At 63.7% G+C, this 56,401-nt stretch carries 51 protein-coding genes and 2 pseudogenes (2 of these 53 only partly in view); 31 read left to right on the top strand and 22 right to left on the bottom strand.

The window, feature by feature from the left end:
- Together ACP8ML_RS12085 and ACP8ML_RS12080 are read right to left on the bottom strand one after the other, a co-directional pair.
- Window positions 1-129: pseudogene (locus ACP8ML_RS12085) on the bottom strand (SH3 domain-containing protein) (its annotated part extends 1,212 nt beyond the left edge of the window); the annotation flags it as partial.
- A 241-nt stretch (window positions 130-370) separates the two neighbouring features.
- A complete protein-coding gene (locus ACP8ML_RS12080; RefSeq protein WP_065673316.1) occupies window positions 371-1,540 on the bottom strand; it encodes a L,D-transpeptidase in 1,170 nt (389 codons plus the stop codon).
- Window positions 1,541-1,830: 290 nt separating this feature from the next.
- Here ACP8ML_RS12080 and ACP8ML_RS12075 point away from each other — a divergent pair, with 290 nt between their 5' ends.
- From ACP8ML_RS12075 to ACP8ML_RS12065, 3 genes are all read left to right on the top strand, one after another.
- Entirely contained in the window at window positions 1,831-1,956 is a 126-nt protein-coding gene (locus tag ACP8ML_RS12075) for a hypothetical protein (protein ID WP_256998330.1), read from the top strand.
- Window positions 1,957-2,105: 149 nt separating this feature from the next.
- Complete coding sequence (locus tag ACP8ML_RS12070) at window positions 2,106-2,840, top strand: hypothetical protein (RefSeq protein WP_081302634.1); 735 nt, start codon at window positions 2,106-2,108, stop codon at window positions 2,838-2,840.
- Window positions 2,841-2,952: 112 nt separating this feature from the next.
- Window positions 2,953-3,693, top strand: a complete 741-nt coding sequence (locus ACP8ML_RS12065) for a LolA-like protein (RefSeq protein ID WP_065673317.1) — start codon at window positions 2,953-2,955, stop codon at window positions 3,691-3,693.
- Window positions 3,694-3,726: 33 nt separating this feature from the next.
- Here ACP8ML_RS12065 and ACP8ML_RS12060 read toward each other — a convergent pair whose 3' ends face one another.
- Together ACP8ML_RS12060 and ACP8ML_RS12055 are read right to left on the bottom strand one after the other, a co-directional pair.
- Window positions 3,727-4,290: an SOS response-associated peptidase gene (locus ACP8ML_RS12060; RefSeq protein WP_486702960.1), complete on the bottom strand. Its 564-nt coding sequence runs from the start codon at window positions 4,288-4,290 to the stop codon at window positions 3,727-3,729.
- Window positions 4,217-4,381 (bottom strand): SOS response-associated peptidase, encoded by a 165-nt coding sequence (locus ACP8ML_RS12055; protein WP_216362428.1) that lies wholly within the window; start codon window positions 4,379-4,381, stop codon window positions 4,217-4,219. Before ACP8ML_RS12055 ends, ACP8ML_RS12060 begins: the two co-directional genes overlap by 74 nt.
- Before the next feature lie 224 nt (window positions 4,382-4,605).
- Between ACP8ML_RS12055 and ACP8ML_RS12050 the strand changes: the two genes are divergently transcribed.
- Together ACP8ML_RS12050 and ACP8ML_RS12045 are read left to right on the top strand one after the other, a co-directional pair.
- Entirely contained in the window at window positions 4,606-5,586 is a 981-nt protein-coding gene (locus ACP8ML_RS12050; RefSeq protein ID WP_486702959.1) for an IS481 family transposase, read from the top strand.
- Between the two features lie 564 nt (window positions 5,587-6,150).
- A complete protein-coding gene (locus ACP8ML_RS12045) occupies window positions 6,151-6,660 on the top strand; it encodes a GNAT family N-acetyltransferase (protein ID WP_486702958.1) in 510 nt (169 codons plus the stop codon).
- A gap of 360 nt (window positions 6,661-7,020) precedes the next feature.
- Here ACP8ML_RS12045 and ACP8ML_RS12040 read toward each other — a convergent pair whose 3' ends face one another.
- A complete protein-coding gene (locus ACP8ML_RS12040) occupies window positions 7,021-8,250 on the bottom strand; it encodes an IS110 family RNA-guided transposase (RefSeq protein ID WP_486702934.1) in 1,230 nt (409 codons plus the stop codon).
- Between the two features lie 160 nt (window positions 8,251-8,410).
- Between ACP8ML_RS12040 and ACP8ML_RS12035 the strand changes: the two genes are divergently transcribed.
- From ACP8ML_RS12035 to ACP8ML_RS12025, 3 genes are all read left to right on the top strand, one after another.
- Window positions 8,411-8,881 carry an MFS transporter gene (locus ACP8ML_RS12035; protein ID WP_486702957.1) on the top strand — a complete coding sequence of 157 codons (471 nt, stop codon included), beginning with the start codon at window positions 8,411-8,413 and terminating at the stop codon, window positions 8,879-8,881.
- 42 nt (window positions 8,882-8,923) lie between these two features.
- The gene (locus ACP8ML_RS12030; protein ID WP_486702956.1) at window positions 8,924-9,370 is read left to right on the top strand and encodes a hypothetical protein; all 447 of its coding nucleotides are present in this window, start codon (window positions 8,924-8,926) and stop codon (window positions 9,368-9,370) included.
- 72 nt (window positions 9,371-9,442) lie between these two features.
- Window positions 9,443-10,027 carry a hypothetical protein gene (locus ACP8ML_RS12025; protein WP_016666482.1) on the top strand — a complete coding sequence of 195 codons (585 nt, stop codon included), beginning with the start codon at window positions 9,443-9,445 and terminating at the stop codon, window positions 10,025-10,027.
- On the opposite strand, the gene ACP8ML_RS12020 is transcribed toward ACP8ML_RS12025, so the two are convergent.
- The 3 genes from ACP8ML_RS12020 to ACP8ML_RS12010 all read right to left on the bottom strand — a co-directional run bounded on the left by ACP8ML_RS12020 (window position 9,952) and on the right by ACP8ML_RS12010 (window position 15,390).
- The gene (locus ACP8ML_RS12020; protein ID WP_179856542.1) at window positions 9,952-12,198 is read right to left on the bottom strand and encodes a 6-phosphofructokinase; all 2,247 of its coding nucleotides are present in this window, start codon (window positions 12,196-12,198) and stop codon (window positions 9,952-9,954) included. The genes ACP8ML_RS12025 and ACP8ML_RS12020 overlap by 76 nt on opposite strands.
- A gap of 165 nt (window positions 12,199-12,363) precedes the next feature.
- On the bottom strand, window positions 12,364-14,445 hold the full coding sequence (locus ACP8ML_RS12015) for an NAD(+) synthase (RefSeq protein ID WP_486702955.1): 2,082 nt from the start codon (window positions 14,443-14,445) through the stop codon (window positions 12,364-12,366).
- A 39-nt stretch (window positions 14,446-14,484) separates the two neighbouring features.
- The gene (locus ACP8ML_RS12010) at window positions 14,485-15,390 is read right to left on the bottom strand and encodes a carbohydrate kinase family protein (protein ID WP_117189528.1); all 906 of its coding nucleotides are present in this window, start codon (window positions 15,388-15,390) and stop codon (window positions 14,485-14,487) included.
- 14 nt (window positions 15,391-15,404) lie between these two features.
- On the opposite strand from ACP8ML_RS12010, the gene ACP8ML_RS12005 reads away from it, so the two are divergent.
- The 3 genes from ACP8ML_RS12005 to ACP8ML_RS11995 are packed head-to-tail and all read left to right on the top strand — an operon-like array spanning window position 15,405 to window position 17,306.
- The gene (locus ACP8ML_RS12005) at window positions 15,405-16,310 is read left to right on the top strand and encodes a L,D-transpeptidase (protein WP_311734341.1); all 906 of its coding nucleotides are present in this window, start codon (window positions 15,405-15,407) and stop codon (window positions 16,308-16,310) included.
- A gap of 13 nt (window positions 16,311-16,323) precedes the next feature.
- Window positions 16,324-16,875, top strand: coding sequence for a hypothetical protein (locus tag ACP8ML_RS12000; protein ID WP_486702954.1), 552 nt, complete (start codon window positions 16,324-16,326; stop codon window positions 16,873-16,875).
- 35 nt (window positions 16,876-16,910) lie between these two features.
- On the top strand, window positions 16,911-17,306 hold the full coding sequence (locus ACP8ML_RS11995; protein WP_117189526.1) for a hypothetical protein: 396 nt from the start codon (window positions 16,911-16,913) through the stop codon (window positions 17,304-17,306).
- 12 nt (window positions 17,307-17,318) lie between these two features.
- Here the strand turns inward: ACP8ML_RS11995 and ybaK are convergent, their stop codons facing one another.
- Together ybaK and ACP8ML_RS11985 are read right to left on the bottom strand one after the other, a co-directional pair.
- Window positions 17,319-17,807, bottom strand: coding sequence for a Cys-tRNA(Pro) deacylase (ybaK, locus tag ACP8ML_RS11990; RefSeq protein ID WP_065673098.1), 489 nt, complete (start codon window positions 17,805-17,807; stop codon window positions 17,319-17,321).
- The gene (locus ACP8ML_RS11985) at window positions 17,807-18,679 is read right to left on the bottom strand and encodes an aminodeoxychorismate lyase (protein ID WP_117189525.1); all 873 of its coding nucleotides are present in this window, start codon (window positions 18,677-18,679) and stop codon (window positions 17,807-17,809) included. Before ACP8ML_RS11985 ends, ybaK begins: the two co-directional genes overlap by 1 nt.
- 138 nt (window positions 18,680-18,817) lie before the next feature.
- Between ACP8ML_RS11985 and ACP8ML_RS11980 the strand changes: the two genes are divergently transcribed.
- Both ACP8ML_RS11980 and ACP8ML_RS11975 read left to right on the top strand, forming a co-directional pair.
- Window positions 18,818-19,465: a TetR/AcrR family transcriptional regulator gene (locus ACP8ML_RS11980; protein WP_065673099.1), complete on the top strand. Its 648-nt coding sequence runs from the start codon at window positions 18,818-18,820 to the stop codon at window positions 19,463-19,465.
- Window positions 19,465-20,811, top strand: coding sequence for an MATE family efflux transporter (locus ACP8ML_RS11975; RefSeq protein WP_486702953.1), 1,347 nt, complete (start codon window positions 19,465-19,467; stop codon window positions 20,809-20,811). The genes ACP8ML_RS11980 and ACP8ML_RS11975 overlap by 1 nt, the downstream gene beginning before the upstream one ends.
- 79 nt (window positions 20,812-20,890) lie before the next feature.
- Here ACP8ML_RS11975 and ACP8ML_RS11970 read toward each other — a convergent pair whose 3' ends face one another.
- Entirely contained in the window at window positions 20,891-23,500 is a 2,610-nt protein-coding gene (locus ACP8ML_RS11970; protein WP_117189523.1) for an ATP-binding protein, read from the bottom strand.
- Window positions 23,497-24,669, bottom strand: a complete 1,173-nt coding sequence (locus ACP8ML_RS11965; protein ID WP_117189522.1) for a metallophosphoesterase family protein — start codon at window positions 24,667-24,669, stop codon at window positions 23,497-23,499. Before ACP8ML_RS11965 ends, ACP8ML_RS11970 begins: the two co-directional genes overlap by 4 nt.
- A 347-nt stretch (window positions 24,670-25,016) precedes the next feature.
- On the opposite strand from ACP8ML_RS11965, the gene ACP8ML_RS11960 reads away from it, so the two are divergent.
- Both ACP8ML_RS11960 and ACP8ML_RS11955 read left to right on the top strand, forming a co-directional pair.
- Window positions 25,017-25,508: a MarR family winged helix-turn-helix transcriptional regulator gene (locus tag ACP8ML_RS11960; protein WP_065673103.1), complete on the top strand. Its 492-nt coding sequence runs from the start codon at window positions 25,017-25,019 to the stop codon at window positions 25,506-25,508.
- A gap of 116 nt (window positions 25,509-25,624) precedes the next feature.
- Window positions 25,625-27,031, top strand: a complete 1,407-nt coding sequence (locus ACP8ML_RS11955) for an amino acid permease (RefSeq protein WP_117189521.1) — start codon at window positions 25,625-25,627, stop codon at window positions 27,029-27,031.
- 29 nt (window positions 27,032-27,060) lie between these two features.
- On the opposite strand, the gene ACP8ML_RS11950 is transcribed toward ACP8ML_RS11955, so the two are convergent.
- The gene (locus ACP8ML_RS11950; RefSeq protein WP_117189520.1) at window positions 27,061-28,599 is read right to left on the bottom strand and encodes a chloride channel protein; all 1,539 of its coding nucleotides are present in this window, start codon (window positions 28,597-28,599) and stop codon (window positions 27,061-27,063) included.
- The gene (locus ACP8ML_RS11945) at window positions 28,596-29,114 is read right to left on the bottom strand and encodes a MarR family winged helix-turn-helix transcriptional regulator (RefSeq protein WP_117189539.1); all 519 of its coding nucleotides are present in this window, start codon (window positions 29,112-29,114) and stop codon (window positions 28,596-28,598) included. Before ACP8ML_RS11945 ends, ACP8ML_RS11950 begins: the two co-directional genes overlap by 4 nt.
- 75 nt (window positions 29,115-29,189) lie before the next feature.
- Here ACP8ML_RS11945 and ACP8ML_RS11940 point away from each other — a divergent pair, with 75 nt between their 5' ends.
- The 4 genes from ACP8ML_RS11940 (at window position 29,190) to ACP8ML_RS11925 (ending at window position 34,810) form a co-directional block, all read left to right on the top strand.
- Window positions 29,190-30,155 (top strand): 2-hydroxyacid dehydrogenase, encoded by a 966-nt coding sequence (locus ACP8ML_RS11940; RefSeq protein ID WP_117189538.1) that lies wholly within the window; start codon window positions 29,190-29,192, stop codon window positions 30,153-30,155.
- 427 nt (window positions 30,156-30,582) lie between these two features.
- Complete coding sequence (gene glpA / locus ACP8ML_RS11935) at window positions 30,583-32,217, top strand: anaerobic glycerol-3-phosphate dehydrogenase subunit GlpA (protein WP_117189519.1); 1,635 nt, start codon at window positions 30,583-30,585, stop codon at window positions 32,215-32,217.
- Window positions 32,214-33,557, top strand: a complete 1,344-nt coding sequence (glpB, locus tag ACP8ML_RS11930) for a glycerol-3-phosphate dehydrogenase subunit GlpB (protein ID WP_065673107.1) — start codon at window positions 32,214-32,216, stop codon at window positions 33,555-33,557. The genes glpA and glpB overlap by 4 nt, the downstream gene beginning before the upstream one ends.
- A gap of 2 nt (window positions 33,558-33,559) precedes the next feature.
- Window positions 33,560-34,810 (top strand): anaerobic glycerol-3-phosphate dehydrogenase subunit C, encoded by a 1,251-nt coding sequence (locus ACP8ML_RS11925; RefSeq protein ID WP_486702952.1) that lies wholly within the window; start codon window positions 33,560-33,562, stop codon window positions 34,808-34,810.
- 353 nt (window positions 34,811-35,163) lie between these two features.
- On the opposite strand, the gene ACP8ML_RS11920 is transcribed toward ACP8ML_RS11925, so the two are convergent.
- Together ACP8ML_RS11920 and ACP8ML_RS11915 are read right to left on the bottom strand one after the other, a co-directional pair.
- Entirely contained in the window at window positions 35,164-35,739 is a 576-nt protein-coding gene (locus ACP8ML_RS11920) for a DNA-3-methyladenine glycosylase (protein ID WP_065673108.1), read from the bottom strand.
- A complete protein-coding gene (locus tag ACP8ML_RS11915; RefSeq protein ID WP_065673109.1) occupies window positions 35,736-36,053 on the bottom strand; it encodes a hypothetical protein in 318 nt (105 codons plus the stop codon). The genes ACP8ML_RS11920 and ACP8ML_RS11915 overlap by 4 nt, the downstream gene beginning before the upstream one ends.
- Before the next feature lie 162 nt (window positions 36,054-36,215).
- Between ACP8ML_RS11915 and ACP8ML_RS11910 the strand changes: the two genes are divergently transcribed.
- On the top strand, window positions 36,216-36,473 hold the full coding sequence (locus ACP8ML_RS11910; RefSeq protein ID WP_253255526.1) for an ArsR/SmtB family transcription factor: 258 nt from the start codon (window positions 36,216-36,218) through the stop codon (window positions 36,471-36,473).
- Window positions 36,457-36,780: a hypothetical protein gene (locus ACP8ML_RS11905; RefSeq protein ID WP_065673110.1), complete on the top strand. Its 324-nt coding sequence runs from the start codon at window positions 36,457-36,459 to the stop codon at window positions 36,778-36,780. The genes ACP8ML_RS11910 and ACP8ML_RS11905 overlap by 17 nt, the downstream gene beginning before the upstream one ends.
- Window positions 36,781-36,883: 103 nt before the next feature.
- On the opposite strand, the gene ACP8ML_RS11900 is transcribed toward ACP8ML_RS11905, so the two are convergent.
- Entirely contained in the window at window positions 36,884-37,894 is a 1,011-nt protein-coding gene (locus ACP8ML_RS11900) for a zinc-binding alcohol dehydrogenase family protein (RefSeq protein WP_065673111.1), read from the bottom strand.
- A 48-nt stretch (window positions 37,895-37,942) separates the two neighbouring features.
- A complete protein-coding gene (gene dnaB, locus ACP8ML_RS11895; protein WP_117189517.1) occupies window positions 37,943-39,289 on the bottom strand; it encodes a replicative DNA helicase in 1,347 nt (448 codons plus the stop codon).
- A gap of 666 nt (window positions 39,290-39,955) precedes the next feature.
- Here dnaB and ACP8ML_RS11890 point away from each other — a divergent pair.
- From ACP8ML_RS11890 to ACP8ML_RS11875, 4 genes are all read left to right on the top strand, one after another.
- A complete protein-coding gene (locus ACP8ML_RS11890; RefSeq protein WP_474063898.1) occupies window positions 39,956-40,351 on the top strand; it encodes a metal-sensitive transcriptional regulator in 396 nt (131 codons plus the stop codon).
- A 22-nt stretch (window positions 40,352-40,373) separates the two neighbouring features.
- Complete coding sequence (locus tag ACP8ML_RS11885) at window positions 40,374-40,766, top strand: heavy-metal-associated domain-containing protein (RefSeq protein WP_117189516.1); 393 nt, start codon at window positions 40,374-40,376, stop codon at window positions 40,764-40,766.
- A gap of 204 nt (window positions 40,767-40,970) precedes the next feature.
- Window positions 40,971-43,229: a heavy metal translocating P-type ATPase gene (locus ACP8ML_RS11880; RefSeq protein WP_065673113.1), complete on the top strand. Its 2,259-nt coding sequence runs from the start codon at window positions 40,971-40,973 to the stop codon at window positions 43,227-43,229.
- A gap of 292 nt (window positions 43,230-43,521) precedes the next feature.
- Entirely contained in the window at window positions 43,522-44,748 is a 1,227-nt protein-coding gene (locus ACP8ML_RS11875; RefSeq protein WP_065673114.1) for a septal ring lytic transglycosylase RlpA family protein, read from the top strand.
- Window positions 44,749-44,839: 91 nt separating this feature from the next.
- Here the strand turns inward: ACP8ML_RS11875 and ACP8ML_RS11870 are convergent, their stop codons facing one another.
- From ACP8ML_RS11870 to ACP8ML_RS11860, 3 genes are read right to left on the bottom strand one after another with little or no spacing between them, the layout of a single operon-like run.
- The gene (locus ACP8ML_RS11870; RefSeq protein WP_015583627.1) at window positions 44,840-45,322 is read right to left on the bottom strand and encodes a GyrI-like domain-containing protein; all 483 of its coding nucleotides are present in this window, start codon (window positions 45,320-45,322) and stop codon (window positions 44,840-44,842) included.
- Window positions 45,322-46,158, bottom strand: coding sequence for a lysophospholipid acyltransferase family protein (locus ACP8ML_RS11865; protein ID WP_065673115.1), 837 nt, complete (start codon window positions 46,156-46,158; stop codon window positions 45,322-45,324). The genes ACP8ML_RS11870 and ACP8ML_RS11865 overlap by 1 nt, the downstream gene beginning before the upstream one ends.
- 1 nt (window position 46,159) lies before the next feature.
- The gene (locus tag ACP8ML_RS11860) at window positions 46,160-46,969 is read right to left on the bottom strand and encodes an SDR family NAD(P)-dependent oxidoreductase (RefSeq protein WP_486702951.1); all 810 of its coding nucleotides are present in this window, start codon (window positions 46,967-46,969) and stop codon (window positions 46,160-46,162) included.
- Between the two features lie 121 nt (window positions 46,970-47,090).
- Here ACP8ML_RS11860 and ACP8ML_RS11855 point away from each other — a divergent pair, with 121 nt between their 5' ends.
- The 6 genes and pseudogenes from ACP8ML_RS11855 to ACP8ML_RS11830 all read left to right on the top strand — a co-directional run bounded on the left by ACP8ML_RS11855 (window position 47,091) and on the right by ACP8ML_RS11830 (window position 53,068).
- Window positions 47,091-47,888, top strand: a complete 798-nt coding sequence (locus ACP8ML_RS11855; RefSeq protein ID WP_036910093.1) for a deoxyribonuclease IV — start codon at window positions 47,091-47,093, stop codon at window positions 47,886-47,888.
- 74 nt (window positions 47,889-47,962) lie between these two features.
- Window positions 47,963-49,897, top strand: a complete 1,935-nt coding sequence (locus tag ACP8ML_RS11850) for an AMP-dependent synthetase/ligase (protein WP_117189515.1) — start codon at window positions 47,963-47,965, stop codon at window positions 49,895-49,897.
- Between the two features lie 60 nt (window positions 49,898-49,957).
- Window positions 49,958-50,329, top strand: a complete 372-nt coding sequence (locus tag ACP8ML_RS11845; RefSeq protein ID WP_117189514.1) for a hypothetical protein — start codon at window positions 49,958-49,960, stop codon at window positions 50,327-50,329.
- A gap of 402 nt (window positions 50,330-50,731) precedes the next feature.
- Window positions 50,732-51,999 (top strand): annotated as a pseudogene (locus ACP8ML_RS11840) (PTS fructose transporter subunit IIC).
- Between the two features lie 36 nt (window positions 52,000-52,035).
- Window positions 52,036-52,497 (top strand): PTS sugar transporter subunit IIA, encoded by a 462-nt coding sequence (locus ACP8ML_RS11835; protein WP_486702950.1) that lies wholly within the window; start codon window positions 52,036-52,038, stop codon window positions 52,495-52,497.
- A gap of 187 nt (window positions 52,498-52,684) precedes the next feature.
- Window positions 52,685-53,068 (top strand): rhodanese-like domain-containing protein, encoded by a 384-nt coding sequence (locus ACP8ML_RS11830; protein WP_065673118.1) that lies wholly within the window; start codon window positions 52,685-52,687, stop codon window positions 53,066-53,068.
- A 143-nt stretch (window positions 53,069-53,211) separates the two neighbouring features.
- Here ACP8ML_RS11830 and ACP8ML_RS11825 read toward each other — a convergent pair whose 3' ends face one another.
- Window positions 53,212-56,401: the 3' portion of a S8 family serine peptidase gene (locus ACP8ML_RS11825; RefSeq protein WP_486702949.1), read on the bottom strand. Its footprint extends 2,132 nt past the window's final position; only the last 3,190 of its 5,322 coding nucleotides appear in the window; the start codon falls outside the window, past its right edge — the gene reads right to left on this strand; it ends in the stop codon at window positions 53,212-53,214.

Here is a 56,401-nt window from a genome sequence, read left to right as displayed (position 1 = left end):
TGCGGCCGCGCCGAGGACGGCGGGTGCGACAACGCTGATACCGGAGGTGAGGGCGATGGTGGCGGCAGCACCTCGGACTGAGCGCTTGGGGCGGATCACGGTGTGACTTCCTCTCGCCAATGAAGGCATCGGGGCTTTCGATCCCGGCGTTTCCGGGACGGGTGGGACATTAGGAATTGCCGACCGATGGACTCAAAGACATTGAGGGTTCGAGCGTGTCGCGGCAACCGCCGTCAAGGTGCTCTGGTTGACGTAGCGAACCGCGCTGTAAAGCCAAAAGACGGCGTCAAGGAGTGAGGACCCCCTGACATGGTGAAACCCTCTACCTTGTATCGAGGTAGAGGGTTTCACCATGTATCGAGGAATCGACTCAGAGTGCGCTGAGCTTCTGCCAGCCCTTCCAGTCGTAGCACCAGCAGCCGATGCCCTCGCGAGGCTTGAGCTGGCGGTTGGATCCGGTGCAGATGACGGGATCCCCGGCCGCGCAGAGATTGAAAAGCCACTTGGCGTTCTCGGTGGACATTCCGACGCAGCCATGCGAGACATTGGCACTACCCAGAGAACCTGCGGACCATGGGGCGGCGTGAATGAACTCACCGGTGTAGGTGAGACGCATGGCGTACTTCACCTTGAGGTGGTAATAATCCGAACTTCCTTTGGGGAAGCCGACCGTCGAGGAGTCCATGATCCTGGTGCGATCACGCTCGATGATGACCTTGGTGCCAGATCGGGTGGTCGTGTTCCCGCCGGGCCTGCCCGTCGTCACCGGGATGGAACGTGCAACCTTGCCGTTGACGACGACGTCCATCCTGTGTTTGTTGATGTAGATCTTCAGGATGCGGGAATCGCCGACGCGGAAGGAACCCTCGACGTTGCGGGTGATCCAGCGATGGCTCGACGTGGGCAGTCCCTTGAGCTTGCCGCGCACGCTGACCTTCGTGCCGGCCTTCCAGAAGTCCTTGGGGCGCCACATGAGCTGGGACTGGTCAAGCCACCCCCACGACCCCTCCTGTTTGGGGGAGACGTCGATCTCCATCGCCTTCTGGATCTTGGCGCGCATGCCGGCGTCAATGACGTCCTTGCGGAACTTGATGATGACAGGCATGCCGACGCCGACGGCGGCATCCTTGTAGAGCATCTCGGCGACGTTGATGTCGCCGTCGAGGCTCTTGACCTTCTTGGTGACGGTTGTCGTCGGTCCGGCATGGGAATCCGTGTTCGTCAGGGTCGCCGTTACGGTGTAATGGGTGTTGAGGCTCCAGGGTTCCTCTGGGGTCCACATTCCGTCCTTGAGGGTTCCCTTCACCTCGTCGTCGTCCTTATCGGTGACCTTGACGTCCTTGAGGGTGCCATTGGCGACGGCGAACTTCAGGGCGTCGCCCGGCTGCAGCTCGGTGATCGGGTGGTCCGACGTGATCGTCAGAGCTGCTGGGGTCGGGGTTGGGGTAGGCGTCGGGGTCGCGGACGACCCACCGGCGTTGCCGCCGGAACCAGAACCGTCCTCGTCCAAGGGCGTCTTGGCGCAAGCTGCAACGGTCATTGGCAAAGTCACGGCACCTGTGGCCAGAACCGAACGCCGGGTCAGTCTCGACGGCACAGTACCTCCATGTTTTGTGTGCGAAATGAGAGCCATGGTCCATTTCGATGGGAAGACGAACGGGATATATCGTACAGCGCCGGACCGGCGACTTCCCAAACGTCAACTGGGCCGAAACGGGAACGTTCACTGCCCGCTGATCAGCCTCGGACGGTCCTTTCACGAGGGGCAGTCATGGCCTCCAGATACCCTTGCATGAACATCACCGTGTGAAACTGACCTGGAGGCATCTCATGTCTGACTGCGACCCGACCCCGCCCCGCCAGCGCCCCGACTGGCTGACCTGGCTGATCGTCGTCATCGTGACGATCATTGGCATGACGATCCTCGGGCTGTGGGCGTGGGCCATGGCTCGGTGATTCGTGGTGGCAGTTGGAGCTTGTCTGTGCGGTTGCAATGAAGTGAGAACGGATCTCGCCACGACACATTCCCGTAGCTAGTATGCAGACAGGAAGGCCGGCACCCTCCTAGCCGGAATGTGAAGATGCGATTTCTTTCAGGTAATCCCGTGAAGGCCGCTGTTGTCATTACGATCGCTGCGGCCAGTCTGTCCTTGACCGCCTGTGGTGGGAATTCCGACCCTTCCAAGGCTGCCGACAAGGCAACAAGCGTCGCCACCAGTGCAACCCCTACTCCTGCACCGGATCCGATCTTCACGAAGGGAAAAGTCAACAGGGATGATTTTTCTCATGATCTCACCGAAGGTTTAAAGAAGATGAGGACGTACCACATGGAAGGCTCCATGGGTGTCGCAATGTCTGGTGAGAAGCACACCATGAAGCTGTCCTCCGACTACGACGGCCATGATCAGTCGGCTCCGAAGGCGCATGTCCTTGTGTCTGCTCCCGATGAGGGGAAGGATGCAGACGTTGTCATCCTGGGCAAGGACGTCTACCAGAGGAGCGGATCGAAGTGGGTCAAGAGCTCCAAGACTGGTGTCGGTATGGGCCAGGCCGATGTCGCGAAGACCGTCCGCGAGTCCACCAATGCGATGGAGTCCGTGACCTATGTGGGTGAAGATCCCCGCGGGCATCGGTTCGACGTCGTGCTCGATCCGGCCAAGATGGGCGGGAGAGAGGCGACCGCCACCATGAATCAGAAGGTGAAAACGACGTACTGGCTCGACGATGCCAAGCGGGTCGTCGGGATGAAGATGTCGACGGGCGCCGAAGGGGCTGGCGTCACGATGGACATGACCCTGTCGAAGTTCGCGGAGCCCGTCAGGATTCCCAAGGTTTCATGAAGAATCAGTGATTCTGGGTCGTCCTACCGTCAGGGTGGGACGACCCAGTTGCGCCAGGGAGCGCCTAACATTGAGGGTGGGAAGGCCGGCACACCCCCAGCCGGACAAATGCATGCGAGTGTTTTCAGGTACCCCGTTGAAGGTTGCTGCCCTGGCCCTGGTTGCAACGACGAGCTTGTCTCTGACTGCGTGTGATGGTGGATCAAAGGCTGATGACAGTCACACCAGCTCCGCAGCAGCTGACCCGCTGTCCAAGAAGGGGAAGGTCGACAAGGCGAGGTTCATCAAGGAGGTCAAGACCTCCATGGCGACGGTGAAGACCTACCGCATGGAGACCTCTCTGGACGGCTCGATGAATGGCCAGAAGATGAATATGAAGGCCACCACGGACTACGACGGCACGGATTCTTCCAAGCCCAAGGCTCACATGGTCACGACCACCCCTGAGTCGAGCGGGACCCTCGAGCAGGTGATCATTGACGATCAGACGTACACCAAACAGGGGTCGAAATGGCAGAAGACTCCCTCTCAGACCAAGAGCAAGAAGAACGATCCCGGCGACATGGCGGTTGGATTCACCCAGGGGATCGACAACCTGACTTACGTCGGCAAGGAATCCCGAGGCCATCGTTACGACGCCACCGTTCCGGCGGCCTCCGGTGGTGCCACCCCGAGCGCGTCGTCGAGCATTGGCCAGAAGAAGACCACTGGCAAGGTCACCTATTGGCTCGACGATGCCAAGCGGTTCAAGGGCATCAAGATGTCGATGCCGTCAGGGCAGGGCGGGGACATGGCTGTTGATGCCACCTTCTCCAAGTACAACGAGAAGGTGGAGATGCCGAAGGTCGCCTGAGTGCTGCTTCCCGATTTCCCCTGACGATAATCGTCAGGCCACCGGTTCGATCAGACAAGGGCCGGCCGGGTCGATCCTGCTCACCGAGTTGACGCGACGATCGACCCGGTCGACCTTCAGTTCGTTCGCGATCAAGTCACGTGCCTTGCTGATGTGGGCGGCCAGTCCCCGTGCCTGGGCCGCGTCGAGGCAGGCAGGATCGAGCCATTCGTCGAGGTCATTGTCGGTGAGGAAGACCGGCATCCGATTGTGGATCTGGCCAGCGGCGTCACGGGAGGGAGCGGTGATGATCGCCACCGTCGTCTCAAAGCCGGCGTCGATTTTTCGCGTCGCGGCGATGGCTGCTGCACTCAGGAGTCCGGACCCATGTATGTAGTGGGGAATTTTGTCACCGCGCTCCCCGGTCCACTCGAAATACCCCGTCATGGGAACGACGCAGCGCTGGGAGGCCATCGCGGTACGAAACATCCCATTGGTGGCGATGGTCTCGAGGCGTGCGTTGATGGGGCTGGGTCCTGGATTCCTAGCCCAGCCAGGCCGGAACCCCCACCTCGCGGGGGGCGAGGACCCGGGTGTCGTCCTCCTGGTGGAGGACAAGGACGATCGTCGACGGGGCGATGGAGTACCGCGGCTGCCAAGGGATGGCGAGGTCACTGCCATAGAGGCGCGCGACCTGGTCGCCGTCCATCCCGAGACTGAAACGTCCACACATGTGGAACCAGATTGCCACGGTCACGGCTGGTCGGACCTGCGCATCACGAGGAAGAGTCGCGTAATGACCCTGGCTAGGTGTAACCACCACACAGGTTAGGTACATCGGGCTGGTCAGAGACAGCTGTGGCTGGACACGGGCGAGGGCCTCTGGGTGGAGTGTGTTGCTACCACACAAAGCACGACTCTCAAGAGGCCCTCATGACCCATCGTAATGCCCCGTTGTCCGAAACCGGACGTTTGCGCCTGGCCTGCTGCATCGTCGAGGATGGCTGGCCCCTGCGTCGGGCCGCCGAACGCTTCAACGTCAGCGTCACCACGGCCCAACGCTGGGCACAGCGCTACCGCGCCCACGGGCCGGCCGGAATGCGTGATCACTCCAGCCGACCCCACCACCAGCCCCGACGGGTCTGCCGTCGCACGCAACGACGGGTGGTGGGATTGCGCATCACCCACCAGTGGGGCCCAGCACGCATCGCCTACCACCTACGCCACCAGCACCTCGGCGTCTCGACTGTCGGCAAGATCCTGCAACGCTACGGATGCCCACCCCTGACCTGGATCGACAAGGCCACCGGCGCCCGGCTACGCGCCCGGCCCACACCCGTCTGCTACGAACACGACACCCCCGGTTCCGACATCAAGAAGCTGGGCCGGATCCCCGACGGCGGCGGCCACCGCATGGTCGGATGCGCCCAAGGAGTACGCAACCGTGGCCGATCCGCCAGCGGGGGTGGGTATCACTACATCTACAACGCCGTCGACGACTACTCCTGCCTGGCCTACGTCGAGGTCTTCAGCGATGAGCGCAAGGACACCGCCGCCGGGTTGTGGACCAGGGCCCAGGCCTGGTTCGCCAGCCAGGGCATCACCGTCAAGCGGGTCCTGACCGACAACGGCTCCTGCTACCGGTCCAAAGCCTTCAACAGGGCACTCAAAGACACCCACATCATGCACAAGTACACCCGGCCCTACACGCCCAAGACCAACGGCAAGGTCGAGCGGTTCACCAGGACCCTGGTCGCCGAGTGGGCCTACGCACGGCCCTACGCCAGCGAGACCGACCGCCTGGCCGAACTTCCCGGCTGGCTGCACCACTACAATCACCACCGCGGACACACCGCGCTCAAAGGCACATCACCCGCCGACCGCGTACCTAACCTGTCCGGCGATTACACCTAGACCTCAGTGCGGGGTTTGGCGAGACGTCGTCACAGGTTGCTGACGGGAGCGCCCTCGTGGCCTCGTCCTCATCCCAATCGGCGGACCGAGCAACCGTGGCTCCCGGCGGGTGGCGGCTGGAGTTCTCGTGTCCGCCAGAAGCGTTGTACGAGCGGCTCCGCGAGCATTTGCAGCGCTGGGGCAAGGCACATGACGCGAGAACGTTGCCCGTTGTCAAGCATGTGCGTGGCGACCTACCGGCCGCTACAGGGGGCGGTGATCGCCACCGTGTCGAGAACTGGAGCTTCGACGTCGCATCGGCTCAGCTGCGAAGGTCGAGCCCCACCGGGGCGGCCGACGAAACGCCCGTCGTCCACCTCTCGGTGGTGGAGGCTGGTGCCCGGATTCCTTGGATCCGGCTCCTCGCCACCGAGATGGTATCCATATCCCCTCCGTCCCCCGACGGGTCGTGTTCTGCCGATATCGAAGTCTTGCTGCAGCGAGACCACGCAGCGATCAGCGTTGTTTCCTGCACCCACTTAGCCTCATGATGGATCTGTTCCCTTCGCCCTCACAGGAGAGAAAATGAGCCAAGGTTCACCCCTAGTGGTACGTGATCAGGTCAATCAAGGCCTGGTATACATGCCTATGGACGCGGCAACCGCACGAGAGATTGCGGATGATTGGAAATACCCGCCTCCTTATGATTTCTATGACATGACGGCGGATCCCGGGGATTATCGTGAATTCGTTACTCCCGAGCTGTGGCCGGAATTCTTCCTTCAAGTGCGGCAGGCCGGTCAACTTATCGGTTTCCTTTCCGGAGCTTTTCCGGAAGGGGGCGATGGTTTGGAGATTGGGCTAGGGATGCGCCCCGACCTTACCGGCGCCGGTTTGGGGCGGAACTTCATGAGGTGCAATTTGGCGAGGATTCGCCAGGAATACCCAGGCGTGGAGATTCGCCTGTCGGTCGCGTCATTTAATCTGCGGGGCATCAAGGTGTATGAGGCCAGTGGGTTCAAAGTTATTCGCTACTTCAAGCAGGTGACCAATGGCGGGGAATACGACTTCGTCGAGATGAAGCTCGGCGGGTGAAGCATCACTCGATCCCATCCATGGCGGACCGTAAGCTAGTGAAGAGAGATGTATGACTACCACACCCAGAATTCCGAAAAGTGTGTTTTGGCGGGTAGCCGCAACCTCCGGCCTCGGAGAGCTCTCGCAGGGGGTGGCCGACGTTGCCCTGCCACTCATCGCGGTGGGCGCCCTTGGCGCAACTGGATGGCAGGCGAGCGCCGTGACCGCGGCCGAGTCCGCGGGATTGGTCCTTTTCGGGCTCTTCGCGGGCGTAGTTGCCGATCGTCACAATCGAGTATCCGTCATCACGACCGCCAACGTGCTGCGCGCCGTGGCGTTCCTCGCGCTGCCGATAGGGGGGTGTCCCTATGTTCCCCGTCAAGCGGCGAGGGGCAGGGGTGATGGCTCTCGCGTTGGGGTGGGGGCCCGGTAGGGCTCCCGGTTCTTGAGCATGGCGAACAGGACATCACAGCGTCGGCGTGACAAGCAGATGAGGGCGGGGTTGTGCTTCTTCTTGCCCTGGGCTCGTTTGCGGTCGTAGTAGGCCTTGGAGGTGGGGTCTGAGCGCAGTGCGGCGAAGGCGGACAGGAACAGGGCTCGTTTGAGGTGTTTGTTGCCAGAGCGGGCGGGAAACTCGCCGCGGATGCTGGTTCCGGATCGTCGGGTGACTGGGGCGAGTCCGGCGTAGGCGGCGAGGTGTCCGGCGGTGGGGAATTGGGAGGCGTCGCCGACGTCGAGCAGGATCCGTGCTGCGGTCCTGACCCCGACGCCTGGCATCGAGGTCAGGACCTCGGCAAGAGGGTGAGCATCAACAACCTGTTCGATCTGCGCCGCGAGTGCGTGTCGCTGGTCCAGCGTCTGGCGCAGCGATGCAGCGAGTTGGGGCAGGACCTGCTCGGCTGCGGCGGTTCCGGCAACGATGACGGTCTGCTCGGCCAGGGCGGTGGTGATGGCATCGGCGAACTCTTGGGCGCCGCGCGGGTAGGCCTTGCTGATGACCCGCAGCAGCTTGGACTTCGACGCAGCGGCCATGGCCTGGGGCCCGCCGAGCTGCTCGATCACCGCGAGGCCTTGCTTGGTGGTCAACCGGGGTCCGACAACGCGTTCCAGGGCCGGGTGGATCTGGGTGAGCAATCCTCGGATGCGGTTCGACAGCCGGGTCGCTTCGGCGGCGAGGTCCTCGTCGAACCCGACCAACACCTTCAGCTCCGCGAGGGTTTCCTCGCCGGCGTCGACCCGGCGCAGGGTGTGGGGCATGGTCCTCGCGGTGTCGGCGATGACGAACGCGTCGCGGGCGTCGGTCTTGGCGTTGCCCGGGTAGAGGTCTGCTGCGCGGCGCATGGCCAGCCCGGGCAGGTAGGCGACCTGGATTCCCATGGACCGGGCGACCGCGATGGGTAGTGCTCCGATTGTGTTCGGCTGGTCAACGATCACCAGGACCCGGCCATGGGTCTGGAGCTTGTCGAAGAGTTCCTCGAGGCGCTTCTGGTCCTGGGGCAGGGGCTTGTCGAAGACCTTCCGGCCAGCAGCATCCAATGCGCAGGCGTGGTGGCCGGTCTTGCCAACGTCCAGCCCGCACCAGATGTCGAAGCCGCTGTCCTGATTCATGACAACCGCCATCCTTCCATCCCGAGATGAACGGTCGCCCGGGTGGTGATGCGTCAGCTGCCGGCACCCACGTTACGAAGAGACCTTTGAAGCAGGCCGTGTCCCTATCAGCGGTCGGCTGGCGCCACCAAGCCCGGTGACAACACCCCCCGGATCATTCATGAGACAGGGGCAGCAAGTCATGCCGGGCCCGACGACCGTGACCCCTCCTTACGGGGCCACCAGCAAGGTAACGGGGCTCTTTCAAGTAGTGAGCATTCCTATGCTTATCGCTCTTGGAGTCATCGCGGGCGCGTGTGGCATCTTCGCCGACACCGCAGCTCAAGCGCTGACCCCCAGCATCGCATCAGAGGAAGAGCTGCTGGCACGCAACTCCCAGCTGCACGCCGTGGACTCGGCGACCCAAATCGGGGCCCCTGCGCTCGCAGGAGCGATGATCCAATGGTTAGGTAGCCACGTCGCCGCTGGCGTGACGTCCATCGGCTACTTCTTGGCGGCCGCCCCGCTGATTGGTTGCAGGAAGATCGACGCCGCCAGGGTCCCCGGCACGGCAACCGCCGCCGAGCAGCGGAGCCTCTTTCGGGAGCTTAAGGTCGGATTCAGGGAGCTCTGGCACCAACGCGAGCTGTGAAGCACCATCGCCTGTACGGCAACATTCAACTTTGCCTACGGAATGCTACAGCCTCTGTTCTATCTATTTCTGCTGCGAGAACTTGGTGTCAGTGAGGGTATTGTCGGCTCAATTCTCGCGATGGGCGGCCTTGGCTCTGTGCTGTCTGCCATCTTCGCCGAAAAGCTGGTTGCAAGGATCGGGATTGGTGCCGCCATCTGGATGCCGGCGCTCATCGCGGGATGCAGTATCTCGGCGCTGGCGTCACTCAGTCCGCGCACTGCTCTCGTCGTGGGAGGGATTCTACAAGCGGTCTTGTCGATTTCGGTCACCGTATACAACATCACTGTCTTCACGCTGCGTCAGGCCAGCACATCGCCGGACATCCTAGGTCGGATCAGCGCCTCCAGTCGTGTGATCGTGTGGGGAACGGCCCCCTGGGAAGCTTGCTCGCCGGTTCATCCATGGCTTTCCTCGGGATCCGAGGTTCCTTGGTCGCATCAGGTTTGATTGCCTGCCTGTCGGCTCTCTGGATCCTCGCCTCCCCGATCCGAAAGGTGCAACACATGACGGAGTTCCGACGTGATCACTGAAGTCCCGAATTCGGCCGGAGCGACGTCAGCGCCTCCGGCTCCACGGCGTGTGCAGTACCGGAGCGACTGCCTGCTGCGCAGCGCTGGATTCCCGGTGGCAACGTTGCATGTTCTGCGCAGGAAACCGTCCGCTAACGTGGCCGAGTCCTCCATCAGAGCTCAAGACCTCGACGAACTGTTCATCGAACAGGTTGCGCGAATTTGTCGAGAGACGCCTGTCGGGGAGGCGTTAGCGTGGCAAAACCCGGGCATCCTGCAGAACAACCTGACAACTCTCGAACCGGTCAACAACCGCAAGAACCGGCGCCGGGCAGATGCACTGTTTGCCTATATCTCGCGCTACGTGGCCAAGAATGACACCATCGGTTTCTTTGGCCCCCTTTGCTGGGGTACCATTGATCAGTCGACGCGCACGTCCTTCGTGGCCCAAGAGCCTGCCCTGGGGCGGCGTGAGATCTACTTCGAGTCGTGGGCGGTCGACGAGCTAGGTGTCCGGGATCAGCGCACCTCGTCGGATACCGTTCGTCCCACCGGTGACATCGTCAGCCACCACTGCTCGCGGGGACGACGGTGAGCGGAGTCGACGAGGGAAGGCATCGTCTCCATCTTGCTGGGGCGCATGTCCGACTCGTTGACACCGATGAACCACGGCCCGTCCTGGTGGGCGGCCAACTCGTCGTCAATGAGGTTGAGAGCGCGATACGCGAGACGATTGGCCAGCAACCGGTCGAAGGGGGAGGGCGACCCACCTTGCTGCATGTGCCCCAGCACCACTTGGCGCACGTCGTACATGCCGTGGGATTCCTCCTCCAGTAGTCGAGCGATGAAGTCGGTGGTGTAGTTGCGGGAGGCGTTCTCGTTGCGAACGGCCAGGAATAGACGCCGTCCGTGGGCGAAGGACTCCCGCAACCAGTGGACGTCATTGGCCAGATCGTCCAGGGAGATGCCGTCCTCATTGGTGTAGATCCGCTCGGCACCGGCGGCGATGCCGGACATCAGGGCGAGGTATCCGCAGTCGCGCCCCATCGTCTCGACGACGAAGCACCGACGCGAGGCGATGCCGGACTCCTTGATCTTGTCCATCGCCTCGACGATGACGTTGAGGGCGGTGTCGGCACCGATGGACAGCTCGGAACCGGGGAGGTTGTTGTCGATCGAGGCCGGGATGCACACCGTCGGGATGCGGAAGGCGGGGTAGCGGTCCCGTTCCGTCGTCATGGTGTGGATGCCCTCGTAGGCCGAGTATCCGCCGATGACGAGTAGGGCGTCGATGTGGTTGTCCTCCAGTGCGCGGCTGACGGCGTAGAGGTCACGGGTGCTCGGGGTTTCGCGGCGGGTGCCCAGCTCAGCACCGCCTTCCCCGGCCCAGCCCTCGACGTCACTCCAGGCCAGTTCCGCCATGTCCCCGGCAGCCAGGCCGACGAATCCGTTGTGGATTCCGATGACGGTGTGGCCACGAGAAATACCCAACCGGACGGCCGCGCGGGCAGCAGTGTTCATGCCCGGGGCAGGGCCGCCGGCGTGCATGATCGCAATCCGCTTGCGGTCGGCGTCCTCGCCCCCCTCGGTCTTGGTGCGAGCGGGCTCGCTGAGCTCGGTGAAGATGGCGTCCATCTCGACGAAGGAGCGTCCCCTCATCCTCATGGCCTCATTGTAACGCCCCTGCTCGATGAGACCGGGCACCGACTTGGTGTCGGCGACGGCCTTGACCAGGGGCAGACGGTGGATGCGGTTAGCGCCGGTTCCGATGACGCGCCCCTCGGCCTCCGGGGTCGTCGAAAGTACCTCGTGAACGGCGTGGTAGCCGAGCCAGGTGGAGGCCCAACGGTCGTAGGCCGAGGGGCGTCCGCCGCGCTGGACGTGGCCCAGGATGGTGACGCGGGCGTCCTCCCCGAGCTTGTCCTCGAGGACCTGACGGACGTACTCGGAGGTGATGCGGTTACCGGCGCGATCGGTGGCTCCTTCAGCGACGATGACGATTGAGTCCCGGCGCCCCGACTGTCGGCCGCGCTTGAGCTCGGCACACATCCGATCCTCCCAGCCGTCTTCCGGTGGGCGCTCCGGGATGAGCACATAGTCGGCGCCACCGGCGACTGCCGCCATGAGGGCGAGATAGCCGCAGTGACGACCCATCACCTCGACGACGAAGGATCGCTGGTGGCTGGCGGCGGTGGAGGTGAGGTCGTCAATGGCATCGACGATGCGGTGCAGAGCCGTGTCCGCGCCGATGGTCATGTCGGATCCGACGAGATCGTTGTCGATGGAACCGACGAGTCCCGCGATCATGAGGGAGGGGTGCTCGCGGGCTACCTCGGGGCTCACCCGACCCGTGTCGACGAGTTCGGCGACGAGATCGGTCCACTCGGTGCGCAGCACGTCCAAACCAGTGAGCGAACCATCGCCGCCGATGACGACGAGACGATCAATTCCGTGCTCCAAGAGGTTCTGAACGGCCTTCAGCCGACCTGAGCGTTCGCGCATTGCCTTGCAGCGGAAGGTGCCGATCACAGTGCCGCCACGGTTGAGGATCGAACCGACGTCATCCCATCCGAACTTCCGGATGCCGTCGCCTCCGTCGATCATGCCTTGGTAGCCCTCGTAGATCGCATAGACCTCGGCTCCCACGCTCAATGCAGAGCGCACCACGGCGCGGACAGCGGCATTCATTCCCTGGGCGTCGCCACCGCTGGTCAGGATGCCGATGCGCAACCCACGACCGTCGGGGAGGGTTGGGGTAAGCCTCAATTCGTCATCAACACGCACAGTTCAATATTGCCGCGTCAGAGTGGCCGGAGGGTGAACTGTGACGGTGGGGACGGTGAGTCGGGGATTTTCGTCTCTGGTGCGGTGAGCGTTCGGTGTTGCGGTGGGGAGGGGACCCTCGGGCTGACCATCCCAGGTCGTCAGGATTCAGGAGTGCTCGTCGGGAACCGTCTCGAGGTCGTCCATCCATGCCCGGGCCACGGCGTCGGACGGCATTCGCCAGTCACCGCGCGGGCTCAGGGACCCACCGGCGACGACCTTGGGTCCGTTGGGCAGGGTGGAGCGCTTGAACTGGTTTCCGACGAATCGACGCAGGAACAGCCGCGTCCAGTCCTTGATGGCCGACAGGTCATAGGAATGGCGGTCCTCGTCATGGAACCCGGGTGGCCAGGACCCCACCGAGGCGTCGCGCCAGGCGTGATGGGACAGAAAGACGATCCGGCTGGGACGCATCCCGTGGCGCAGTAGGTGGTAGAGGGTGAAGTCCTGCAACTCGTAGGGGCCGATCTTCGCCTGGGTGGACTGGATCTTCTCCCCGGGGCGAGCCGGGACGAGCTCGGGGGAGATTTCCGTCCCCAGAACGGACTCCAGGACGATATTGGTGGCTTCGTTGAACTGGCCCGACGAAATGCACCACCGGATGAGATGTTGGATGAGGGTCTTCGGCACGCCGGTGTTGACCCCGTAGTGGCTCATCTGGTCGCCGACGCCGAAGGTGCACCACCCCAGGGCTAGCTCGGACAAGTCTCCGGTGCCCAGCACGATGCCGCCCCGCTGATTGGCGATGCGGAAGAGGTAGTCGTAACGCAGACCAGCCTGGACGTTCTCGAAGGTGACGTCATAGACGTCGGCCCCGTCACCGGCCGGGTGCCCCATCCCCCTGAGCATCTGGGTGGCTGCCGGCCGGATGTCCAACACCGCGCAGGGAATGCCGAGTGCCTGGCACAGGTCCAGGGCGTTGTTTTTGGTGTGGTCGGTGGTGGCGAACCCTGGCATCGTGAAGGCGAGGATGTCGGTGCGGGGACGGCCCATCTGGTCCATCGCCTTGGCTGCGACGAGCAGGGCATGGGTGGAGTCGAGGCCTCCCGAGACGCCGATGACGACCTTGGGAGCTCCGATCGACTCGAGGCGACGACGCAGGCCGTAGACCTGGATGTTGTAGGCCTCGTAGCAGTCCTGGGCGAGCTGGTCTGGCTTGTTCGGGACGAAGGGGAACCGGTCGACGGGCCGCTCGAGACCGATGTCGTCATGGGTCGGGTCGAGGGTGAAGGTGTTGGTGCGCCATTCCTCGTTGTGGGCACGAGCGTCGGACTGGGCCAGGGCGTTGTCGTCGAAGGACCCTTGCCGCATCCTCTCCTGACGCAACAGGTCGAGGTCGATGTCAGCCAGGCAGTACCCGGGCTCGGGGGAGAACCGGTCGGTCTCGGCCAACAGGGTGCCGTTCTCGTAGATCATCGCCTGGCCGTCCCAGGACAGGTCGGTGCTCGACTCCCCGGGGCCGGCGGCCGCGTAGACGTAGGCCTGAAGGTTGCGCGAGGACGTCACCTTGCACAGTTCGTGTCGCTGGCGGGACTTTCCGACGGTGATCGGGGAACCCGAGAGGTTGACCTCGACGACAGCGCCTGCGAGAGCGGCCTGGGAGGACGGGGACACCGGAACCCACAGGTCCTCGCAGACTTCCACATGGAAGGTGAGGTCCGGCAGGTCTGAGGCCTGGAAGAGCTGGTGGGGTCCGAAGGGGACCTCGGTCGAGGCCACGTGAGATTTCTGTCGCCCCGACAGGTCGATCGTCCCGCTGGTGCCTGCACCAGCCGCGAAGTGACGCTTTTCGTAGAACTCCCGGTAGTTGGGGAGGTAATTCTTGGGCACCACACCGAGCACCTGGCCACGGTGGACGACGACCGCGCAGTTGTACAGCCGGTTCCCCCTCTGCAAGGGAGCCCCGACGACGATGACCGGGAAGAGGTCGCGGGAGGCCTGACGCAGGGTCTCGATGGCGTCGATCACGGCATCGAGGACGACGTCCTGAAGCAGCAGGTCGTCGATGGCGTAGCCGGTCAGGCAGAGCTCGGGGAAGACGGCGATAGCCACGTCACGAGAGTTGAGCTCCCGGCAGGTGTCGAGAATTCCCGCCATGTTCGAGGCAGGGTCACCGATGTGCACCGTCGTTGTGCACGCCGCGACTCGTGCGAAACCTTGGTCATATGCCGAGTGGAAATTCCCCTTCATGGGGCCAGTCTCGCAGAACCTGGGGTGCGGAAGCCCTGTTCACCCCAGTTCGCTGCTGCGCGGGGGATTTGCGCCGGCCTGAGAGACGGTGATGGCGGCGATGTGGGCTGCCCGCTGCATCACCTGTCGAAAAACGTCAGGCTGGATGCGGCCGAGATCCATGCGGTGCTCGGCCCCCAGCAGCCCGGTGGTCCACAAACTGTCAATGGTCGCCGACATGAAGGAATCCCCGGCACCGACGGTGTCGACAACCTCGGTTCGCTCCCCGGGGACGCGAATTTCGACACCAGCGGCCGTCATGGCCACCACGCCGTGTTTTCCCATCGTCAGGATGCCAATTTTGGGCCCCAACCCCATCCAGTCGGTAAGCATTTCGACCGGGTCAGCCCCCTCGCCCAGCCATTCCAGGTCCTCGTCGGAGGCCTTGACGACGTCGGCGAGTCGGACGAACTGCTCGACATCGTGGCGCGCAGCAGCTGGATCACCGAGCAGGCTGGGACGGCAGTTCGGGTCAAAGGTGATCGTCGCGCAGTCCCGGGCGGCGGCAACCGTCTGCACCACCACCTGACGTCCCGGCTCGATCCCGCACGCCAATGACCCGGTGTGGACGACGACGCAGTCATCGGGAATCGTGACCGACGGCAATGCCCACTCGAGGTCGAACTCGTAGCTAGCCTGGCCTCCCGTCAGGGTGGCGGTGGCCGTGGGGGTGCGCTCGGCTCCCCGTGACGGCCCGCTGAGACGGACGTTGTCGGCACCGACATGGGCCTCGATGCTCCGGCCGTGGTCGTCGGCACCGATCCAGGTGGCCAACTCGACATCGCGTCCCAGGCGGGCCAGCCCAACCGCCACATTCATGGGGGATCCGCCGGGGTGTTCGCTCACCCGTCCGGCATCATTGACGACGTCGATCAGTGACTCCCCGATGACAAGTGCGGTGGACATGACCTCTCCTCCCGATGGTGTCTCCAGTCTCTCGCACCCCGCGCAGCCGTCCTGGTGGAGGGCCAACCGTCGTTCTGCTACCAGCGTTGTATTCGGATAGCCAGGTTGCGGCCTCTAGACTGGATTTGATGATCGCCTCCGGAAGCACCCCGACCCCGGAACCGCGCGCCGGCTCTGGCCTCTGGCGCGGCGGTGGTTTCCTCGCTGCCCTGGTGGCAACGGTGTGCTTGGTCGCTGGCTGCGGATCATCCATGCCGACAGTGACGCCGTGTATCGATTCCGTTCCGGGCGCGGGTGATCTTCGTGCTCGTCATCGCTACCCTGTGACGTGCCCGACCGCTTCTCCCGAGTTGACGGCCAAGGCGTCCCCGAGTGAGGAGGCCCCGGACGGGCCGACTGACAAGGTCGGTGCCGACGAGCCCGATAACTCCGCCAGCCCCCAGACTGACGAATCGAGGCCCTCGATTCCCGGGCCGACTCCACCTCCCGCATCCCTGGCGGTGGGTGAGAAATCCTCGGCAGGCGCTGGAACCTATGTGCTGTGGGTCAAGGCGGAGAATCACGTCTACCTCGTTGACGATGGTGTGGTGAAGCGCTCGATGCTCACCACCGCCGAACCGTGGAAGACCCCGGTCGGGGACTACGAGATCGAGTACAAGGCTCGGCATGCAGCTTCGACCGAGGACGGTATTCGCTGGTACATCCCCAATTTTCTGGCTTTCTATCAACGCCCGGGAGCGATCGGCCACATTGGCTTCCACCAGATCCCGTGGGACGAGAAGACTAAGAAACTTGCTCAGCCCGTCTACACCCTGGGCATGCCGGGGTACTCGAGTCACGGCTGCGCGAGGTTGGCTCCGAAGGACTCGGAGGCTCTCTACAACTTTGCCCATGAGGGCACAAAGGTAAAGGTGCGGTGAGGGTGAAGGTGCGGTGAGTCGTCGACGCGACGAGGAGAACACCCTCGACCTGAGAACACGGCTGGGCCACAGCGTCGACCACGAGGACGTCGACTCGGGGAATCGCGACACCCTGGGGGCGACGACGGAGTCGGCTCGGGTCAGTAGGTCTGCTGGTGTTTTTGTCGCGGTCATGGCCATCACCGGTCTGGTGTGGGGCCTCAGCCTGGCGATCTGGGCTGTGACGCCCGGGGCGGATGGCACCAGCGGAACCATGCCGGCACGCGGCTGGTTCGGAAGCCTCCTCGTCGGTCTGCTCTACGCGATGGGGGTGGCGGTCATCCTCATCATCCCGGTCGTCCTGCTGGCAGCTCTGCTGGGGGCGAGGTTGGAGCGGCGGAGGAGTCAGCGCCTCGCTGGCGGGATCGTCGGGGGAGTGACCGTTTTGCTCGGAGGAGCGGGTTTGTACGCCTTGATACCGGTGTTCTCGGCGGTGGCCGAGGTCACCTGGCCTGCCCTCCTGTTAGCCATCGGGCTGGGGGCCTGGTGGGGTCCCTGGGTCATCGAGGGCCGCCGCTCGCGATGAGGCCGCAACGACAACCGTGGCCTAGAGTGTGAGGCATGACACAGAACACCCCTGTCGTTCCCACCCCTCCCAAGGCCCTGACGATCTCTGCCTGGGTCGCGGTCGCGTCCGTGATCATTCAGGCTGCGTTGGCCTGCTTCATGCTCTCCGGTGTTCACGGGCTCGGCGACGTGCACATGGGATTTGGAGTTCTGACCCTGGTGGCCGCCATCGTGGCTGCCGTCCTGGCTGTCATGTGGAAGCGTCACGGTGGCCCGTCGTCGATCGTCGGTCACGCCGTGGGCATGGCGGTGTTGGTCCTTGTCCAGTACGGCCTCGGCGAGATGAGCAGCGGCGGTGCGGTCAAGTGGATCCACGTGATCCTGGGCGTCGTCATCGTCGTCGGGCTGCTCGCTCTGCCCCAGTCGATCGCCAAGTCTTCCCGGAAGTGACGCAGGCTGGCGTCAGCAGGTAATTTTCGCCGTCGAGGCCCCGGTGACAGCCATCAGGTCTGATGGTGACAATTCCACCGACAGCCCGCGACGCCCGCCTGACACCAGCACTCGCGGCTGCTCCATCACCGATTCATCGATGCACGTGGGCAGCCGCTTTTTCTGTCCAAGTGGCGAAATCCCCCCGACGATGTACCCCGTTGAGCGCTCAGCTGCCGCGGGGTCGGCCATGGCGGCTTTTTTCGCACCCATCGCGGATGCGAAGGCCTTGAGGTTGAGCTGGCCACTCACCGGGACGACGGCGACGGCGAGTTTTCCCGAGGGAGCGAGCTCGACGATGAGGGTCTTGAGCATGATGTCCGGGTCGAAGCCGAGTTTTGCGGCCCCCTCGTCACCGAAGTGGTGGTTCGACGGGTCATGGTCGTAGCTGTGGAGGACGTGAGCCACCTTGGCCTTGGCAAGGGCTTTCGTGGCGGGGGAGGCAGAGTCAGAGGCAGGCATCAGTCCTCGAATCCGGCCCACACACGCAACCGGTGGGTCATCTCGTCGTCCTGGGGGGCTGGGCGACCGTCAATACTCAGGATGGGGACGATGCCGCGAATCGATGACAGTAGCCAGGCCCCTTGTGCTCGCAAGACCTCATCGCGCTTCATGAGACGGGTGGCCGTCTTGACCCCGTCGTCGTCAGCGGCTTCGAAGACGGTGTTGACGGTGATGGAGCTGAGGATCCCAGTGGCGCCGGTGGGGGTTGTCCACAGTCCGTCGGCAGCTTGGACGACCAACCCTGAGGTGGGTCCTTCCAGCAGGTAGCCCTCGGTCGAGGTGAAGATGACGTCGTCGGCGCCCTGGGACTTGGCGTAACGCAGCGCCGCGACGTTGACGGCATACGACAAGGTCTTGACGCCGCCGAGGAGCCACGGTGCATCGGCGAAGGACTCGCTCGTGACCCCTCGCGACAGGCACAGCACGTCGATTCCTTCCCTCTCCTCCTTGTGGGTTTCGGAGAGGGGAGCGATGATGAGGAACCCACGTGGCGGTCCGGGGACGACCTCGCGGCCGTTGGTATAGACGAGTTTGAGGGTGGCCTCTCCGGGGAGGCGCCAGGTACGCGCGGCATCCTCGATGAGGTGCCGCCATGAGTCCATGTCAGGGGTAGGGCCATCCACGCCTGCGATCGATCGGGCGAAGCGGGACAGATGCTCCTCGAGATGATCGATTCGGGACGTCCCATCCTGTGCGGTGACGATACGGGTTGCGTCGAAAACTCCGTCCCCACGCAGCAGCCCGAGATCGTCTCCATGGCACACCATGGTCGAGGGCGGCACGACCCCTTCGCCAAGTATGGCTAGTAGGTATGGAACACTTGAACTCATGCGTTCAGCCTAGTTGAGTAGAAGTTGGGTGGTCACAGAGGCTGCCCTCCGCGACCACAGGAATGTCACGTATGGTTGGGCGTCGATATTCAGCCAGTTTGGCTGACGTCATATTACTAACGGACTGGGAGATCATTAATGACGGAGTCGTATCGCTCGTCGCAGACACGTCAGACCTACCACCACGGTCATCTGCGTGAGGCCCTTGTGGAAGAGGGCTTGGAGATGGCTCGCAGTGGTGGCGCCGAGGCGGTCGTGCTTCGTGAAGCGACTCGCCGAGCTGGCGTGTCACCCAACGCGGCGTACCGTCACTTCACGAACCGCGAGGCCCTTCTCGATGAGGTGGGCTTGGCGGCTGCCGACCAGATCGGCCGCAGGATGCGTGAAGCTGTGGCTGAAGCCCAGCCTGAAGACGATGAGGCTGAAGCAGTTGCCCAGCTGGTGGCTGCGTGCCGCGCGTACCTTGATTTCGCCCTGGCAGAGCCGGGATTTTTCGACGTCGCATACCGCATTTCGGATGCCGGCCTCGACATGATCGAAACGGATCGGTCGAATGCACCGAATTTGCCCGACTCGGTCATCAGGGATGTTCTCGCCGACCCCGACATCAAACTCTCGGAACGAGTCGATGTGCGCGACCTCGCCATCCTGCTGTGGTCGTTGCTTCACGGGTTTGCCTCGCTGTCGACCTCCGGTCCGTTGCGTGGTGAGAAGGCCTCCGAGCGAGCCGAGAACGTCCTCAACATCATTCGTGCCTCTCTACGTGGTGCGATTGCCCCAGCCTGATGGCTCGAGCGAGTCGCAATACGGACTTCCAGGCTGAGACCGGGTACCGCCAGATCCTGAATCTGGCGGTACCCGCTTTCCTGTCCTTGGTGGCTGAGCCGCTATTTCTCGTCGCGGATTCTGCGGTCGTCGGGCACTTGGGCACTGCCCAGTTGGCCGGCCTCGGTGTTGCCTCAGCAGCCCTGACGACGTTCACGGGTCTCTTCGTTTTCCTCGCCTATGCGACGACGGCCACCTCCTCGCGCCGGATGGGAGCGGGGGATCGCCATGGTGCGGCTCAGACCGGTGTCGACGGACTCTGGCTGTCCCTCATCATCGGAATCCTCGTGGCGATCATGCTGGTGGTCATTCCGACGACGGTGGCCGGATGGTTCGGTGCCAGCGGCGTAGTCGCTGAACAGGCCGGACGGTATCTGCGCATTACTGGTTTTGGTGTGCCCGCCATGCTCGCAACGATGGCCGTCACCGGGGTGCTGCGAGGATTCCAGGACACCCGGACGCCCCTGATCGTCACCGTCATCACCTTCAGCCTCAACCTGGTGCTCAACCTGTGGTTCGTGCTCGGAATGGGGTGGGGGATCGAGGGATCGGCAATTGGCACCCTGATCTGCCAGATTGCCATGGCGGTGGCCCTGGTGTGGGTGTTGTGGAGACGTACTCACGGTCTCGACCTGAGCCTCGTGCCTCATTGGGGCGGTATCGCCTCGAGCCTGCGCGACGGCATCCCGCTGCTGATTCGTACCCTCGCGCTGCGGGCTGCCCTCTACGTGACGACGTGGGTGGCGGCACGAGCGGGAGCCATCACCATGGCTGCCTACCAGGTGACGATGACGATCTGGAACCTGCTCCTCATGACGATGGACGCCCTCGGTATCGCTGGTCAGGCCCTGACGGGAGCGAGTTTGGGAGCTGGCGACATTCGCCGCACACGGTTGTTGACCGGCACCATGATTCGGTGGGGGGCGTGGGCCGGAGTTGTCATTGGGGCGCTTCTGGCGGCATCCCACCAGTTGGTCCCCGCCAGCTACACGAATGATCCGGCAGTTCACCGGGCGGTGGCGGCTGGTCTTCTCGTCGTAGCCGTTGAGCAGGTCATCGCCGGGCCGGCTTTCGTTCTCGACGGAGTGCTCATCGGAGCAGGTGACGGCCGCTGGTTGTCGAGGGCCCAGGTGGTGATGTTCCTGGTGTATCTGCCGATGGCATGGGCGGTTCATCTTTGGGCGCCAGCTGACCCAGCTGCTGCGGTCGTCTGGTTGTGGATCGCCTTTGGCGGGTTCATGGCCGTGCGCTGCGGGATTCTGGCCTGGCGGGCTCACGGGGATGCCTGGATGCGGACCGGAGCCTGAGCGAGCCTCGACTGGCTCGTTGGCTCGTTGGCTCGAGGTCGATGGGCGTCGGACCAGCCTCCTCCCGCGACGGAACGGCTCAGTCGAAGCGAACCTGTTGCGCCCCAGGAACCGAGTCGTACCTCTCAGGAGCACTGGTGAGCACCACGATCTGACTCGTTCGAGCCCCTTGGACAACCTCGGTGAGGATGTGCCTGACCCTCACTGGGTCCGAGTAGACCAAGGCATCGTCAAGGATCACGGGAACTCCGTCATCGGGGTCAATGAGGCGGGCCGCAGCCAATCGGACCACCAGTCCCAGCTGTTCCCGGGCTCCCGATGACAGCTGATCCCACTCCAGGCGTGCGCCCCTCAGTTGGCGAGCCACCACCGTCAGAGTGGAGTCGATCTCGACGTGGAGGTCTTGACCGAACACGGCCCTGCCGATCCGGTCGATCTCGCTGGTGAACGGGGCCACATAGGACTGACGCACCTGGTCGAGGTGACGGCTGAGGGTTTCGTACAGCAGCCTCGTTGATCGTGCTCGGCTTTCCAGCCCGGCGACACGTCGGGAGAGCTGGTGTTTCTTGCTGGCCAAGGCGTCGACGTCGGCCTGGCGTTCCTGGCGGCCCAGGCCAAGCAGCTGGCCCTTGAGCTCCAACTGACGGTCGGTGTCCTCCTTGAGACGAGAGGTTGCCTTGCTGAGGGCCAGCTGGCTTCCCTCTGCCTCGGCATGGACCTGGTCGGGGTTGCGTTCGGCAAGGGCAGCTGCGGCGCGTTCGGCGTCGACCTTTGCGACGCGATCTTCCTCCTCGGCGATCGTGAGAGCCTCGGCCAGGTCGCCGTCCGGGATGGCCTCCCGTGCGGTGGCAAGCTCCTCGGCGAGTCGGGTGACGGTCTCGGCCGCGCTGTCGAGGTCGATATTGGCGCGGAATGACTTCTCATGGGTCTCGCCGCGACGTTTGTCCACCGCTTTGAGGCGAGCCTGGGCCTGGCGTTCAGAGTTGCGCGCTTCGTTGGCCTTGGCGACGGCGTCGTCCTCCAGCTTCTGGGCCTCTGTGGCCGTGAGGGTAACTTCCTCGCTGGCTTGATCGGCGAGCGCCTCGAGCTCCTGGATGGTGCTCTCGCCCTGCTCGCGCTCCAGCTGCTCTTTCCAGGAAGCGAGGTTCGACTGGAGGACCTTGCGCTCGGCCATGCGGGCCTCGGCCTGTTCCAGGCTGGCCACGCCGAGCTCCGCGAAGAGGGACACGACCGCTTGGTGCGCCGTCTCCGCGTCGCGTGCCAGGTTCATGACCTCGGAGGTGGGGGAGATTCTCAGTCGCCACGCATCGCCCATCTCCATGACGAGCTCACCGTCGATGCTGTGCTGGCTCGTCTGGCCGACAGGCAGATCAAGTGTGGCGCCGTCGATCCGTAGGGGATCTCCCTCGTCCCGATGCTCGATGATGAGCTGGGTGCTGGCCAGCGCCGCTGCTTCCTTGGCGATGGCGTCGGTTTTGGCGGCTTCCTTGAGCTTGGTCAGCAGCTGGCTCGTCACCTTCTCGGATTCGAGACGTTGCTGTCCGTCAGAGAGGCGCTCCCTGAGCTCGATGACGCGGTCCAGTTGCTTGCGCGCCTTTGCGGCCTCCTCACCGGCTCGTACAGCGGCGAGGGTACGTCGTGCCCCCTCCTCCGCAGTCTCGGCCTCGGTGACCTTCGACGCGGCGTCGTCGAGGGCGCTCTGGGTCTCCGCGAGTTCAGCGGCTAGCGCTCGGTCCTTCTCGGCATTCTCGACGGCCACCTGCTTGCACTGTTCATGCCTCTCGCGAGCCTCGGTGAGGCTCTCAACGAGTTTGACTCGCACCCCGTGAGCGGATTTGGCCTCGGCGTGATGCTGCGCCGCCTCCTTGGCAGCGCGACTGGTGGTCTCAACCTCCTTCTCCAGCTCGGTGAGACTGTCGAGGGCAGCTTTGGTCTGCTGACACTCGGCCGTCTTCGATGCCACGACGTCGTGGTCGTGGCTGATCTGCTCATTGATCCGAGTGAGAGCCTCGACGACCTCGTCAACCTCCTTGAGACGTGTCGAAGCCTCGTCGAGTGCATGGCTGACGGCCTCCAGCTGCTCCCGTTCCTGGAAAGCTCCCCTCCGTTCCTTGCCGGTGGTGGGTTGGTAGTACACCTCGTACTCGGCACGCACTCGGTCCATGAGACCGCCGATCGAACCCTCGTCGGGTTTCTGACCGCCTGCCTGCTCGAGCGCTGCTGTCAGAGCCTTGGAGGAATCCAGTCGCAGTGGCGACAGACTGCTGGCTTGCATGAGCCGCAGGGCATTCCACAGCGTCATGTCCGCTCCGACCAGCAGAGTTTCCATCGTTTCGACGGCCTCGTCCCCAGTGACGATCTGTCCGGCCCGTGGACCTGAGATGAACCTCAACCAGGATTCCTTGTCCTTGAGGAAGCTCTTGCGGTGGGCAAAACGATGCTCACCGATCGTCATCTCGGCCTCGACGACCACCGGAAGTGAGGTGCCGTAGCGCTGGGCCCGTCGAACCTCCTGTGCCCGGGAGGAAGCCTTGTACTTGGTGCCGAGGACGAGGTCCAGCGCTTCGACCATCGAGGTCTTTCCGACCTCGTTGGGGCCATTCGCGACGACGATCCCGGTATCGGGCAGTTCAAGGGTGCGGTTCTCGATGGCCTTGAAGTTCTCGACGTGGATGCGATGCAGCTTCATCGTGTCACCTCCGCAGCGCGTGTCGACGGGTTCTCCGCGTTCACGAGCCGGCGCAGGAGGGTCAGCGCCGAGACGGCGTCCTCATTGGTGGCACACATGGTCGACAATTCCGCAGCAGCATCCCTCACCCAGCTCGGTAGGTCGGCATCGGCCAGGCTGGCATCGTCTCCGACGACCGTGAGATCGTGGCGGTTCTCACTGGGCTCCAAACTGGCGAAGACCGTCTCGTGGTCGGCGATGATCTCGTCGAGCTCGGCCTTCTGGGAGATGGTGAGCTGGCCATGCAGGTCATAGCGGATGATGGTGCGGTCCCGGTGGTCGAAGGAATTGAACCGGTCCCTCAGGGCTTCCAGATCTGCCTCGCCTGCGACCTCCTGACTGACTCGCGCGTGCAACCAGGTGCCAACCTTGATCGTCTTGCAGGTGAGCGGGGCGTCGAGGTCGACGACAACTGCGGTGCCGACGGTGTCCTCGTTGAAGCTCGTCGTCTCCTGGGTGCCGCTGTAGCGAATTGCAGCGTGGTCATCGCCGACCGGCCATGCGATGTGGCGGTCTCCCAGAGCGACGTAGGCCAATGCGCCACGGGCAGTGGCATCGTCCAGGGGAGCCCGCGAGATGAGGGCCTCCCGGGTGTCACCGGACAATCCCTCGAGCTGGCCGTGGCCAACCAGGATGCGAGGGGTCTGGGTGGGCTCCAGACTGGTGGCGAGTTCTGCCAGCGGATCCGTCGATGGATGCCGAGTCGTCAGGGGAGCGGCGACGATCTTCGCGATGACGGAGCCATTAGCGTCAGTGACGTCGACTTCTGACCGGTCACGCAGGACGCAGACATTGTCAGGGCAGCGACGGGTGAATTCCGTTCCATCCCACAGACATCCGGGCTCAAGGCTGTCGTGGTTTCCCGGTAGTAGGTACACAGGCAAGCCAATGGAGGCCATCGCCTCACAGCTGCGGGCGATGATTTGAGCAGAGACGTTCTGGGTCTCGAAGACGTCGCCGGCTACGACGACGAAATCGCAATCTTCCTGCCGGGCGACCTCGCCCAGCCTGCGCACCGTCTCGATGCGATCGGCAGTGAATCGTGCCTGCGGGTCATCATCGCCCCGCTTGGACAGGTAGTGCCGAGTCATCCCCAGCTGCCAGTCCGAGGTATGGAGGAATCTCGTCATGGCAACACGATAGGAGAGGACCCGGACATTTCTGTGCGACGGATGTTCTGGCTTGTCAGGTGGGGGTTTGGTGGAGTTTTGGCAATCAGCTCTGCTCGGTGGTGCTGATCCCGAGCTTCAGGGCATCGTCCTTGACGGCACACGTGAGCGTCGCCTTCGGCGTTGGCAGTCGTGGAGGTGCCGTTGGCAGCGATGATGTCAGTCGTGTGATTCTCCTTGTTCTCCGTATGCTCCGGTTTATATGTCAACTATCATGGCTCGAGAAAGGTGATACGTCAACAAGAGGAAGTTCTGATGGGCCCAAGGGCGCCTACCGGGCTCCTATACTCAGGAACGAAGGAGGCACAGTGACAGAGGATCGCACCGTTTGGCTGGACGACCACCAACAGCGGGTTTGGCGCCTGTGGTTGGAGGTGACGACCGCCCTGCCAGCTGTGCTCAATCGTCAACTGTCGCGCGACTCACAGCTGTCCGTGCAGGACTTTGAGGTCCTCGTCCGACTGTCGGAGACCGACGACGACGAGATGAGAGTCGTCGCACTGTCTGAGCACATGGGATGGGAACGGTCGAGGCTGTCCCATCACCTCACTCGTATGGAGAAGCGTGGCCTCGTCGAGCGTCGCATCTGCTGCTCCGACGGCCGGGGAGCCATCATCCACCTCACTGACCAGGGCATGAAGGCGTTGCAGCAGGCCGCTCCCGGACACGCTGCCCTGGTGCGTCGGGTTGTTTTCGGTGGTTTGGATCATGGTCATCTCAACGACCTGGAGACCATTCTCAGTCGCATCTGCGACGGCCTCACCGAGGAGGAGAAGAGCCAGCTGGGCGACGCCGACTGACCCCCAGCAGCTGAGTCGGGTCAGCTGCGTCCCGTCCCACCTACGGAAACGCCAATCTCCATACCGTGGACTCGGTCCTAACATCAGCCCCACCCACACGCAGGTGAGGAGCGACCATGGCCACACAGACGACGGGCGTCACTCAGACGTCCACGGACCCCGCAGGATGCAAGCCCCGGATGAAGGGCCGCCATCTTGTGATGATGAGCTTGGGATCGGCTATCGGGACCGGGCTCTTCGTCGGTTCTGGCAAGGGGGTTGCGGCGGCCGGTCCGGCCACCTTGGTGGCGTACGTCGTCGCCGGTCTACTCGTGATTGCCATCATGTACATGCTCGGCGAGATGGTTGCGGCCCATCCCGATTCCGGTGCCTTCTCGGTCTACACCTCGCGAGCCATGGGCCCGGCCGCCGGATTCGCAATGGGCTGGGTCTGGTGGATCGAGTTGGTCATCGTCGTCGCGGCCGAGGCGATCGCAGCCGCCTCAACCCTTGTCGCCATGTGGCCGATAGCACCGGTGTGGCTACTCACACTTATCTTCCTGGTCGTCCTGACGGCCGTCAACTTGCTCGGGGTCGACCGATTCGGGGAGTTCGAGTTCTGGTTCGCACTGCTCAAGGTGGCAGCAGTTCTCGTCTTCCTCGTCATCGGTGTGCTGCTCATCTGTGGCGTACTGGCAGCCCCCGCGGCCGGAGCGTCCAACCTCGTCGGACACGGTGGGTTCATGCCCAATGGGTGGTCCGGCATCGCGGCCGCCCTCCTCATGGTGACCTTCAGCTTCGGCGGTATCGAGATCATGGCCGTGGCAGCCGCCGAGACAGAGGACCCAGCCCGAAACGTGTCCCGAGCGGTGCGCACCATCGTGTGGAGGATCCTGCTGTTCTACATGGGGTCGGTGGCCATCATGGTCATCGCGGTTCCCTGGGACGACCCCAAACTCGGCACCTCCCCCTTCGTCGCCGTGCTTGATCGCGCCGGTATCCCCGCTGCGTCCGAGGTCATGACTCTGGTCATCGTGCTCGCCCTGCTCAGCTCCCTCAATGCCAACCTCTACGGCGCAGCCCGAATGCTCGGCTCCCTGGCAGAGCGAGGCATGGCCCCCCGCGCCGCGATGCGAACGAGGGGACGCTCGGTGCCTGCAATGGCCGTACTCGCCAGTGTGCTCTTCGGATTCTGCTGCGTGCTGGCGACCTTTTGGTGGGGTGACACTGTGCTCGGCACCCTGCTCAACATCGTCGGCTCGACGATCATCGTCACCTACTTCTTCACCATTTGTTCCCAGTACGTGCTGCGTCGTCAGGTCGAGCGCGAGGGCACTCCGCTACCGATGCGAATCAAGGGATTCCCGGTGGTGTCCTGGGCCGCGATGATTCTGTTGGTGAGCATCATGGTGCTGGGGATGTTCGCTCCCGACGTGCGCGCCCAATTGTTGTCAACGGGAGCTCTTGTCGTCGTGCTGTACCTCGTCGGGATCGCTTGGTCGCTCCACGATGGACGCAGCCCGTTCCGCCCCACGACTGATTGAGATCGGACTGGCGTGCCGAGAACCGGCTTCTACGGCAGGGTGTTCGTCTTTCCGTCGGTTTTCTTGGTCGCCGGCTTCTTGATGGACGGCTTCGGGCTGGCCGCCTCGTCCTCGGACTTGACCTCGGCCGGCTTCGTGACACGACCCATGGCGTGGACACGACGGCCCTCCAGACGGTCCTTGAGCTGGGAGGTGTAGATCGAGATGTCTCCGACGACCCGTCCAGCCACGGCGACGGCGATCATGCCGGGAGCCAGCATCGACAGGTTTCCGGTCATCTCGCCAACCATGAGAAGCATGCCGAGCGGTGCGTGGGCCACCGATCCGAAGCAGGCAATCATGCCGACGATGACGAAGCTCATCGGGGAGGAGGGAATCCCTGGAAGCCCCTCGAGAAGACGCCACAGCGCAGCTCCGGTGGCGCCGCCGATGACCATGCCGGGGCCGAAGACGCCACCCGAACCGCCTGAGCCGATCGACAGGGTCGTCGAGAGGACCTTGGCGAACGGGATGGCCAGCACCATGAGCAGGGGCATGCGCATGAGGTTGTCGGCGAACATCTCCTGTTGCACCGATCCGTAACCGGTTCCCAGGGCAGCCGGAATGACCAGGCCGAGCAGGCCGACGCCGAGGCCACCGATGGCCGGGACGAGCCAGCCGGGAACCTTCTCGAGTCGGTCGAAGAACCTGGTGCCGCCGTAGAAGACGTCGACGTAGAACTTGCCCATGAGACCGGCAGCCAGACCGAGCAGGACGTACCAGATGAGCTGTAGGGGCTGGGAGAACTGCACTCCACTCAGCGATCCGAAGATCGGCTCGAATCCGTAGACCGATCCGAAGACGACGAAGGCGACGATCGAGGACACCAGGGACGGCATGATCGCGTCGGACTCCAGGTCGTCGCGATAGAGCAGCTCAGCACCCAGCAGAGCACCACCCAACGGGGCACGGAAGATCGCTCCGATACCCGAGGCAGTTGCTGCCGAGACGGCGATGCGGGCGTCCGGTGTGGCGATCTTGAGCTTCTTGCACAGCGAGGAGATGACGGTCGCGCTGATCTGGGCGGTGGGGCCCTCACGTCCACCAGAGCCTCCGGAACCGATCATGAGCGACGAGGCGATGATCTTGACGGCCGCGACCTTGCCCTTGAGCGCCGTCGGGTCGTGATGGACAGCGTGAATGGCGTTGTCAGTGCCGTGGCCCTTGGCAGTGGGAGCGACGAAGTACACCAGGATGCTCGAGACCAGCGCGCCACCGGTGACGACCAGTGGGATGGCCCAGGGTCGGGTGAGGCCGGTTCCCGGATTACCGTCTCCCTCACCGAGGGTGCCCGGCGGGGTATATCCGCCCAAGGTCTCCAGCAAGTAGTGGGTCCCGGTTTCCAGACAGAAGAAGAAGATGATGGCGCCGATGCCCGAGACGATGCCGATGACCGTGCCCATGAGCAGCCATCGGTTGAGGGAGTCTCGGAAGGCCTTGGGTCGGTGCGGGACGAGGGCACGGCGCAGACGTCTCAGACGCTTGGCCCACGCGGCCCGTGTCTCGGGATGGACGACGGTCTCGGTCATTGCTGGCTGGAGTCCTCTGCACAGGAGCGGTTGGAAGTGGGAGTGCCGTGGCCACTGGCCTCGGCGGCGCGGGTGAACAGGGTGAACCCGGTGACGACGATCTCGATCTCTCCCGGTTCCAGCTGGCTGAGCAGGTCAATGAGCTGACGTCGACGATGTTCGTTGACGGCTTGTACCAGTTTCGAGCCACGCGGGGTGAGGGAGAGCACGTTGGCGCGACGGTCATCAGGGTCGGGGGAGCGGTCGATGAGGTTCTTGGCGACGAGGCGTTCGACCATCCGCGCGATGGTCGAGGAGTGGACCTCCAGGTCGCGAGCCAGGTCGACCCCGCGTGTCACCCCTGCGTCGATGAGAACGAGAAGTCGGTACTGGGGGGCACTGACATCCTCGGCAAGCTCGGCGAGGGATCGGGCCGCGACGTCGACGAGGGCCCATGACGCCTGAAGTGCCTTCTCGACATCGGCATGGTCGGGGTTCAGCCCCTCCGATTTCGTTGCACCCTGCGAAATCTGCACAGTGGAATTGTTGCACACTGCATCAATTTGTGCGATGCCCTGTTTCGATGGGTCGTGTTCACCTACAGTGATGCCATGGCTCGCATCATCGTCACCGCACCGCAGCTCATGTCCGTTGTCAACGAGGAACTCCCCGGTCATGAGATCGTGGGCGGCGACCATTTCATGGATCGCCAGGAACTCGCCGACCAGATCGTCACCGCCGACGCACTCCTGACCAGCCTGTCCGACCCCCTCGACGCCGAGATGATCGGGAAGGGTGAGAAACTCAGGGTCATCGGACAGTGCGCCGCAGGGTTCAACAACATTGACCTTGACGCCGCCAGGCAAGCCGGAGTGGTCGTGACTTCGACCCCAGGTGTCCTCCATGAGGCCACTGCTGATCTTGCGTTCACCCTGCTGCTTGAGGTCACCCGCCGCACCGGCGAGGCGGAGCGTTGGGTGCGCGCCGGCAAGGCCTGGCGTTACGACCACACCTTCATGTTGGGTGCTGGTCTGCAGGGAGCCACCCTCGGCATCATCGGCCTGGGGCAGATCGGCGAGGCTATGGCCCGACGCGCTGCTGCATTTGGCATGAACGTCATCTACAACGCTCGTCACGAGAAGGACGTCGCAGCGATCGACGCCGTCAATCCGAGCACCCAGCCGACTCGTCGTGTCGAGCTCAACGAGCTCCTCGCCACCTCTGACGCCGTCTCCCTGCACTGCCCGCTCACCGACCAGACCCGCCATGTCATCGACGCTGACGCCCTGGCCACCATGAAGGAGACTGCCTACCTCGTCAACACCGCACGTGGTGCCTGTGTCGACGAAGCTGCTCTCGTCCAGGCTCTCAAGGCTGGGTCGATCGCCGGTGCCGGCCTGGACGTGTTCGAGGACGAGCCGACAATCACTGGGGATCTGATGACGATGGAGAACGTCGTATTGCTGCCGCACATCGGATCAGCTGCCCTGCCGACCCGCGAGGCCATGAGTCGGCTGGCTGCGCGCAACATCGCGAAGGTGCTGTCGGGGGAGCCGGCCGAGACTCCGGTGGAGTGACCCGTTCGCTTACAGCGTTGTTGCAGCAAGCCCGATTCCCGACAGTAGGCCCCTGCTGTCGGGAATCGGGCTCAACTCTGTTCGGCGACAGCGAGGGGACCACGTGATGACGCGGTAGGAATTGTCCCAAGGTGAGGATGAGTGGTTATTCACACAATTGTCCTTCTTGTCTTTCTATTATTTAAACAAGTTATTTTTTGCCTAAATTGCGACGCCAGAGGCGAGGTGTAATCGGGTGAAAACCGCGCCATGAAGCCGTTTGCACGTCTGTTCCCAAGGGTCTGCACGAACATGCACAAAAGCCGGTTCTGGTGGTTGTGGCCCATTATTTTCCCTAACCTTGATAAGTACCTGGCAACGGTGGCGGGGCACCGAGAACCCCTTGCGCCACACCCCACATGCCGGATGGTTTCGAAGGGAGCATTCAATGAGGACCATGGACGCAGACGTCGTCGTCATCGGTGGCGGTGCCACCGGTGCGGGCGTCGTGCGGGACGTCGCGATGCGTGGATACCGCGCCGTTCTGTTGGACAAGGCCGACCTCGGCCAAGGGACGACCGGTCGGTACCACGGCCTGCTCCACTCCGGTGGCCGTTACGTCGTGTCTGATCCCGGGTCGGCGACGGAGTGCGCCGAGGAGAACGCAATTGTCACTCGCATCCACGCCGACGCCGTGGAGAAGACCGGTGGACTCTTCGTGGTCACCCCGGAGGACGACCTGGAGTTCTCCGATCAGTGGATCGAGGGTGCCAGGAAGTCGAAGGTTCCCTTCGAGGAGATCTCCACTGCTGAGGCGCTGCGCCGCGAGCCCCGCGTGAACCCCGGCATCAAGCGTGCCTTCGCCGTTCAGGACGGTTCGGTCGACGGCTGGCAGATGGTCTGGGGAGCTGCTCACTCCGCTATCGAGTACGGCGCCAAGGTGATGACCTACACCGCCGTCACCGAGATCATCCGTGAGGGCGACCAGATCACCGCGGTCGTCGCACACGACCTCAAGCACGACGAGCAGATCCGCATCGACTGCAAGTTCGTCATCAACACCGCCGGCCCGTGGGCCGGACGTATTGCCGAGCTCGTCGGCTGTCACGACGTCGATGTCGTCCCCGGCCGCGGCATCATGATCGCCATGAATCACCGTCTGGTGAACACGGTCGTCAACCGCTGTATCTACCCGACTGACGGCGACATCCTCGTACCGGTGCACACCGTGTCGATCATCGGCACCACTGACGTCAAAGCTGACGATCCAGAGCGTCTGTCCATCCCGCGCAACGAGGTGCAGCAGATGCTTGACTCTGGAGAGGCCCTGGTCCCCGGATTCCGCGAGGCCCGTGCCGTGCACGCCTGGGCCGGTGCCCGCCCGCTGTTCAAGGACAAGCGAGTCGCAGCCACCGACACCCGTCACATGTCCCGCGGTATGAGCATCCTCGACCACGGTTCCCGCGACGGTGTCAATGGCATCGTGTCGATCATTGGCGGCAAGCTCACCACCTACCGTCTGATGGCCCAGAACGTCGTCGACGTCATGTGTGAGCAGCTTGGTGACGACCGTCCCTGCCGCACCGCCGAGGAGGCCGTGCCCGGTTCGACCGTCGGCAAGAACTACCTCATCACCCATCGTCTGGGCGAGAACGAGGAGCGTCGCGCCAGCACCGGCCTGGTTCGCGGTGGCGATCCCGAAGCCGTCCCGATGTCCAAGAAGCTCGACGACCAGATCATCTGTGAGTGTGAGCTGATGAGCCGCAAGATGTTCACCGACTTGCTGGCCGAGCAGCCCGACGCCACCTTCGACGACCTGCGTCGTCAGCTGCGTCTGGGCATGGGCCCCTGCCAGGGCGGCTTCTGCTCAATGCGCGCCACCGGCGTTGCCGTCGAGGAGGGTAGCATCGACGCCGAGCGCGCCACCGGTCTGCTGCGTCTGTTCCTCAAGAACCGGTGGATCGGCCTGTGGCCGATCCTCTACGGCGAGCAGGTTCGTCAGACTGTCCTCGATGACTGGATCTTCCAGGGCACCTTCGACGTCGAGCACCTTCCCACCCCGCAGCAGGAGGTCGAGCTGTGAGCACCGCAACCGTTACCACCTCATCGCCGACCTCCGACCGCTTCAAGGCGCCGCACGTCGTCGTTGTCGGATCGGGCTTGGCCGGCCTGACCACCGCCCTGCGTCTTCGCCGTGGTGGCGCCCGTGTGACCCTCGTCACCAAGGGTGTCGGCGGCCTGCAGCTGGGCCAGGGCACCATAGACGTCCTTGGTTACACCCCTGAGCGCGTCGAGAAGCCTTACGAGGCCGTCAGGAAGTACGCCTCCGAGCATCCCGAGCACCCCTACGCCAAGATCGGCGTGGAAGCTGTCAAGGAGGGCATCGACTTCCTGCGTGAGGTCGTCGGTGAGTCCTTCCTGGTCGGCGACGCCGAGTCGACGATCAATCTGCCGACCGCTGTTGGCGCGATCCGTCCCACCGCCCTGGTCCCGCCGTCGATGATCAACGGCAACCTCAAGGACGGCGACAAGGTCGTCGTCATCGGTCTGGCCCAGTACAAGGACTTCCACGCAGGCCTCATCGCCCAGAACATCGATCGCACCGAGCTGCCCGGCGGTGGCCACGCCTCCGCCCGCGCCGTCGTCGTCGACTTCGAGCCCCGCAAGGGTGAGTATGACGCCACCGGCTTGAACATGGCGCGCTCCCTCGACAACGCTCGTGCCCGTCGGGTGTTGGCCGAGGGCCTCAAGGGATTCGTCAACCCCGGTGAGATCGTCGCCCTGCCGGCCGTCCTCGGTATCGACAGCCACGCCGAGGTTCTTGCTGATTTCAGCAAGATCCTCGGAGCCAAGGTGTTCGAGATCGCGTCCCTGCCGCCCTGCGTGCCAGGCATGCGTCTCAACAACAAGCTCGTCGTGACCGCCAAGAACGAGCGCGTCGATTACGTGCTCGGCTCCAAGGTCACCGGCTGCAAGGTCGTCGACGGCAAGGTCGTCTCCGTGCATGTCGGCACTGCCGGCGCCGGCAAGGACATCAAGGCGGACGCCGTCGTCCTCGCTGGTGGTGGCTTCGAGTCCGGAGCCCTCAAGCTCGACTCCCACGGCAAGCTGCACGAGACCATCCTCGACCTCCCGGTCACCATGCCGGAGGGCGTCGAGGAGGAAGACCTGGTCCACGGTGACTATTGGGGTTCCCCGCAGCCGCTCTTCCTGTGTGGCGTCCAGGTGGACGAGAACATGCTCGTCACCTACCAGGGCAAGCCCGTCCATTCCAATGTCTACGCTTCCGGTGGCGTGATCGCCGGCGCCACCAGGTGGCAGGAGAAGTCGGGTGAGGGCATCGCCCTCGGCTCGGCCATCAAGGCCGCCGATGCCATCCTGTCGTCGGTCGGGGCGGCTGCTGCGACCAAGGAAAGGAACTGATCATGGGTGTTATCGAGGAGACATTCGCCGGACACGAGGTCTCGCGCCAGTCGCTCGACGCCTGCGTCAAGTGCACGATCTGCGAGACGATGTGCCCGGTCGCCAAGGCCACCCCGCTCTACACCGGTCCGAAGTACAACGGCCCGCAGGGTGAGCGTTACCGTGACGGAGCGTCCGTTGACCACTCCCTGGAGTGGTGCAACTTCTGCGGCATCTGCACCCTGCACTGTCCGCAGGGCGTGAAGATCGCGGAGCTCAACGAGCAGGCCGCCATGAAGATGAAGCACCAGAATGGTGTTCCGCTGCGTGACCGCCTCATTCCGCTGACCACCCTCGAGGGACGCGTGCTGTCCCCGATCGCTCCGCTGGCCAACTGGGGCCTCAAGCAGAAGCCGATCCGTATCGCTGTCGAGAAGATCATCAAGGTCCATCGTGACGCCCCGATGCCGATCGCTCAGACCGAGACCCTCAGCAAGTGGATGCGCCACCACAAGCCGGCCAAGCCGGCCACCAAGGGTCCGATCGTCTTCTTCCAGGGCTGCGCCGGTGGCTACTTCGAGACCGAGACCTCCAAGAAGTCCATCGAGGTGCTCGAGCACCTGGGCTATGAGGTCCTCGTCCCGAAGCAGGGCTGCTGTGGTCTGGCGAAGCAGTCGAACGGCCTCTTCGAGGGTGCCACCAAGGACATCCTCAACCTGTGCGACAAGATCATCAGCCTCGGCAAGGGACTGACGATCGTGTCCTCGTCGGGTTCCTGCGTCGGCATGATGAAGCACGAGGCCCACGAGATCATGGGTGTTGACGATCCTCGTCTGCACGACGTGTCGGTGCGCTCCCGGGACTTCTCGGAGTTCCTCATGGACGAGTACCGCAATGGTGAGCTTGATGCCTCGCGGTTCCGTCCGATCGACATCACGGTTCCTTATCACCAGCCCTGCCAGGTCAAGAGCCAGGGCATGGGGTTCCCGGCCGTGCAGCTCATGGAGCTCATCCCGGGTGTCAAGGTGCTGGAGTCCAACGAGCCGTGCTGTGGCATCGCCGGTACCTACGGACTGAAGGCCGAGCGCTACGAGGTTGCTCAGAAGATCGGTGCAGGTGTGTTCAAGCACATGCAGGATCACAACGAGGGCATCGGCGTCTGCGACACCGAGACCTGCCGTTGGCAGATCTCGAAGTCCTCGGGAGTCAAGATCGTCCATCCGGTGTGGTTGCTTCACCACTCCCTCGGACTGTCGGACAACCTGCTCGACTGATCGAAACCTACTGAGTCGAACCGCTCTTCGATGGCGTGGGGCTCAGTTTCGCCGGACCTCCTGTGATCCGGAGTCGGCCGGGACCTGCTGTGGGGGCGGGTCCCGGCCTTTTACGTGCTCGTGGTGGTGATCTTGGTGTTTGGGATCGTGGCTGGCGCGCTTCGTGACCCTGGTGGGGCCGGTGCCCTTGACTCACGTTCGTACCGTGTGTCGAAAATTCCCGGCTCACGAAGGGTTCCATCACTCCAGTGATGAGGCCCCCGGTGGGCCGGGATTTTTTGTCATCGTGACCGAGGAGCGTGGGCTCGGGGTGGCCGACGGGTCCTGATCGCCGTATGCCGCAGGCCGGATTCCTACTTCCGAGGCCCAGAAACAGTGGGGTCCTCGGGGATCCACCACCGCCAGGGGGCGTTGACATTTCTGCTGATCCCCACCCGGGGGCCTTGACGAAATTCGACGGGGCGGTCCGCGGGTTGGAGCCGCCAGCTGGATGTCGATGTGGCGTCGGGGTCGATGAGTTCCACCGGATCCCCCGACTCCTCGAGGGTTGCTCCCAGGGCCGAGCCCATGTTTCCCGGTCCGCAGGCGAGACGGTTCTCGGGGACCCCTCCGCGGCGAAGGCGAGCGTCGTCCTCGCCGGCGACCACTCGTCCGCCGCGCAGCAGGACCGCTGAGGCCACACCGTCGGGGGAGCAGACGAGGTTCACGCAGCGATGCATGCCATAGGACAGGTACACGTAGACGTGTGAAGGCGGTCCAAACATCACGCGGGCGCGTGGAGTCGGTCCACGGAAGGCATGGGACGCGGGATCGTCGAGTCCCATGTACGCCTCGACCTCAGTGAGACGAACTGCCACCGGTCCGTGCCAGATCGTCGCCCCGAGGAGCAGCGGGGCAACGTCGGTGGCGGGGGCCGAGAGGTCGATCATTCCTTGGTGTCGCACAGGAAGTGGCAGGCGGTGCACGTGGCACCAGTCACAGTGATGACGGCGGGCCATGCGCCGATCTTCTTCGCCAACCCGTGGGAGGCGCCAAAGGCACCCAGATAGGTCGCCCCCAGAATGCCGGCGATCGTCGGACCGCTCTTGGCGAGCCAGGTGCGCCCGGCCCAGCAACCGGCAGTTGCGAGCACCACTCCGCCGAGTCCCCGGACGCCGGTGGCGCGGGCGGTGAGCCAACCTCCGACCAGTCCCAGACCGGCGACCTCGGCGGTGTTGACGTCTTCAGCCTTGTTCAACTTCATAACCCGAGTCTAGGTACCGAACCGGGCGGTGCCACCCAGATGAAGATGAGAATAATAACCATCAAAATAGTTGTATATACAAGTGTCTTGATATACAGTAGTGGACATGAGCAAGAACGTGGAATCGGGGGAATTCGGCCCGTCGTTCGGCTGTTCTCCGCCTTGGCGAATCCGATTCGGGCACGGATTGTCAATCGCCTCACTGATGGTGAGGCATCGGTTGGAGAACTGTCGGAGATCGTCGGCGTCAAGCAGCCGCTGGTCTCCCATCACCTCAAGGTGTTGCGAAGCGCGCATCTCGTATCTGCGCGTAAGGACGGGCAGAAAGCCATGTACTCGCTCATTGACGACCATGTGGCGTCCATCTTTCTGGACGCCTTCAACCACATGAAGGAGCACGACCATGACTGTCACCACTGAGCATCGTTCCGCTGAGACCCACCACCACACCCACGGCCCGAACTGCGGCCACGAGGCTGTCATCCACCACGATCACGTGGACTACATTCATGGTGGCCATGCTCACCACGAGCACGACGGCCACTACGACGAGTGCACCACCTGTCAGTGTGGCCACTGTGACGATTCCTGTGCCAACTGCACCTGTGAGGATTGCACCTGCCCGACCTGCGATCACAAGACGTGCGAGTGTGGCCACTGCAGCGATTCCTGTGCCAACTGCACCTGCGAGGATTGCACCTGCCCGACCTGTCAGCACGCTGCCTGAGTTCTTTTTTCCAGTTACGCAAGTCAACTGAACCCCCGGTGAGCCGGGGGTTCAGTTGTGTTCTGAGCCATATGTAACGGTGCGAGTGACCTCTCGAGGAGCGTCAGAGGGTGATGACGACCTTGCCGATCATGCTGCCGGACTCGACGACCTCGGTGGCCTCGCGGACGTGCTGAGCCGTCAGTCCCTCGATGTGGCGGGTCATCGTCGGGCGAATCTGGCCGTTCTCCACCAGCTGTGCGATACGAGTGAGAGCCTGGCCCTGCTTGGCGACGTCCGCGGTGCCGAACTGAGGACGGGTGAACATCGACTCGCTGGCCACCGACAGCGATTTCGGCTTGAAGGCCATGAGGTCGAAGGAATCGGTGCCGTCAATCATGACGAGGTGGCCGAAGGGGGCCATGATCTCGGCCAGGGCCGATGCCGGCGGCGTGTAGGCCGACAGAATGCCGTCGAAACCGTCGATCCCGAGGCCCTTGACCTGCGGGGCCAGGGGCTCGCGGTGGTCGATGATCCCAGTGGCGCCCATGTCCTGACACCACTGGGCGGTTTCAGGACGCGAGGAGGTCGCGACGACCGGTCCGCTGGTGATGGCGCGGGCCAGCTGGATGGCCACGGACCCGACCCCGCCGGCCCCACCGATCATGAGGAAAGCCTTGTCGCTGCGCTGGTCCAGGGTCCCCAGGCCAATGTGATCGACGAGGGCTTCCCAGGACGTCAAGGAGGTCAGCGGCAGGGAGGCAGCCTCGGCAATCGTCAGGGACGACGGGCGCTTCGCGACGATCCGTGAATCCACCAGGGTGAACTGGGAGTAGGTGCCTGGAAGGTCTCGGCTCCCGGAGTGCCACACCTCGTCACCGACGGCGAAGTCGTGGACCTCGGAACCGACGGCACGCACGACGGAAGCGGCGTCGAAACCAAGTACCAGGGGCGTCGACGGGGTGCCAGCCCCCTTGCGTAGCTTGACGTCAATGGGGTTGACGGAGATCGCCTGCACCTCGACGAGGAGGTCGTGCGGGCCCGGTTCGGGCACCGGCAGGTCAATGTCAACGAAACACTCGGGATCGGTGACGGGGAGGGAGCGTGTGACGGCAACGGCATGCATGCTTTCCATGCTCCCACGGTAATGCCGAGCGGGTTGGCTGAGTACTGAGTCACGGTCTCAGCGCTGCATGTCGACGAATCGCGAGTAATGGCCCTGGAAGACGACCGGAACCGTTCGCGTCGGTCCATTACGGTGCTTGGCGACGATGATGTCGGCCTCACCTGCGCGCGGAGACTCCTTGTCATAAACGTCCTCGCGGTGCAGAAGGATGACGACGTCAGCATCCTGCTCCAGAGAACCCGACTCACGCAGGTCGCTCATCATCGGCTTCTTGTCATTGCGCTGCTCAGGTCCACGGTTGAGCTGGGAGAGGGCGACGACCGGGATCTCCAACTCCTTGGCCAGTAGTTTGATCTGACGTGAGAACTCGGAGACCTCGAGCTGACGAGACTCCACCTTCTTGCCGGAGGTCATGAGCTGCATGTAGTCGATGACGACGAGTTTGAGGTCGAACTTCTGCTTCATCCTACGGGCCTTGGCACGGATCTCCATCATCGTCAGGTTGGGCGAATCGTCGATGAAGAGCGGGGCCGACGAGATCTGCGTGGTCTTGTCGACCATGCGCTGCCAGTCCTCCTCGGAGAGACGTCCGGAGCGCATGCGCTGCAGCTCGATCCCGGCCTCGGCGGACAACAGCCTCATGACGATCTCGTTGCGCCCCATCTCGAGGCTGAAGATGGCTGCTGCCAGGTGGTTCCTGATCGCGGCGGCGCGGGCGAAGTCGAGGGCGAGGGTGGACTTACCCATGGCAGGACGGGCGGCGACGATGATCATCTGGCCGGGCATGAATCCATTGGTGAGCTCATCGAGGTCGGTGAATCCGGTGGGGATGCCGGCCATGGCGTCGCCACGGGCCTCGATGGCCTCCAGCTCGTCGAAGGTGTTCTCGAAGAGCTCCGAGAGCGGGTGATAGTCCTCGCTGGTCTTGCGGGTGGAGACGTCGTAGAGGGTTTGCTGGGCGGCGTCGACGATGTCAGCGACCTCTCCCTGGCCCTGGTAGCCCATCTGGGCGATTCGGATCGACGCCTCGACGAGGCGACGCAGCACGGCCTTGTCGGCGACGATCTTGGCGTAATAGGCGGCGTTGGCGGTGACGGTGACGTTGCTCAGCAGCTCGGCGAGGTACAGACGTCCGCCAGCGCGTTCGAGTTCCCCGCGCCGATCGAGCTCGTCGGCGGTGGTGACGGTGTCCGCCGGGTCGCCGCGACCGTAGAGGTCGGTGATGGTATTGAAGATGAGCTCGTGTACGGGCCGGTAGAAATCGACACCCTTGAGCTCCTCGACGACGTCGGCGATGGCGTCCTTGGAAGAGAGCATGGCCCCGAGGACGGACTTCTCGGCGTCGATGTCCTGGGGAGGGTTGCGGTCCAGGGGTGGTCCGGGTTCGGCGGGTGCGCTGGACATGGTTGCTCCTTCAGGGTGACACGGCGTGACGGATGGGTCGACGTTCGCCGTCGGGATGGGGACAACGTTCCCACCACGGTCCGACACTTCCCCGAGTGGGAGTGTGCCACGATTCGAGGTCGCCTGCAGAAGAGTTTTCCACAACCCTTGTGGGCAAGGAGTGGATGTGTGGGGACTGCCTGGGGAAAACGTGTGGATAACTCGGTGGATCTGGGGATACGGAGTGGAATACTCACCCAGAAACTGTGTTTGGCTAGGGGTTATGGGTGTGTTGTGAGGAATTGGACGAAAATTTTCGGCGTGTCGGGTTGGGGGATGGGTCGCGTTGCGGTTGTGAGTGACGGTGGTGTCACCAGCTCGGAAGTCCCCTCGAAAGTGACTTATCCACAGCGTCTGTGGATGGTGGTCAGCGGCTTGTGGGGCCGGTCAGGGGCGGGATTCGAGGAGACGGGCTGGTGGGTGCTGCCGTGTTGCGAAAACCCCTGACCCAGGAAATGTCGAGTTATGTGGGTGGACCGGAGAGGGGAGCCGGTAAAAATGATCAGCCGGTGCTGAAGTGTCGTGGAGGCGGCTGACATCGTGTCACCCCCGGGGTTCTGAAATGGGAGGACCATCCTCTTGCCTCATATACCCCCAGAGGGTATATTTTCATGTGGAGGAGGACCTATGGACCACTCGGATGACTGCTGCCACACCTCTGAGGCGCCCCCCGCTCATTCTGATGCCGAGAAGTCGGTGTCCAGCGAGGCGCGTGGAGCCTGCGGTTGCAATGACCATCCTCAACACGGGTATCTCGGTCACAAAGAGATGCACCTGCGACGCCTCAAGCGGATCGAGGGGCAGGTGCGAGGCCTGGAGAGAATGGTCGATGAGGAGAAGTACTGCATCGACATCCTGACCCAGGTCTCGGCAGTCACCTCGGCTCTGAAGTCCGTCTCCCTGGAGCTGTTGGCCGAGCACATGAGTCACTGTGTGGTTCGTGCCGCACAGGCCGGCGGGCAGGAGGCCGAGGACAAGATCAGCGAGGCAAACCAGGCCATCGCCCGCCTCGTCAAGGCCTGATCCCAAGCACACTGGAGGAACAATGCACAAGACGTACACCATCAACGGAATGACCTGCGAGCACTGCGTCAAGGCCATCACCGAGGAGGTCTCGGTCATCGACGGCGTCGACAAGGTCACCGTCTCCCTGGAGTCCGGCTCCATGACGATTGACTCGGCCGAGGAGATCCCCTTCGGTCAAGTTGCCGACGCCGTTGACGAGGCCGGCGAGTACACCGTCGCCGAGGCTGCCTCCCTCGACACCGCCGGGCACCCCGGTGGTCAGTGCGGATGCGGTGGTCATGGACATGGCGCCCAGAGGACCGAGGAGTCCGGTTGCGGCTGTGGAGGCCACAAGCACTCCGACGAGGCCGTTGTCAAGCATGCCCAGCACGCCGAGAAGGGCGGCTGCGGCTGCGGCGGACACCGGGCCTGAGATTGCTCGGCTCGTCGTCCCATTTGAGACGGCATCCACTCGACTTCGGGCCCCGGGGTCTGATCGCACATCGCCGTCAGATCCCGACCCCCGAAGCCGACCTCCCCCCACAGCCCGTCGGCCTCCGAAGCCACTCGAGCGGTCGGATGATCCCGCCTGCCCCCGACGCCCAGGACTCCGACGGGTGGTCCACGAAGGAAGAACATGTCCACCCTCACCCACTCGGGAATCGCGCCTGAACCGGACGAGGAGACGGAGCCCACCTCCGTCGACCTCGACATCACCGGGATGAGTTGCGCTTCCTGCGCCGCCCGGATCACGAAGAAGCTCAACAAGGTTGACGGGGTTCAGGCCACCGTCAACTACGCCACCAGCAAGGCCCACGTCCTGACGACCGGGCCGGTCAGCGTCCACGACCTCATCGAGGTGGTCGAGGCAGCTGGATACGGCGCCGCCCTGCCTGAGCCGGCAGCACCTTCCGAGGATCACGCGGCGAAAATCCGCACCAAATTGATCGTTGCCGTCATCCTTGCGGTGCCGGTGATGCTGCTGTCGATGATTCCCGCCCTGCAGTTCGACGGCTGGCAGTGGCTCGCGCTCGCGCTCACCCTTCCGGTCGTGTTCTGGTGCGGTGCCGGCTTCCATCGAGCGGCATGGACGAATCTGCGACACGGTGCCACTACGATGGACACCCTCATCAGCCTGGGGTCGTTGGCCTCTCTGGGATGGTCGGTGTGGGCCCTGGTGTGGGGCAACGCCGGCGCGATCGGCATGCGACACCACATGACGTGGGCACTGCAACGCCCCGATCCCTCGTCGGCCATCTACCTGGAGGCGTCAGTCGGCGTCATCACCTTCATCCTCGTGGGTCGTTGGATTGAGGCTCGGAATCGTGCCGAGGCCGGATCTGCCCTGCAGGCCCTGTTGCAGATGGGCGCGAAGTCGGTGCGTGTCGTCCGTGACGGCCAGGAGGTCACGGTTCCCATCGAGGCCCTCAAGGTCGGTGACCATTTCGTGGTGCGGCCGGGGGAGAAGGTGGCTACCGACGGCCGGGTAGTCGAGGGGAGCTCGGCCATCGACGCATCCCTGGTCACCGGCGAATCCCTGCCGGTGGAGGTGGCGTCTGGGGACGACGTTGTCGGTGCCACCGTCAACACGTCAGGGCGTCTTGTCGTGGAGGCCACTGCGGTTGGCACGGACACCGAGTTGTGCCGCATCGCTTCTCTGGTCGAGGCCGCTCAAACCAGCCGTTCCGAGACCCAGGACCTCGCCGACCAGGTCTCCTCGATCTTCGTGCCGACGGTTCTCGCCATCGCCGTGGTAACGATGATCGTGTGGGGTCTGTTGGGGCAGGGGGTCACTGCTGCATTTACCGCGGGTGTCGCAGTGCTCATCATCGCCTGCCCCTGTGCGCTTGGCCTGGCAACCCCGATGGCTCTGCTCGCCGGTACCGGTCGAGGAGCAAGGTTGGGCATCGTCATCAAGGGGGCCCGATCCCTGGAGAGGGCTCGCGACATTGACGTCGTTGCGATGGACAAGACCGGGACCCTCACCACCGGGCAGATGGCCGTCACCCAGGTGTGGGACGAGTCCGGACGCGCGGTGCGTATTTCTGACAACCCGCCCGTCCTCGTTGTCGCGGCTGCGCTGGAGGCTGGGTCGGAGCACCCGATTTCGCGGGCTGTCGTCGAGGCATGTCCCGGAATCGCCCCCGCAGAGGACTTCCGGGCCTTGCCAGGACTCGGTGTCAGCGGTGTTGTTGACGGGTTGCCGACCAGAGCCGGCCGGGTGTCACTTTTCGACGCCATCCCCGACGAGCTGTCGAAAAATGTCGAGCAGACCCAGGCGGAGGGTCGCACGGTGCTCGTCGTGGGCCGAGGTGACGACATTCTCGGCGCCATCGCGGTGAGCGACGAGATCAAGCCGGAGGCCGTCATCGCCGTCAACCGCCTCCTTGGTGCCGGTGTACGTCCGGTGCTGGTAACCGGTGACAATTCCGGCGCTGCCGCACGCGTGGCCTCAGAACTGGGTATCGACGAGGTCATCAGCGAGGTCATGCCCGAGGACAAGGTTGACGTCGTCAAGGGACTGCAGGCTGACGAAACTCGCGTCGCGATGATGGGCGATGGCGTCAATGACGCCGCTGCCCTTCAGGCGGCAGATTTGGGGGTCGCCATGGGGACCGGGACCGACGTTGCCATCGCCGCCAGCGACATCGTCTGCACCCGAGGAGACCCGAGGCTCGCCGTCGAGGCCCTGTCCTTGGCGCACGCCACGGACCGCACCATTCGTCAGAACTTGTTCTGGGCCTTCGCCTACAACGTGGTGGCCATCCCGGTTGCCGCCGTGGGTCTGTTGAGTCCCGTCATCGCTGCCGCGGCGATGGCCTTCAGCTCGATTTTTGTGGTGACGAACTCGATGAGGCTGGTGCGCTGGCACCCGGAAGTGAGCGATTCAAACTGAGAAGCTGAGATGGGTTGGCTGGGTCCGCTCGCAGTGAGGCGGGGGCCACAAAACCGCTGCATGACGCGGTTTTTCGTGGGCCCGCTTCGGCTCGTCGCTCCGCCTGGACCTTGCGAGACGCACGTGAGGAGCGAGCGAATCTTAAGTTTCTCAGTAAATCTTTGGATTCTCCGGGTGAACTGTTCTAGGGTATAGCCCGTGCCTCCCACCGGGGGCACATTGGCGCATGTCAGATTTGGCTGACGCTGATCCCCGTACCGGGCCCTCGAGCCCCCGATACTGAAGTGGTCGAATGTCGAAAGTTGTAGCCTCCGCGATTGCCGGAGCCCTCAGCCTTACCTCGGCTGGTGGTCTCACGATGGTCCAGGCGCTTGATCGAGACACCGTGACCTTCTCCGTGGACGGAGTCTCCGAGCAGGGCAAGGTCAAGCCGGGCACGGTCAAGCAGGCCCTCGCCCAGCATGGGATCACTGTTGGCCCCCATGACGATGTCCAACCCTCGCTGGACTCCGAGATCCACGACGGTCAGGTCATCACCGTCAACTACGGACGCCGTGTCGTCGTCACCATCGACGGCAAGAAGGTGGTCCGGTGGACCACCGCCAAGAACGTTTCCGAGGTGCTGGATCAGCTGAACCAGTCCGATCCGGACAACCTCGTCTCGGTGTCGCGCTCCTTGGACATTTCCCGCACTGGTCTGTCCTTCTCCATGCAGACTGCCAAGGACGTCACCGTGACCGCTGGTGGCAAGACTCAGAAGGTCAGTGCGGTCGGGACTGTTGCCGATGCCCTCAAGGCTGCCAAGATTTCCGTCGACTCCAATGACGTCAGCAAGCCGGGTCTCGGCACCCCGCTGGCCGATGGCATGAAGATCACCCTGACCATGGTTGATCAGAAGTCCCAGAAGCGCCGCGTGGCAGTTCCCTTCTCCACTAAGAGGGTTGAGAACCCCTCGATGGCCAAGGGTGCGACCGAGATCGCCACCAAGGGCGTCAAGGGCACCAACGAGGAGACCTGGACCGTCGTCTACAAGGACGGCAAGAAGGTTTCCGAGAAGAAGGTTTCCACCAAGGTCGTCAAGGCCCCGGTGACCCAGGTCGTTAAGGTTGGTACGAAGAAGGCTGAGTCCTCGTCCGCCTCTTCCCGTTCGAACTCGAGATCGCGTTCGAATTCCGGATCCACTTCGAATGCTGGATCTCGTTCGAATTCCGGATCCGCCTCGAATCCGGTGACCAGCGGTAGCACCTGTGTGGCCTCCACCTACGGCGAGGGCGACGGCACCGCCGGTGGCCCCACCGCTTCCGGTGAGACCTTCGATCCGTCGGCCCTGACCGCTGCTTCGCGGACCCTCCCGCTGGGGTCCACGATCCGCGTCACCAACGTCAACAACGGCCGTACCGTGACCGTGCGTATCAATGACCGCGGTCCCTACGTCGGTGGACGTTGCCTCGATCTCTCGACCGCTGCGATGAATGCCATCGCTCCCGGACAGGGTCTGGTGACCGTCCGTTACAGCTGATCCAAGGCTTCGTGCGAAAGGCCCCGTCATCTGACGGGGCCTTTCGCATTGGTTTTGGGCTTGGGTGAGGACGCCCGTATCCGGGTGAGCCTCAGACGATGGGGAAGCAGACGTCGCAGACCGGATCTTCCATGCCGGTGGTGTCCCAATTGGCCCAGTAGACCTCGCGAGGGGCGTCAGTACGTACCATTCCGGCTTCCTCCAGCCAGGCGTCGAGGTCGTCGTAGATCTCGTCGATGTCGGGGTACTCGAGTTCGGCCTTGGTGACCGTCACCCAGGCCTCCCGATGGGTGTCCACGGTGCGTACGGTGACGTTCCCCGGCAGCACAGAGTCGTCAATGGAGCCCTGAATCGGCTGGCACACCTCGACGGTGCCGTTTTTCTCGGCGGTGAGGCCGTCGTGGTAGATGACGAAGGGGGAGGCCTTGTCGAGAGTGGGATCGCCGGGGGCGAGACGTTCTAGAGCCTTGAAGGCCTCATCCATGAACGGATCGAGTTCGTCGATGGACACCACCCGGGTCATCGAGATGACCCGGCAGGCCTCGACCTCCCTGATCTTGACCGGTCGATCCATCATTGACCTCCATTCGGCTGAGATGACTCAGCCGTCGAGTCCTTGGTCTGGGACGTCGCGTGACCGCTCTCAGATGTTTGGCTCAAGGCGCGGTGGCGTCCGTATTCGTCGAGGGTAGGCATGCCGTAGGCGCGGGCGGTCTGGTCGTGCAGCTCAATGACCTGACGACGAATCCGCTCGGAGAACTCGTGGGCAATCTCCCCGGCGACGGGGTCCATCGGGTGTCCGATCGCGACGTGGACCGGGGGACGACCCTTGGGGAGGCCCGCCTGCTCGGAAGGCATGGCAGCCCAGGCGCCTACCAGGGCAATCGGGATGACGGGAACCCCGCGCGAAATCGCCAGCGCGGCAGCGCCCGGCTTGAAGGTACCCATCGCTCCAGTGCGCGACCTTGTCCCCTCCGGGAAGATCAGCAGTGGGACGCCGTCGGTCAGCAGGGAACCTGCCATGCCGCGATGGGAGCGTGGGTTGCGAGCCCCTTGCTTGGTTTTCCCCTTGCCTCGGTCGACCGGGAATGCGTTGAAGAAGAGTACTGGCGCGACGGCCTTCCACCATGCGGTGAAGAAGTAGTCGGCTGCGGCTCCGGTTGCCAGATACTTGGAGAGTCGCTTCGGCAGTGCCCCGAAGACCAGCGGGGCATCGAGGTGGGAGGAGTGGTTCGCGACGGCCACGTAGGCGCCGTCGAGCCCGTCGAGATTGTCCGCGCCGTGCACGGACACCTTGACCAATTTCCACACCAGTGGCCGCAGCAGGAGCATGTTCGCTGCCTGCCGCGTCACAGCGGAAAGATCGTTGGTGTACCGGCCTCGGTCCTTGGTGGGCTTGACGCTGGCCATCTCAGGCCTCGCCTCCCGACGTGTGTTGTGGGTGTTCGTCCTTGTCCCGCGACGAGGACAGGGTTCGTGACAGGAATCTCATGGCGGATCGTGGGGTGTGAGTGGCCACTGCGATGAAGAACTTCCAGAGTGGGGTGGGGATGGACACCACCTTGCCATGATCGAGGTCATTGAGGGCTTCGCGTACCAGGGTCTCGGCGTCGATCCAGAAGAAGTCCGGCAGGTGGTTGGCGGTGACATTGGCGCGGGAGTGGAACTCGGTGTGGACCCACCCGGGGCACAGGGCCATGGCCTTGACGCCGGTGCCGGCAAGCTCATTGGCGAGGCCCTCGGTGAAGGTGAGCACCCACGCCTTGACGGCCGAGTAATTGCCGGTGTTGATCCAGGCGCTCGAGGAGGAGACGTTGAGGATGGCTCCGTGGCCGCGGGACTTCATGGCGCGCCCGGCTGCGGCCGAGAGCACCAGAACTGCCCGAATCATGACCTCGAAGGCGCGGTCCTGCAGTTCGAGGGCGTCAGGATCGAGGATCTTAGCGTGCACCGCGAAGCCGGCGTTGTTGACGAGCAGATCGACGTGGTGGGCGGGATCCTCGAGACGTGCGGCTATCCGATCGACGTCCTCGCGCTGCGAGAGGTTTGCCTCGATCGTCTCGACGGACACCCCGTAACGGGCTTCGACGTCCGCCTTGATGGTGGCCATCCGCTCGGTGTCGCGGGCGACGATCACGATGTCGTCGCCACGGGCAGCCAGTTGGGTGACGAACTCGCGGCCAATACCTGATGTTCCACCCGTGACCATGCTCGTTGCCATACCTTCCAATCTACGGCACTCGGGGGACGGTCACCATCTTCAAATGGACTTTCGTTGGCGTTCCGCTGAAGCGAGCAGCGTCAGTCACGGAACGGTCGGTTCCTCGTGGCACAGTGTTGGCATGACGAAGTGGATCATTGGCGGTCATGTCGACACCGCCGACGCCGTGGCACAGGCGGCAGCGCGCGGAGCCGACATCGCCCAGATCAGCCTGGGGGACCCGCAGTCCTGGAAGAAGCCGGTTTGTGGCTTCCCCGGAGGTGCCCAAGCCCTCAAGGAGGCTGCTGAGGAAGCCGGGTTGAAGCTCGTGGTGCACTCGGCCTTCGTCATCAACGTTGCCTCCCTCAACAACCGCATTCGCATTCCCAGCCGCAAGCTGTTGCAGCAGACCCTTGACGCCGCCGCCGAGGTGGGGGCGACAGGCGTCGTCGTCCACGGTGGCCACGTACGCGCCGGGGAGTCGATCGAGAAGGGGCAGGACAACTGGCGCAAGGCCATCGACGGTTTCGAGTTCCCGGTGCCGCTCCTCGTCGAGAACACCGCCGGCGGGGACAACGCGATGGCCCGCTTCCTGGAGAGATTGTCAGGGACCTGGGAGGCCATCGGTGCCGCGTCAGGTCATGAGAATGTCGGGTTCTGTCTGGACACCTGTCACGCTTTCGCGGCTGGTCTCGACATGACGACGTTGGTTGGTGACGTCCGTGGAATCACGGGTCGGATCGACCTCGTGCATGCCAATGACTCGCAAGGACCGGCTGGTTCCGGACGGGATCGCCACGCCAACCTGAGTGAGGGGGAGTGCGGAGCCGACGCCCTCGTCGACGTCATCCGTGCTGCGGACGCTCCGGTCGTCGTCGAGACACCGGGGGATGCCGAGGGTCAGGCACGCGATATCGACTGGCTGCGGGAACGCTTGTGAGGGCTACCCACGTCGGACGATCAGAGAACATTACGATGGGGGTGTCAGGTCTACACCGGCGAGGGGGAACGGTCATGACATCGAGCACACATCGGTTCCACAAGGCTGAACTCGACCCAGCTGGGGAACTTCTTGGCCAGCCGATACCGGGCGAGAGTCTCGTCGAGAATCACCTTGCCCACATGTTCCGTGACACGGTCGCGAACCATGGTTTTCGTCCCGCGACTCGGGTTCGTCAGGATGGCCAGTGGATCCTTCGCACCTACGCTGAGACGGGTCGACGCGTTGCCGGTTTGGCGCGAGCATTCGTCACCCCCGGGGTACTGACCGAGGATGGCTTGCAGCGGGGGGATCGTATTTCGCTGTTTGCCGGAAACTGCCCGGAGTGGATCGAGGCTGATCTTGCGGGCATGACGATCGGCGTCGTCCCGGTGCCGATCTACCCGACGTCAACTCCCGACCAGATCGTCCACATCGTCACTGATGCTGGGGTTCGGGCCATCGTCACCGCTGGACCCAAGGAGCTTGATCGCATTCTCGAAGCACGGGACCAGATGCCCTGCCTGGAGACTGTCGTGCTGATCGACCCGGCCGATCGCGTTGGTGATCACGATGGGCTGACGGTGCTCTCCCTGGAACAGGTCCGCCAGGCTGGGGCCTCTGAGGAGATGCAGCCCGTCGTCGAGGAGCGCATGAGGCAATCATGCGCCGACGACGTCGCCGCCCTCATCTACACCTCGGGGACCACAGGGGAGCCCAAGGGAGTCATGATCAGCCATCGTGCGGCCCTGGCCGAGTTGCAGGCTCTTGACGCCTTCTTCGACTTCACCCCGGCCGACCACTCGCTGAGTTTCCTTCCCTTGTCGCACGCCCTGGAGTGGGGCTGGTCGATGGTGGTCATCCGGCACGGCTGCCTCAACACCTTCGTGCCGAATCCCAAGACGATCTCGGAGATGCTGGCAGAGGTTCGTCCGACCCTCTTTGTTTCGGTGCCGAAACTCTATGAGCAGGTTATGAAGGTGGCGCGGGAGAAGGTCGCCGATTCACCCGCCAAGCTCAAGATCTTCGAATGGTCGCTCGCGGTCGGGCGCGAGTGGTGGCAGACCAAGCAGGACGGACGTCGTCCCAGCGTCTCGCTGGAAGCACGACACAAGGTGGCCGATCGTCTCGTCCTGAAGGCCATTCGTGACGCCGTCGGAGGGCCCAAGACCGTGCTGGCGGCCGGTGGTGCGCCATTACGCAAGGAGGTCGAGGAGTTCTTCGCCGCGTGCGGTCTGCTGGTGTGCCAGGGTTATGGCCTGACGGAGGCATCCCCGCTGGTGAGCTTCAATTCCCCTGGCGGATGCAAGTTCGGCACTGCCGGTAGGCCGCTGGTGGGCAGCCGGATGTCGACGACTGACGACGGGGAGATCCTCTACCGCGGACCGAACATCATGAAGGGGTACTGGAAGGCCCCGGAGGAGACGGCTGCGGCGATCGAGGACGGTTGGCTGCACACCGGCGACATCGGGTACATCGACGACGACGGCTTCCTCGTCATCACCGATCGGCTCAAGGACATCATCGTCACCCTCAATGGCAAGAACATCTCCCCGCAGCCGATCGAGAACTCCCTCATGAAGGATCCTCTCTTCGAGCATGCGGTGCTGCTGGGCGACAATCGTCCGTGCCTGACCCTGCTCGTCAAGCCCTCTCTGCCTCAGGTGGAGGAGATCGCCGAGAGGCTGCACATCTCGTCGATGACCGGGCCGGAGATGCTGCGATCCGAGGAGCTGGCCGAGGAGATTCGGCGTCGCGTGGCCGAGATCACGGAGAAGCTGCCTCACCAGGAACAGATCCGTGACCTGCGGGTGCTGTGGGACGAGTTCACGATGGACAATGGCCTGCTCACACCGACCCTCAAGGTGCGACGGCGTGAGGTGGAGAAGAGATTCACCGAGATCGTCGAGGAGATGTACAGCAGGATCGCGGTGCGTCGGAAGGCCGGTAAGGAGAACTCCAAGGACTGAGTTCTTTGCAGCTCGCGTGGCAAATCGGTGTGACGGGCGAGCTGCTGTCCTGCCGGGTTGGTGGCTGGCGAGAAAGCCGATGACGCCGAGGCCTCCGTGATCAGTTATGACGAATATGGCGGCGGTCGGATGATTCTTGACGGCTCCCCCAAGCTAGTTGACAGATCGGACGGTCCGAGTGAGTTCTACGATGTCAACGAGCATCCGACCGAGGCGGTGAATCTCGCCGGCGACGCGGCTCACATGCCCGTGGAGTCCGATCTTCGCTCCACCTTGCGGGATTGGTTCGCCGCCAACGAGAATGCCGTCGATCGTGCCTGGGAAAGGCGGGTTGGCGGACGCGGCCAGATCCAGCCACCGTGCAAGGGTCTTGACGACGACGCGACATATGTCCAGAGGCCCGTGACCTCCGATCGCACCCGAAAGGGCTGAAGGTCACCAACGTATCGGCAAGCCGTGATGGAGCCTGACCTATCCGTTGGTTCTCCTTGACGTTTTTCGTCAGTACGGGCACGGACCAGGCACTCCAGTACGTAGGTGCCTGGTGAGGCGGAGATTTTTGTCACCGGGAGACTCTCGCCGCGTGCTGGCGGGGTCTCGAGGACCCGGCTCGAGGACAGCTCAAGGTCGATGGGGATCGTGCAGAAGGTGGCAGGTAGCATGACCGAACGTGCCTGGTTTGGCGAGGATATTCGTGGGGACCCGCTCGTTGTGGTGTGGAGAGCCCCCAGTCGCCTGACGGATCTGATTACGTCGGACATTGACGCCGACAACAACGAGTCACACCAGGGCCCGACAATGACGGGCGAGCGCACCCCCACATCAAGGAGAACGATGAAGAAATACATCGGAATCACAGCGTGTCCGACCGGTATTGCCCACACATACATGGCAGCCGAGAAATTGGAGGAGACGGCCAAGGAAGCTAGTGACCAGATCAAGGTCGAGACCTAGGGGTCGATCGGCGTCGAGAACGAGCTGACCGCCGAGGATATCCGCGAGGCCGATGCCGTCATCATCGCGGCTGACACCGAGGTCGACCTGTCCCGCTTCGACGGCAAGCGCGCCTCGTCACCGGTGTTCAGGACGGCATATCCCGTCCGGCCGAACTCATGGAGAAGGCCCTGTCCGCCCCCGTTCATGGCGGGACCAAGGAGGAGATCGAAACCGAGTCCGCCGAGGTCTCCGCTGGAGTCACCCATGCCAAGCCCGGCAAGGACGACAAGGGCTCCGTCGGGCATACCCTCTACGCCGCTTTGATGGCCGGTGTCTCCCACATGATCCCCTTCGTGGTCTGCGGCGGCATCATGATCGCCCTGGCCCTGGGCATCGGCGGCAAGCCCACTGCTGGCGGCGTCGCCGTCCCCGAGGGCAGCTTCTGGTAGACCATCCTGCAGATCGGAACCTTGGCCTTCTCCCTCATGATTCCGGTGCTCGCCGGTTTCATAGCTCAGGCCATCGCTGACCGTCCCGGCCTCGTCGTCGGCATGGTATCCGGCTTCATCGCCAACAGCGGCGATCAGTTCCCCTACCTGACGACGACTGCCCCCGACGGAGCCAAGACCGGCCTCAACACCGGTTTCATCGGCGCCATCATCATCGGCCTCATGGTCAGCTTCGACATGGGCGGGCCGGTCAACAAGGTGGCCTTCCTCTTCGCCGGCGGCATAATCGCCGTCGACCAGGGCAAGGTCATGGGTCTGGCCGCAGCCGCCATCCCGGTCGCCCCGCTCGGCATGGGCCTGGCCACCCTCATGGGTCGTCATCTATTCACCAAACAGGAGCGTGACGCCGGTATCGCCGCTCTTTTCGTGGGTCTGTTCGGCATCACCGAGGGTGCCATCCCGTTCGCCGCAGCTGACCCGGCCCGTGTCATCCCGTCGAACATGGTGGGTGGAGCCGTTGCCGCTGTGCTGGCCGGCATGTTCTGGGTGCACGACGTCGTCATGCACGGCGGACCGATCGTCGGCGTATTCGGCGCGTGCAGCCCCATCCTCGGCTTCTTCGCCGCGATCATCATCGGTGCCTTGGTGACGGCTTTCATGTCCTTGGCCCTCAAGAAAGCAGCAGCTCGGAAGAAGGAACGTGCCGTCGCGGCGTGACCTTGACCCCACAACGGCATCGTTAGGAGAAACAACATGGCAACGATTGCAGATTTGCTCGCCGAAGGATCGATTGATCTGTCCCTGAGTGCAGGGAACAAGAATGACACCATCGAGAGGATGGTTGACCTCATCGGTGCCAGCGGCGCGCTGGTCGACCGCGATGTGCTCATCAAGGCCGTCCGCGCCCGTGAGGACGTCGGAACCACCGGCCTGGGTGACGGCATCGCGATTCCGCACGGCAAGTGCGATGGCGTCGATCGTCCGGCCCTGGCCTTTGCTTGCAGTGACGAGGGAGTGGAGTGGGGAGCCCCGGACGGTTCCCTGGCCAACCTCGTCTTCCTCATCGCTGTTCCCGCGGCCGCAGCTGGCAACGAGCACCTGCGGATCCTGGCCTCCCTGGCACGGAACCTCGTCAAGGCTGATTTCCGCAACCGTCTGATGTCGGCTTCGACTCCGCAGGAGATTCGCGCGGTACTGGAGGGCATCAGCGTCTGAGCCACAGCCCGCTCGTGGACAGACAGCGTCGAGCAGAGAGTGACCATTTTCGTCAGCAGGCCCGGGGAACGCGCATTGACGCTTCCCGGGCCCTGCCATGCCGGGAATTTTCGCCATCGGGTGAGTCGCCACCCAGTACGAGACGGTGTGAATCACCGTTCGGTCACTTTCCCTAGACTGTGCAGACATGGGACTGCGCGACCTGCTGATGAATCATGGAATGGCCGAGGGAGGCCTTGAGCTTTCCGACGTCCTCAACATCCTCGCCAAGGGAGGAGTTCTCGTCGACGTCAGGACTCCCCGCGAGTATGAGGCCGGCCACGCCCCTGGGTCGCGGCTCATCAACCCCAAGGAGTTGATCGCCGACCCGTTCACCGCAGTCTATGGCGATGACCCGTTGGCTGAACCCGATCCGCATTTCGTCCTGGTGTGCGACACCGGTTTCCGATCCGGTCACCTGGTGGACCGGGTACGGGAGAAGGGCTACACCTGCGACTTCCTTGCATCCGGCCTGCGCGCATGGCGGGCCGGCGGGGAAATCCTCATTCCTGGGCCGCCACGCGGCCGCTGACACCTCACCACCGCGACGCATCGTCGTCAGGCCCCTGACGGAGACAGCCCCCACAGCAGGCCTCGATCTCAGTCCCTGCCAGAACCCCCACAACGAACATCGCCCCCTCACCAACAGGTGAAGGGGCGATGCGTTGCCAGGCGTCAGCGACGCGACTTGCGGATGACCGACACTGCCATGCCGGCGAGCGCTACCAGTCCGGCGAGACCAGCCAGGCCCGTGAGGCCAGTTGCGGGGTCACCACCGGTGGAAGGCAGCTGGTAGTGACGATGCGGAGTCCCGGAACCATTGGATCCGTCGTGGCCAGGCTTCGTGCCATGACCCGGGTCGGTGCCGTGCCCAGGTTTGGTGCCGTGTCCAGGCCTCGTCTTGCCCGGAATGGTTGGCTGGGTGTCACCCGCGTCAGCCTTCTTGGCGACGAAGTCGAGAGTGATCTTCGACGGGGCGTTGAGGACAACCTTGCCGTTAACGACCTGGCCCTTCGCAGTCCCGACGACCTTGCCATTCTCGAGGACGAGGATCTTGCGATCGGTCGGCACATTGAGGGTCAGCGTTCCGTTGACGGTCGGTCCAGCATTCTTCACGGTGACGATGACGTCCCCGTTGGCGTCGGTGCGGCAGGTGATTGAGATCGAGTCAGCCTTGGCGAAACGACCCTTCATCGAGCCGCACTCACCGGTCAGGGTCCGCTCCGGACGCTGCATGGTGATCTGCACGGTCTTGGTGGCGACGTGGCCGGCCGAGTCGACCGCGGTCAGGACAACCGGGACGGCCTGGTCCATGACGAGCCCGCTCAAGTTGGCGTTGACGACGAGGTTGCCGTCGAGATCGTCAACCACCTTGTAGGCAGCGCGGATCTGGTCGAGGACGTTCTCGTCGGGGTTGACGACCAGGGCGTCCGGCCCCTCGATGCGAGGAGCAGCGTCCACCGTGAACGGCACTGCGACGTCGGTACGACGGTCGGCGCGGTCAGTGGCGGTGACGGCCAGCTGGTGTGCGCCGGCAGCCAGGTCCTTGGTCGGCAGCTCGACTGTCAGCTGGGTGTAGCCCTCACCGGTCTTGGCCGGCTTGGCGTCATCCTTGGCAGCTTCCTTGTCGACGGCCTCCTGGGCAGCGGCAGCCTTGGCGGCGACCTTCTCGGCCTGAGCAGCCGAGGTGGTGGTCGGAGCGCTGGCCGACGGAGCGGCGGAAGCCTCGGAGGACGGGGACGTCGACGGGGCGGTGGCGCCGGTGTCGTCCGGCTCACCCTCGAAGGCAACCTCGGCGCCTTCGGCGGGGACCACCTTCGTGGCCTTGAAGGCGACTTGCTTGCCGTCCAGGGTCACCTTCATGTTGCGAAGGTGAGCGTCAGAAGCCTTGACGGTGATCGTCGTCGGCTCGGACACCACGTCACCAGCTTTGACTCCGGCAACCTCGACGTCAGGAGCCTCGGTGTCGCTGATCACCGGGATGATCTGCTCCAGGCCGTTGCCCATGAGGTCGTAGAGACCCAGCAGGATGCGGTCGCCGTCAGAGGCGGTGACATCCTCAGAGAATCCGCGCTTGTTGATCTTGGCGCCCGGATCCCAGACGTTGGAGAAGTTGCTGACGATGTTGCCGTTGATGGCCAGGTTGTAACCGAAGGCGTTGTCCCACACCCGGCCGGCGAAGGTGACGTCCTGCGACGGCTTGGTGATGTAGATGGCACCATCCTCGGCGATACGCGGACGATCCAGCTCGATGCCGGGCACCCGGCTGTCGTAGAACACTCGCCATGCACTCTCAAGGATCTTGGCGTCCTTGGTGGTGTCGGTGACGGTGTAGCTGATCTTCGTCAGGCCCTGGTTGATCGGCACCTTGACGGAGAAGTGCAGCTTGGAATCGAGCTGAACCTCCTTGCCCTCGATTGTGAAGGACTTCGGAGCACGGTTGAAAGTACCCGAGATCGTGTAGGTGCGAGGGTTCGACTTGGTGTCGACGTTGGGATCCTTGCCGTCCAGGAAGACGTTCTGCTGGCCGAACGGGGAGTTCGGATCAGCCATGGCCGGGTTGTCGAAGGTGATGCGCAAGGCGTTGTCCTCGGAGACCGGGCGGTCGAGAGGCAGGGTGACGGTGGTGACGTTCACTCCGTCATTGGCAGCCACGACGACCTGGGTGGCTGACTTGCCCGGGGCGACGGTCGCCTTGAAGGTGCCGTCAGCATTCGCCTGGACCTTCTTGCCGTCGATCATGACCGTCAGCGGACGACGCTGGTCGCCAACCTTGGCCTGGTCGTCGGAGACGGTGCCCGAGACGTCGACGGTGCCGTCCTCCTTCATGGTGACGAGGCTCTGCGAATTGCGAGCGGCGTCAGCGGTGAGCTGCGGGCCCTTGAGGTCGACGTCGATCCACGTCGTGGAGCGGTCGAGGACCTTGCCGGCGGCGTCGTAGGCGACGATCTCGTAGCTGTTGTGTCCCTCGGTCCATCCGACCATCGCGGTGAAGTGGTGGTCGGCGTCGATCGTGGCGTCAACCCCGTTGACGGTCACCTTGGCAACCTGGGCGGAGACGACACCGCGGATAGGCAGGGTCTTGTCCTTGCGCAGGAAGGCCTGCTTCTCGACCTGGAACAAGCTCGAGGAGTCGGGGGTCTCGGCGTTGACGACGGCACCCTGGAGCAGGGAGTCGGGGGTGGCCAGGACAGTCTTGTCGAGCATGACGACGGAGGTCGCGGTGTTGAAGGCGCGGTCGACGGCAGTGAGCTGCACGTACTTGGCCGCAGCCGGGTTCGCAACGGTGAAGACGGTCGCGCCGGGCACCGACTTGGTGTCGGCGGTCAACATCTTGCCCGAGCCATCGCGCGCGGCGACCGGGCCGGCACCCGAACCCGAGTCGGTCACCTTGACGATGGCCGAGGCGGTGCCGTCGGCGTTGGCGCGCACCGAGGTGGCGAGCTTCGGGGCGGTGACGTCGAGGACGAAGGGCATCTCGATGGTCTGCCAGCTGAAGTTCGGCGACAGACGAGCCTGCACCTTGAAGGTGTACTTGCCCTCGGGAGCGGTGACGAAAGCGGCCTTCTTGGCGTCCCACACCTTGCCGTCCCAGCCGCGATCGGGATCACTCTCGGCGGCGTTGGTCCGGATGCCGGCGAGCTTGTTCAGCAGCATGTGCTGCAGGTCGCGGTCGGAGCCAAGCTCTCGGACGGTCTTGCCGTTGGCGTCGACGACGGAGAACTTGAGCTCCTGGGCCGAACGCAGCAGCAGGGTCTGGGCGAAGATGGTGTCGAGCATCCCGTCGCCGTTGGGGGAGAAGAAGTTGGCTCCCACACCGCGCTCGATGGTCATCGAGCCGAAGGCCTTGCTGGCCAGGACGGTC

This window comes from Cutibacterium sp. LaCa_255, assembly GCF_057458005.1.
This window is presented reverse-complemented; position numbering and strand designations above follow the sequence as displayed.

Excerpts from the sequence above, each read along its gene's own strand:
- ACP8ML_RS12080 (WP_065673316.1), bottom strand. The coding sequence starts at position 1,540 with ATGACCGTTGCAGCTTGCGCCAAGACGCCCTTGGACGAGGACGGTTCT.
- ACP8ML_RS12075 (WP_256998330.1), top strand. The coding sequence starts at position 1,831 with ATGTCTGACTGCGACCCGACCCCGCCCCGCCAGCGCCCCGACTGGCTG.
- ACP8ML_RS12065 (WP_065673317.1), top strand. The coding sequence starts at position 2,953 with ATGCGAGTGTTTTCAGGTACCCCGTTGAAGGTTGCTGCCCTGGCCCTG.
- ACP8ML_RS12055 (WP_216362428.1), bottom strand. The coding sequence starts at position 4,381 with ATGGACGGCGACCAGGTCGCGCGCCTCTATGGCAGTGACCTCGCCATC.
- ACP8ML_RS12050 (WP_486702959.1), top strand. The coding sequence starts at position 4,606 with ATGACCCATCGTAATGCCCCGTTGTCCGAAACCGGACGTTTGCGCCTG.
- ACP8ML_RS12045 (WP_486702958.1), top strand. The coding sequence starts at position 6,151 with ATGAGCCAAGGTTCACCCCTAGTGGTACGTGATCAGGTCAATCAAGGC.
- ACP8ML_RS12040 (WP_486702934.1), bottom strand. The coding sequence starts at position 8,250 with ATGAATCAGGACAGCGGCTTCGACATCTGGTGCGGGCTGGACGTTGGC.
- ACP8ML_RS12035 (WP_486702957.1), top strand. The coding sequence starts at position 8,411 with ATGAGACAGGGGCAGCAAGTCATGCCGGGCCCGACGACCGTGACCCCT.
- ACP8ML_RS12030 (WP_486702956.1), top strand. The coding sequence starts at position 8,924 with ATGCTACAGCCTCTGTTCTATCTATTTCTGCTGCGAGAACTTGGTGTC.
- ACP8ML_RS12015 (WP_486702955.1), bottom strand. The coding sequence starts at position 14,445 with ATGAAGGGGAATTTCCACTCGGCATATGACCAAGGTTTCGCACGAGTC.
- ACP8ML_RS12010 (WP_117189528.1), bottom strand. The coding sequence starts at position 15,390 with ATGTCCACCGCACTTGTCATCGGGGAGTCACTGATCGACGTCGTCAAT.
- ACP8ML_RS12005 (WP_311734341.1), top strand. The coding sequence starts at position 15,405 with ATGGTGTCTCCAGTCTCTCGCACCCCGCGCAGCCGTCCTGGTGGAGGG.
- ACP8ML_RS11995 (WP_117189526.1), top strand. The coding sequence starts at position 16,911 with ATGACACAGAACACCCCTGTCGTTCCCACCCCTCCCAAGGCCCTGACG.
- ybaK (WP_065673098.1), bottom strand. The coding sequence starts at position 17,807 with ATGCCTGCCTCTGACTCTGCCTCCCCCGCCACGAAAGCCCTTGCCAAG.
- ACP8ML_RS11985 (WP_117189525.1), bottom strand. The coding sequence starts at position 18,679 with ATGAGTTCAAGTGTTCCATACCTACTAGCCATACTTGGCGAAGGGGTC.
- ACP8ML_RS11980 (WP_065673099.1), top strand. The coding sequence starts at position 18,818 with ATGACGGAGTCGTATCGCTCGTCGCAGACACGTCAGACCTACCACCAC.
- ACP8ML_RS11975 (WP_486702953.1), top strand. The coding sequence starts at position 19,465 with ATGGCTCGAGCGAGTCGCAATACGGACTTCCAGGCTGAGACCGGGTAC.
- ACP8ML_RS11970 (WP_117189523.1), bottom strand. The coding sequence starts at position 23,500 with ATGAAGCTGCATCGCATCCACGTCGAGAACTTCAAGGCCATCGAGAAC.
- ACP8ML_RS11965 (WP_117189522.1), bottom strand. The coding sequence starts at position 24,669 with ATGACGAGATTCCTCCATACCTCGGACTGGCAGCTGGGGATGACTCGG.
- ACP8ML_RS11955 (WP_117189521.1), top strand. The coding sequence starts at position 25,625 with ATGGCCACACAGACGACGGGCGTCACTCAGACGTCCACGGACCCCGCA.
- ACP8ML_RS11950 (WP_117189520.1), bottom strand. The coding sequence starts at position 28,599 with ATGACCGAGACCGTCGTCCATCCCGAGACACGGGCCGCGTGGGCCAAG.
- ACP8ML_RS11940 (WP_117189538.1), top strand. The coding sequence starts at position 29,190 with ATGGCTCGCATCATCGTCACCGCACCGCAGCTCATGTCCGTTGTCAAC.
- glpA (WP_117189519.1), top strand. The coding sequence starts at position 30,583 with ATGAGGACCATGGACGCAGACGTCGTCGTCATCGGTGGCGGTGCCACC.
- ACP8ML_RS11925 (WP_486702952.1), top strand. The coding sequence starts at position 33,560 with ATGGGTGTTATCGAGGAGACATTCGCCGGACACGAGGTCTCGCGCCAG.
- ACP8ML_RS11920 (WP_065673108.1), bottom strand. The coding sequence starts at position 35,739 with ATGATCGACCTCTCGGCCCCCGCCACCGACGTTGCCCCGCTGCTCCTC.
- ACP8ML_RS11915 (WP_065673109.1), bottom strand. The coding sequence starts at position 36,053 with ATGAAGTTGAACAAGGCTGAAGACGTCAACACCGCCGAGGTCGCCGGT.
- ACP8ML_RS11905 (WP_065673110.1), top strand. The coding sequence starts at position 36,457 with ATGACTGTCACCACTGAGCATCGTTCCGCTGAGACCCACCACCACACC.
- ACP8ML_RS11900 (WP_065673111.1), bottom strand. The coding sequence starts at position 37,894 with ATGGAAAGCATGCATGCCGTTGCCGTCACACGCTCCCTCCCCGTCACC.
- dnaB (WP_117189517.1), bottom strand. The coding sequence starts at position 39,289 with ATGTCCAGCGCACCCGCCGAACCCGGACCACCCCTGGACCGCAACCCT.
- ACP8ML_RS11890 (WP_474063898.1), top strand. The coding sequence starts at position 39,956 with ATGGACCACTCGGATGACTGCTGCCACACCTCTGAGGCGCCCCCCGCT.
- ACP8ML_RS11885 (WP_117189516.1), top strand. The coding sequence starts at position 40,374 with ATGCACAAGACGTACACCATCAACGGAATGACCTGCGAGCACTGCGTC.
- ACP8ML_RS11880 (WP_065673113.1), top strand. The coding sequence starts at position 40,971 with ATGTCCACCCTCACCCACTCGGGAATCGCGCCTGAACCGGACGAGGAG.
- ACP8ML_RS11875 (WP_065673114.1), top strand. The coding sequence starts at position 43,522 with ATGTCGAAAGTTGTAGCCTCCGCGATTGCCGGAGCCCTCAGCCTTACC.
- ACP8ML_RS11870 (WP_015583627.1), bottom strand. The coding sequence starts at position 45,322 with ATGGATCGACCGGTCAAGATCAGGGAGGTCGAGGCCTGCCGGGTCATC.
- ACP8ML_RS11865 (WP_065673115.1), bottom strand. The coding sequence starts at position 46,158 with ATGGCCAGCGTCAAGCCCACCAAGGACCGAGGCCGGTACACCAACGAT.
- ACP8ML_RS11860 (WP_486702951.1), bottom strand. The coding sequence starts at position 46,969 with ATGGCAACGAGCATGGTCACGGGTGGAACATCAGGTATTGGCCGCGAG.
- ACP8ML_RS11855 (WP_036910093.1), top strand. The coding sequence starts at position 47,091 with ATGACGAAGTGGATCATTGGCGGTCATGTCGACACCGCCGACGCCGTG.
- ACP8ML_RS11850 (WP_117189515.1), top strand. The coding sequence starts at position 47,963 with ATGACATCGAGCACACATCGGTTCCACAAGGCTGAACTCGACCCAGCT.
- ACP8ML_RS11835 (WP_486702950.1), top strand. The coding sequence starts at position 52,036 with ATGGCAACGATTGCAGATTTGCTCGCCGAAGGATCGATTGATCTGTCC.
- ACP8ML_RS11830 (WP_065673118.1), top strand. The coding sequence starts at position 52,685 with ATGGGACTGCGCGACCTGCTGATGAATCATGGAATGGCCGAGGGAGGC.